This window comes from Alkalimonas collagenimarina, assembly GCF_030717845.1.
GTDB classification, from domain to species: Bacteria; Pseudomonadota; Gammaproteobacteria; order Enterobacterales; family Alteromonadaceae; genus Alkalimonas; species Alkalimonas collagenimarina.
This window is the reverse complement of record NZ_JAUZVZ010000015.1, coordinates 1-57,671: the sequence shown is the minus strand read 5'-3', so window position 1 is coordinate 57,671 and position 57,671 is coordinate 1. Positions and strand designations below refer to the sequence as shown.

General features: G+C 49.0%; 52 protein-coding genes and 1 other RNA gene (1 of these 53 running past the window's edge). 33 read left to right on the top strand and 20 right to left on the bottom strand.

The features are described from left to right. A protein-coding gene (locus Q3O60_RS11650) for a type IV pilin protein (RefSeq protein ID WP_305894112.1) crosses the window boundary here: on the top strand, positions 1–226 show its 3' portion. Its footprint begins 179 nt before the window's first position; only the last 226 of its 405 coding nucleotides appear in the window; the start codon falls outside the window, past its left edge; the stop codon is at positions 224–226. On the opposite strand, the gene Q3O60_RS11645 is transcribed toward Q3O60_RS11650, so the two are convergent. Next, a complete protein-coding gene (locus Q3O60_RS11645; RefSeq protein WP_305894111.1) occupies positions 223–708 on the bottom strand; it encodes a GspH/FimT family pseudopilin in 486 nt (161 codons plus the stop codon). The two genes, Q3O60_RS11650 and Q3O60_RS11645, sit on opposite strands and share 4 nt — an antisense overlap. A 105-nt stretch (positions 709–813) precedes the next feature. Next, positions 814–1,647, bottom strand: a complete 834-nt coding sequence (gene nadE / locus Q3O60_RS11640) for an NAD(+) synthase (RefSeq protein WP_305894110.1) — start codon at positions 1,645–1,647, stop codon at positions 814–816. A gap of 93 nt (positions 1,648–1,740) precedes the next feature. Here nadE and glnB point away from each other — a divergent pair, with 93 nt between their 5' ends. Continuing rightward, the gene (gene glnB, locus Q3O60_RS11635; protein WP_305894109.1) at positions 1,741–2,079 is read left to right on the top strand and encodes a nitrogen regulatory protein P-II; all 339 of its coding nucleotides are present in this window, start codon (positions 1,741–1,743) and stop codon (positions 2,077–2,079) included. 7 nt (positions 2,080–2,086) lie between these two features. Here the strand turns inward: glnB and Q3O60_RS11630 are convergent, their stop codons facing one another. Both Q3O60_RS11630 and Q3O60_RS11625 read right to left on the bottom strand, forming a co-directional pair. Then, complete coding sequence (locus Q3O60_RS11630; RefSeq protein WP_305894108.1) at positions 2,087–3,598, bottom strand: FAD-binding domain-containing protein; 1,512 nt, start codon at positions 3,596–3,598, stop codon at positions 2,087–2,089. Further along, positions 3,595–5,127, bottom strand: a complete 1,533-nt coding sequence (locus Q3O60_RS11625) for a cryptochrome/photolyase family protein (RefSeq protein ID WP_305894107.1) — start codon at positions 5,125–5,127, stop codon at positions 3,595–3,597. The genes Q3O60_RS11630 and Q3O60_RS11625 overlap by 4 nt, the downstream gene beginning before the upstream one ends. Positions 5,128–5,255: 128 nt before the next feature. On the opposite strand from Q3O60_RS11625, the gene Q3O60_RS11620 reads away from it, so the two are divergent. Then, on the top strand, positions 5,256–5,684 hold the full coding sequence (locus tag Q3O60_RS11620) for a TraR/DksA family transcriptional regulator (protein ID WP_305894106.1): 429 nt from the start codon (positions 5,256–5,258) through the stop codon (positions 5,682–5,684). Positions 5,685–5,785: 101 nt separating this feature from the next. Further along, on the top strand, positions 5,786–6,463 hold the full coding sequence (locus Q3O60_RS11615) for a ZrgA family zinc uptake protein (RefSeq protein WP_305894105.1): 678 nt from the start codon (positions 5,786–5,788) through the stop codon (positions 6,461–6,463). A gap of 96 nt (positions 6,464–6,559) precedes the next feature. Here Q3O60_RS11615 and Q3O60_RS11610 read toward each other — a convergent pair whose 3' ends face one another. Then, positions 6,560–7,099, bottom strand: a complete 540-nt coding sequence (locus Q3O60_RS11610) for a DUF3299 domain-containing protein (protein ID WP_305894104.1) — start codon at positions 7,097–7,099, stop codon at positions 6,560–6,562. Between the two features lie 65 nt (positions 7,100–7,164). On the opposite strand from Q3O60_RS11610, the gene Q3O60_RS11605 reads away from it, so the two are divergent. Both Q3O60_RS11605 and Q3O60_RS11600 read left to right on the top strand, forming a co-directional pair. Beyond that, entirely contained in the window at positions 7,165–7,860 is a 696-nt protein-coding gene (locus Q3O60_RS11605; RefSeq protein ID WP_305894103.1) for an ATP-binding cassette domain-containing protein, read from the top strand. Next, entirely contained in the window at positions 7,854–9,110 is a 1,257-nt protein-coding gene (locus Q3O60_RS11600; RefSeq protein ID WP_305894102.1) for an ABC transporter permease, read from the top strand. Before Q3O60_RS11605 ends, Q3O60_RS11600 begins: the two co-directional genes overlap by 7 nt. Here Q3O60_RS11600 and Q3O60_RS11595 read toward each other — a convergent pair. Further along, positions 9,094–9,852, bottom strand: coding sequence for a substrate-binding periplasmic protein (locus tag Q3O60_RS11595; RefSeq protein WP_305894101.1), 759 nt, complete (start codon positions 9,850–9,852; stop codon positions 9,094–9,096). The genes Q3O60_RS11600 and Q3O60_RS11595 overlap by 17 nt on opposite strands. Before the next feature lie 206 nt (positions 9,853–10,058). Here Q3O60_RS11595 and Q3O60_RS11590 point away from each other — a divergent pair, with 206 nt between their 5' ends. Further along, positions 10,059–11,711, top strand: a complete 1,653-nt coding sequence (locus tag Q3O60_RS11590) for a diguanylate cyclase domain-containing protein (RefSeq protein ID WP_305894100.1) — start codon at positions 10,059–10,061, stop codon at positions 11,709–11,711. Position 11,712: 1 nt separating this feature from the next. Here the strand turns inward: Q3O60_RS11590 and Q3O60_RS11585 are convergent, their stop codons facing one another. Together Q3O60_RS11585 and Q3O60_RS11580 are read right to left on the bottom strand one after the other, a co-directional pair. Further along, the gene (locus Q3O60_RS11585) at positions 11,713–12,759 is read right to left on the bottom strand and encodes a metal-dependent hydrolase (RefSeq protein ID WP_305894099.1); all 1,047 of its coding nucleotides are present in this window, start codon (positions 12,757–12,759) and stop codon (positions 11,713–11,715) included. Positions 12,760–12,791: 32 nt separating this feature from the next. Next, on the bottom strand, positions 12,792–13,067 hold the full coding sequence (locus tag Q3O60_RS11580) for a hypothetical protein (protein WP_305894098.1): 276 nt from the start codon (positions 13,065–13,067) through the stop codon (positions 12,792–12,794). 206 nt (positions 13,068–13,273) lie between these two features. Here Q3O60_RS11580 and Q3O60_RS11575 point away from each other — a divergent pair, with 206 nt between their 5' ends. Together Q3O60_RS11575 and rluF are read left to right on the top strand one after the other, a co-directional pair. Next, entirely contained in the window at positions 13,274–15,238 is a 1,965-nt protein-coding gene (locus Q3O60_RS11575) for a bifunctional 2',3'-cyclic-nucleotide 2'-phosphodiesterase/3'-nucleotidase (protein WP_305894097.1), read from the top strand. A 116-nt stretch (positions 15,239–15,354) separates the two neighbouring features. Beyond that, on the top strand, positions 15,355–16,176 hold the full coding sequence (gene rluF, locus Q3O60_RS11570) for a 23S rRNA pseudouridine(2604) synthase RluF (protein ID WP_305894096.1): 822 nt from the start codon (positions 15,355–15,357) through the stop codon (positions 16,174–16,176). Positions 16,177–16,191: 15 nt separating this feature from the next. Here the strand turns inward: rluF and Q3O60_RS11565 are convergent, their stop codons facing one another. Continuing rightward, on the bottom strand, positions 16,192–17,055 hold the full coding sequence (locus Q3O60_RS11565; protein ID WP_305894095.1) for an MBL fold metallo-hydrolase: 864 nt from the start codon (positions 17,053–17,055) through the stop codon (positions 16,192–16,194). A gap of 209 nt (positions 17,056–17,264) precedes the next feature. Here Q3O60_RS11565 and Q3O60_RS11560 point away from each other — a divergent pair, with 209 nt between their 5' ends. Together Q3O60_RS11560 and Q3O60_RS11555 are read left to right on the top strand one after the other, a co-directional pair. Beyond that, positions 17,265–17,840, top strand: coding sequence for a hypothetical protein (locus Q3O60_RS11560; protein WP_305894094.1), 576 nt, complete (start codon positions 17,265–17,267; stop codon positions 17,838–17,840). A gap of 96 nt (positions 17,841–17,936) precedes the next feature. Further along, complete coding sequence (locus Q3O60_RS11555) at positions 17,937–18,800, top strand: DUF1028 domain-containing protein (RefSeq protein WP_305894093.1); 864 nt, start codon at positions 17,937–17,939, stop codon at positions 18,798–18,800. Here Q3O60_RS11555 and Q3O60_RS11550 read toward each other — a convergent pair. The 3 genes from Q3O60_RS11550 to smpB form a co-directional block, all read right to left on the bottom strand. After that, entirely contained in the window at positions 18,797–19,693 is an 897-nt protein-coding gene (locus Q3O60_RS11550) for a hypothetical protein (protein WP_305894092.1), read from the bottom strand. The two genes, Q3O60_RS11555 and Q3O60_RS11550, sit on opposite strands and share 4 nt — an antisense overlap. 244 nt (positions 19,694–19,937) lie before the next feature. Next, positions 19,938–20,298: a transfer-messenger RNA gene (gene ssrA, locus Q3O60_RS11545) on the bottom strand. Between the two features lie 177 nt (positions 20,299–20,475). Next, a complete protein-coding gene (smpB, locus tag Q3O60_RS11540) occupies positions 20,476–20,955 on the bottom strand; it encodes an SsrA-binding protein SmpB (protein ID WP_305894091.1) in 480 nt (159 codons plus the stop codon). Positions 20,956–21,063: 108 nt separating this feature from the next. Between smpB and Q3O60_RS11535 the strand changes: the two genes are divergently transcribed. Further along, a complete protein-coding gene (locus Q3O60_RS11535; protein ID WP_305894090.1) occupies positions 21,064–21,507 on the top strand; it encodes a type II toxin-antitoxin system RatA family toxin in 444 nt (147 codons plus the stop codon). Continuing rightward, positions 21,500–21,841 (top strand): RnfH family protein, encoded by a 342-nt coding sequence (locus Q3O60_RS11530; protein ID WP_305894089.1) that lies wholly within the window; start codon positions 21,500–21,502, stop codon positions 21,839–21,841. The genes Q3O60_RS11535 and Q3O60_RS11530 overlap by 8 nt, the downstream gene beginning before the upstream one ends. 23 nt (positions 21,842–21,864) lie before the next feature. On the opposite strand, the gene Q3O60_RS11525 is transcribed toward Q3O60_RS11530, so the two are convergent. From Q3O60_RS11525 to nadK, 3 genes are all read right to left on the bottom strand, one after another. Further along, the gene (locus Q3O60_RS11525; protein ID WP_305894088.1) at positions 21,865–22,224 is read right to left on the bottom strand and encodes an outer membrane protein assembly factor BamE; all 360 of its coding nucleotides are present in this window, start codon (positions 22,222–22,224) and stop codon (positions 21,865–21,867) included. Positions 22,225–22,286: 62 nt separating this feature from the next. Further along, positions 22,287–23,954: a DNA repair protein RecN gene (gene recN, locus Q3O60_RS11520; RefSeq protein WP_305894087.1), complete on the bottom strand. Its 1,668-nt coding sequence runs from the start codon at positions 23,952–23,954 to the stop codon at positions 22,287–22,289. 115 nt (positions 23,955–24,069) lie between these two features. Beyond that, positions 24,070–24,951, bottom strand: coding sequence for an NAD(+) kinase (nadK, locus tag Q3O60_RS11515; protein WP_305894086.1), 882 nt, complete (start codon positions 24,949–24,951; stop codon positions 24,070–24,072). Positions 24,952–25,102: 151 nt separating this feature from the next. On the opposite strand from nadK, the gene hrcA reads away from it, so the two are divergent. Together hrcA and grpE are read left to right on the top strand one after the other, a co-directional pair. Next, the gene (gene hrcA, locus Q3O60_RS11510) at positions 25,103–26,134 is read left to right on the top strand and encodes a heat-inducible transcriptional repressor HrcA (protein WP_305894085.1); all 1,032 of its coding nucleotides are present in this window, start codon (positions 25,103–25,105) and stop codon (positions 26,132–26,134) included. A gap of 27 nt (positions 26,135–26,161) precedes the next feature. Next, on the top strand, positions 26,162–26,758 hold the full coding sequence (grpE, locus tag Q3O60_RS11505; RefSeq protein ID WP_305894084.1) for a nucleotide exchange factor GrpE: 597 nt from the start codon (positions 26,162–26,164) through the stop codon (positions 26,756–26,758). A gap of 69 nt (positions 26,759–26,827) precedes the next feature. On the opposite strand, the gene Q3O60_RS11500 is transcribed toward grpE, so the two are convergent. The 4 genes from Q3O60_RS11500 to Q3O60_RS11485 form a co-directional block, all read right to left on the bottom strand. Next, entirely contained in the window at positions 26,828–27,613 is a 786-nt protein-coding gene (locus Q3O60_RS11500; RefSeq protein WP_305894083.1) for a rhamnogalacturonan acetylesterase, read from the bottom strand. Beyond that, positions 27,610–28,656, bottom strand: coding sequence for a pectinesterase family protein (locus Q3O60_RS11495; protein ID WP_305894082.1), 1,047 nt, complete (start codon positions 28,654–28,656; stop codon positions 27,610–27,612). The genes Q3O60_RS11500 and Q3O60_RS11495 overlap by 4 nt, the downstream gene beginning before the upstream one ends. Before the next feature lie 62 nt (positions 28,657–28,718). Continuing rightward, a complete protein-coding gene (locus Q3O60_RS11490; RefSeq protein ID WP_305894081.1) occupies positions 28,719–31,205 on the bottom strand; it encodes a glycoside hydrolase family 88 protein in 2,487 nt (828 codons plus the stop codon). 78 nt (positions 31,206–31,283) lie between these two features. Further along, the gene (locus tag Q3O60_RS11485; RefSeq protein ID WP_305894080.1) at positions 31,284–34,049 is read right to left on the bottom strand and encodes a TonB-dependent receptor; all 2,766 of its coding nucleotides are present in this window, start codon (positions 34,047–34,049) and stop codon (positions 31,284–31,286) included. Between the two features lie 432 nt (positions 34,050–34,481). On the opposite strand from Q3O60_RS11485, the gene kduD reads away from it, so the two are divergent. The 17 genes from kduD (at position 34,482) to Q3O60_RS11400 (ending at position 54,901) form a co-directional block, all read left to right on the top strand. Then, positions 34,482–35,240, top strand: coding sequence for a 2-dehydro-3-deoxy-D-gluconate 5-dehydrogenase KduD (kduD, locus tag Q3O60_RS11480; RefSeq protein ID WP_305894079.1), 759 nt, complete (start codon positions 34,482–34,484; stop codon positions 35,238–35,240). Positions 35,241–35,265: 25 nt separating this feature from the next. Further along, positions 35,266–36,108, top strand: a complete 843-nt coding sequence (gene kduI, locus Q3O60_RS11475) for a 5-dehydro-4-deoxy-D-glucuronate isomerase (protein ID WP_305894078.1) — start codon at positions 35,266–35,268, stop codon at positions 36,106–36,108. Between the two features lie 71 nt (positions 36,109–36,179). Then, positions 36,180–37,205 carry a TRAP transporter substrate-binding protein gene (locus Q3O60_RS11470; protein ID WP_369812664.1) on the top strand — a complete coding sequence of 342 codons (1,026 nt, stop codon included), beginning with the start codon at positions 36,180–36,182 and terminating at the stop codon, positions 37,203–37,205. Beyond that, complete coding sequence (locus Q3O60_RS11465) at positions 37,198–37,698, top strand: TRAP transporter small permease (RefSeq protein ID WP_305894077.1); 501 nt, start codon at positions 37,198–37,200, stop codon at positions 37,696–37,698. Before Q3O60_RS11470 ends, Q3O60_RS11465 begins: the two co-directional genes overlap by 8 nt. Then, the gene (locus Q3O60_RS11460) at positions 37,698–38,996 is read left to right on the top strand and encodes a TRAP transporter large permease (RefSeq protein ID WP_305894076.1); all 1,299 of its coding nucleotides are present in this window, start codon (positions 37,698–37,700) and stop codon (positions 38,994–38,996) included. The genes Q3O60_RS11465 and Q3O60_RS11460 overlap by 1 nt, the downstream gene beginning before the upstream one ends. A 76-nt stretch (positions 38,997–39,072) precedes the next feature. Further along, positions 39,073–39,852, top strand: a complete 780-nt coding sequence (locus tag Q3O60_RS11455; RefSeq protein WP_305894075.1) for an IclR family transcriptional regulator — start codon at positions 39,073–39,075, stop codon at positions 39,850–39,852. 38 nt (positions 39,853–39,890) lie between these two features. Next, positions 39,891–40,910: a LacI family DNA-binding transcriptional regulator gene (locus Q3O60_RS11450; protein ID WP_369812663.1), complete on the top strand. Its 1,020-nt coding sequence runs from the start codon at positions 39,891–39,893 to the stop codon at positions 40,908–40,910. Positions 40,911–41,090: 180 nt separating this feature from the next. Next, on the top strand, positions 41,091–42,551 hold the full coding sequence (locus Q3O60_RS11445; protein WP_305894073.1) for a glycoside hydrolase family 28 protein: 1,461 nt from the start codon (positions 41,091–41,093) through the stop codon (positions 42,549–42,551). 120 nt (positions 42,552–42,671) lie between these two features. Next, the gene (locus Q3O60_RS11440) at positions 42,672–44,255 is read left to right on the top strand and encodes a UxaA family hydrolase (protein ID WP_305894072.1); all 1,584 of its coding nucleotides are present in this window, start codon (positions 42,672–42,674) and stop codon (positions 44,253–44,255) included. Positions 44,256–44,389: 134 nt separating this feature from the next. Next, a complete protein-coding gene (gene uxaC / locus Q3O60_RS11435; RefSeq protein ID WP_305894071.1) occupies positions 44,390–45,829 on the top strand; it encodes a glucuronate isomerase in 1,440 nt (479 codons plus the stop codon). Between the two features lie 16 nt (positions 45,830–45,845). Next, a complete protein-coding gene (locus Q3O60_RS11430) occupies positions 45,846–47,315 on the top strand; it encodes a mannitol dehydrogenase family protein (protein WP_305894070.1) in 1,470 nt (489 codons plus the stop codon). Further along, positions 47,315–47,956 (top strand): bifunctional 4-hydroxy-2-oxoglutarate aldolase/2-dehydro-3-deoxy-phosphogluconate aldolase, encoded by a 642-nt coding sequence (gene eda, locus Q3O60_RS11425; protein WP_305894069.1) that lies wholly within the window; start codon positions 47,315–47,317, stop codon positions 47,954–47,956. Before Q3O60_RS11430 ends, eda begins: the two co-directional genes overlap by 1 nt. Before the next feature lie 10 nt (positions 47,957–47,966). After that, entirely contained in the window at positions 47,967–48,923 is a 957-nt protein-coding gene (locus tag Q3O60_RS11420) for a sugar kinase (RefSeq protein ID WP_305894068.1), read from the top strand. An 82-nt stretch (positions 48,924–49,005) separates the two neighbouring features. After that, positions 49,006–50,619, top strand: coding sequence for an NADP-dependent glyceraldehyde-3-phosphate dehydrogenase (locus Q3O60_RS11415; protein ID WP_305894067.1), 1,614 nt, complete (start codon positions 49,006–49,008; stop codon positions 50,617–50,619). Positions 50,620–50,800: 181 nt separating this feature from the next. Continuing rightward, positions 50,801–52,717 carry a molecular chaperone DnaK gene (gene dnaK, locus Q3O60_RS11410; RefSeq protein ID WP_305894066.1) on the top strand — a complete coding sequence of 639 codons (1,917 nt, stop codon included), beginning with the start codon at positions 50,801–50,803 and terminating at the stop codon, positions 52,715–52,717. A gap of 67 nt (positions 52,718–52,784) precedes the next feature. Further along, positions 52,785–53,921, top strand: a complete 1,137-nt coding sequence (gene dnaJ, locus Q3O60_RS11405; protein WP_305894065.1) for a molecular chaperone DnaJ — start codon at positions 52,785–52,787, stop codon at positions 53,919–53,921. 164 nt (positions 53,922–54,085) lie between these two features. Next, the gene (locus Q3O60_RS11400; protein WP_305894064.1) at positions 54,086–54,901 is read left to right on the top strand and encodes a M48 family metallopeptidase; all 816 of its coding nucleotides are present in this window, start codon (positions 54,086–54,088) and stop codon (positions 54,899–54,901) included. A 5-nt stretch (positions 54,902–54,906) separates the two neighbouring features. Here the strand turns inward: Q3O60_RS11400 and Q3O60_RS11395 are convergent, their stop codons facing one another. Then, positions 54,907–56,262 (bottom strand): Na+/H+ antiporter NhaC family protein, encoded by a 1,356-nt coding sequence (locus Q3O60_RS11395; RefSeq protein ID WP_305894063.1) that lies wholly within the window; start codon positions 56,260–56,262, stop codon positions 54,907–54,909. 456 nt (positions 56,263–56,718) lie between these two features. On the opposite strand from Q3O60_RS11395, the gene Q3O60_RS11390 reads away from it, so the two are divergent. Beyond that, the gene (locus Q3O60_RS11390) at positions 56,719–57,633 is read left to right on the top strand and encodes an SGNH/GDSL hydrolase family protein (protein WP_305894062.1); all 915 of its coding nucleotides are present in this window, start codon (positions 56,719–56,721) and stop codon (positions 57,631–57,633) included. Positions 57,634–57,671: the final 38 nt, after the last annotated feature.

The following is a 57,671-nucleotide window of genomic DNA, read 5'->3' as shown; positions in this document are numbered from 1 at the left end:
TCGTCAGTACAGCAGTACCTTAGCTGAGTTAGGCGTGACAGAAATGGTGACTCCATCTGGCCGCTACTTAGTCAATATGGACGTTGGTTCAGATAACATGAGTTATCAATTAATGGCTACAGCCATAGGAGTACAGGCTGAAGACCATGAATGTTTGGTGTTTAGCTTTAATCACGTTGGACAACGTAATGAAGGATTAAGCTACCCGTCGAGTTGCTGGCTTTAAGCTGGACAAGCTTGCTGCTGGAACAATAAACGGCTGCGGCCGGCTTGATTCAGTGTTAGACGGTAATGCCAGTTCAAGCCGTTGTTAGGGCAATAAATAAAGCTGCCATTTTCAAGTGGGCCTAAACTGCCATCGCGGCGAAAGCTGAGTTGAGTACGGTTGTAATGCAGTTGATGGGATGGGTGTACTTCGGGCAGTTGACGAACCAGCTGCCACTGATTGTTTTGCCAGACACTGACTTGAACCGGGCTGTTGGACCAATTGGATTGACATTCGCCTTGCTGCCATGAACAAAGCCGGACGACACTGGCTTGTCCGCTTGCCATCACCCGGGCATAAGCCAACTGCTGGCTTAGTTCTTTCATGTAACTTTGTGCCCGGTATTTGTTGATGAAGTGGTGCCAGCTGGGTACACCAACGGTACTGAAGATGATGATGATCAGCAACACCACCATCATTTCAATCAATGTCCAGCCTCGCATGCTTATCCCATATGGTATGCACTATGAATACATAGTGATAATTTTGAGATAAAAAATTTAAAATGTCAATTTATGGTTAAGGCATAGTTTTATTTTTTCGCTTATTTAGTCATCGTACACGGTCGCAATCGGTTGACGTTTATGCTGGGTTTTCAGGTAAATGTTGATCAAACGATCGCGTACAGTCCCGCTGACCGACTTTCCTTCCAGAAAATCATCAATATCGTCATAGCTTAAACCAAGCGCTGCTTCATCGGCTTTTTGTGGTTGCAAACACTCTAAATCCGCAGTGGGTGTTTTCCCGACCAGTTGACTGGGAGCTGCCAGATAGTGAGCAAGCGCCCGAACCTGACGTTTGCTTAAACCAAAGAGTGGCGCTAAATCGCAAGCGCCATCGCCCCATTTGGTGTAAAAGCCGGTGATATTTTCTGCGGAATGATCGGTACCAAGCACCAAGCCATTGAGCAGACCTGCCAGATGATACTGGATCACCATCCGGGTGCGTGCTTTGACATTTCCTTTGCTAAAATCAATTTTCTTCTCATCATCGATGCTGGCGCCAATGGCAGCCAAAGCACTGGATGTTGCCTGATGAATGGCATCGGCACCCGGCTGCACATTGATACTCAGCGCTTGGGTTGGTTGAATAAAATCGAGCGCCAGCTGGGCTTCGTCTTCATCAGCTTGAGTGGCGTAGGGCAGCCGAACCGCAACAAACTGGTAACGGTTTGGCTCTGCCTCATTGAGTTCATTGACGGCCAATTGAGCCAATCGGCCGCATGTGGTGGAATCAACCCCACCACTGATGCCAAGTACTAAAGTGCTCATGCCGGAGTGTTGCAATTGACGCTTAATAAAATCAACACGTCGACGTACTTCTTGCTCAGGGGCAATGGAAGGTTGGACGCGCATTTCTGCAATAATTTGCTCTGGAGTCATGGCAGTTTTCCTGAGTTCGGATGAAAGGGTCATACCCATTAGGCTTTGGTTAATGCTATCATAGAGTACCATTCTGTTCAGGTGTTTGGATGCATGAAAAAAATTGAAGCGATCATTAAACCATTCAAATTAGACGATGTTCGGGAAGCATTGGCGGAGATCAATATTACCGGTATGACGGTGACTGAAGTGAAAGGCTTTGGTCGTCAAAAAGGGCATACCGAACTGTATCGCGGTGCTGAATACATGGTTGATTTCTTACCGAAAGTGAAGCTGGAAATTGTGGTCAGTGATGATCAGGTTGAGCGGTGTTTAGAGACCATTACCAAGACAGCACATACCGGTCGTATTGGGGACGGTAAAATCTTTGTGTTGGATGTGGGCCGGGTGATCCGCATCCGAACGGGCGAAGAAGACGAAGAAGCAATTTAGTCACAGATTAAGAAAAGCCGGGCAGGGTAAGTTGTGCTTGCTTAGGCTTTGATTTCTTTTTGGCGGTTGGTCGTTTACGGCTGGCGTGCCGAACGATCACTTGTTGTTTCTGGTGCTGCCAGAGGGTTGTATCCTGCTGCTGGCGCCACTGAGTGAGTGCCTGACGAGCTTGTGAAATGGCAGTCGAGGGTTCAACCAGTGGATCTGGATAATGGTGTTGCAGGATACAGCCATAGCGTTTTTGTTCGGGGGCTGGCATCAGCCAAGGCGTATGGATCCAACTTGCTGGTACTCGCCTCAATTCAGGAACCCACCGCTTAATAAAGTCCCCTTCAGGATCTCGCTCCTGACTTTGTTTAACCGGGTTGTACATCCGATTGATATTGATCCCTGTTACTCCGGCTTGCATCTGTATTTGTGTGTAATGAATACCTGGTTCGTAATCGACAAAACATTTTGCCAAATGCAAGGAGATAGGCCGCCATGGTAGCCCTAAATAATAACTGGCAAAGGATGTCAGCATGGCCCTGCCGCGAAAGTGAAGCCAGCCTGTGGCTAATAAAGCCCGCATGCAAGCGTCAATCAATGGATAACCAGTATTCCCTTCGCACCAACTGCGCCAGCGGTGATGATCGAATGACTGTTCGCGAAAACCCTGATAACCGGGATGCATCGGGTAGAACTCGATAGTCGGTTCTGACTCGAGTTTTTGGATAAAATGGCAGTGCCAGCGAAGTCGGGATAGAAACCCTGTTCTTGCTCTTACATCGCCGGGCTCTTGTTGAATCTGCTGATTGGTCAGCTGCACTAACTGACGAATGCTGAATTGACCATAACTCAGATAAGGGCTTAAGCGGGAACTAAACTTTTCTGCCGGGCCTGGGCGACCAATACTAAATAGGTAATGACGATAGCGGTTGGCGAAGAATGAGTTGAGTGTTTGAAGTGCATGCTTGGCATCCTGCGGCTGTTGACATGGGGGCAAATCTCGTACTCGCTTAAGCGCAGGCCAGATCGGCTCTGCAGGCTGGAAAACCAACGGTAAGCTTTTAGGCGGCGCAACGGTACTTTTCTGCAACCAATGGTCAGCCTGAGATTGCCATTGATCTCTGTTGATAGAACCACGGAATACGGCAAACTGTTGATACTGGTGCCATGCTACCTGATGCTGTTGCAGCATTCGCGCTACCGCTTTGTCTCGCTGGTAAGTCCACAGGTTGCCGGTTTCTTCATGGCTATGGACAGCAGACACTTTGAATTTTTGACATAAATGAGCCAATACCTGACTGGCAGCCCCGTATTCGATAAGCAAAGGTTGGCCAAGCTGACGCAGATGTTGATCTAATAGTCGTAAGCACTGTTGAACATATTGCCATTGTCGCAATGAAGTATCTGGTTGTTGCCAATAGTTGGGTTCAATAATATAGACGGGGAGCACAGGGCCGCACTGAGCGGCTTGTACCAGGGGCTGATGATCATCTATACGAAAATCTCGCTTAAACCAAACCAGCTGAATCATAGTTGCTCGAGTCGTAACAAGGTCTGCTGAGCATGCTGGCGAATAGCATCTTGTTCATCAGCTGCTTTGTTATGCCATTGGCGATACGCCAGTTGCAGCCGAGCATTACCACCGAGCTGAGTAGCGTGTCGGTCCAGAAAGTCCCAGTACAAAGCATTGAATGGACAGGCCTTTTCACCATGAGTTTTCTTCACATCATAGGGGCAGTTTTGGCAATAGTTGCTCATGCGTTGAATGTATTTTCCACTAGCGGCATAGGGCTTGGATGCCAGCACCCCATCATCTGCAAATAAAGCCATGCCGAGCGTATTGGGCAATTCAACCCATTCAAAAGCATCTGCATAGACCGCCAGATACCAGTCAGTGACTTCAGCAGGATCCAGACCAGTCAACAGGGCAAAATTACCCGTAATCATCAGTCGATGGATATGATGCGAGTAGGCATGATCAATGGTGCTTTGTAATGCCTGCTGCATGCAGCGCATCTGGGTATCGCCTGTCCAGTAAAACGCTGGCAGTGCTCGGTCCGCAGTCAGTGTATTACGGGTTTTGTAATCTGGCATCTGCAACCAGTACAAGCCACGTACAAATTCTCGCCAGCCAATAATCTGCCTGATAAAGCCTTCGGCAGCATTCAAAGGTACAGTTCCCTCATGGTATGCTTGCTCAACTTTCTGGCACATCCAGCGAGCATCTAATAAACCTATGTTTAAATACATAGAGCAGATGCTATGAAATAAGTAGGGTTGATCCATCAGCATCGCATCTTGGTAATCGCCAAATTTTGCCAGCTGATGCTCAATAAAGTGCAAGAAAGCCTGCCGGGCGTGTTTACCTGTCACCGCGAATGAAAACGAAGCAGGGGTACCCATGTTCGAGGCAAACTCTTGCTCAATAAGCTTGATGACATCAGAGGTAATGTCATCAGGTTCAAATTGCAGCGGCGGGGTTTGTTGCAAACCTGGCGGGCAGGATTTGCGATTTGCTTTGTCAAAATTCCACTTGCCTCCTTCCGGCTGATTGTTTTCTGTCATCAGCAACCGCGTAAAGCGACGCATTTCCCGATAAAAGTACTCCATCCGGAACTGTTGTCGATCTTTGGCCCACTGCGCGAACTGCGGTCGTGAGCAAATAAAGCGATCATCTTCCAGCTGTTCCAGCGGCAAAGAAAATTGCTCTGGCCAGCGAGCTATTTCTTGTTCCAGCCGATATTCGCCGCATTCCGTTATCATGATTGAACTAAGGTGCGGATTCTGCTGCAATGCGAAAGCCACGGCATCAGTCATACTTTCAACCTGTGGCTGCTGTTGATAGCTCAGGTAGATCACTTGATGTTGCAGCTGCTCTAGCGTAGCAGCAAAGTGGCGCATTGCACTGAAGATGAGGATTAACTTGTGGCTATGATGCTGCACATAATGAGCTTCGCTACCGACCTCAGCCATTAAAATCACATCGTCCGGTTGTAGGTTACGTAAGCTTGAAATCGCAGGACTTAACTGGTCACCGAGTATTACAACAAGTCTTGGCATGGTGGCATTCATGTCGGGTAAAAGTAGAAGTATTTACGTGCTATTTCTCAAGATCGATCAGCAGACTGGCTTTTCATTGGTTGTTGTGATGTTATATTATAACTCAAATTTAGATGGTGAATGATCACATGACCCAAACCGAACGGACAGCCGAGCAGGACATCCTTGCGATGCCTGATGACCATTACATGAATGCTCAGCAACTGGCTTTTTTTGAACAACTGCTGAGGCAGCAGAAAAAGCAGATACAGCATCATATTGAGCAAATCAAGCAGCACCTCAGCTCGGTAGCAGTGGAACCGGATGAATTGGATCGCGCCCTTATTGAAGAGGATAATCGGCAAAACCTTCGGCTGGTCGAGCGCGAATATTTTTTGCTACGAAAAATCGAGCAGGCACTGGATCGAGTGGCTCGACAGGAATATGGTTACTGTGTTGAAACCGGTCAGCCGATAGGTATACGGCGTCTGCTGGCCAGACCGACTGCTGAACTTTGCTTAGAGGCAAAAGAGCGACAGGAAATACGTGAAAAGCATTACAAGAAACAGCGCGGCTGAGATTCTTAGCAGAGTTTATCCATGCGTAATGCGCTAGTATTCGCTCTGAATATCATTTAATCTGATGGAAATTTCTAGGGTTTAACGTAACAAGGAAACCGATGATGAAACCACATTTGCCACTGGTAGTGAGCGCATTAGCCGCTGCCATGCTAATCAGCATGCCGCTGTCGGCCCATCAACCGCATGACGCGCAAGAACCACATCATGAGCACGAGAACGAGCATGAGCATCAGCATCAGCCTGAATCGCCTAAACACAATCACGATCATGTTTCTGAGCATGAACATAGCCATGATCATCATGACCATTCTCACGACCACGATGAAGAGTTTACCCAAATGGGCGCTCATGTTCATGGCGAGGCTTTACTGACTTTTGTGCTAGAGGGCAATGAAGCGATGCTGGCATTGCAATCTGCGGCATACAACATTGTTGGCTTTGAGCACGCCCCATCTACCGACGAGCAGCGTCAGGAGATCCAAGCTGCTCTGACTATTCTTGCTAAAGGGGACTGGTTTAGCATCAGTCGGGATGCCGGTTGTCAGATTGAGCAAGCCGACGCCAGTACTGACTTAACCCGAGGCAACCATCAGGGGCATGGTGATTTTTACGCGAACTTTTCATTGCTGTGTCATAACCCTGCACGGCTACAGGATATTGAATTAGGCTTGTTGCAGTTGATGCCTTCTATTGAGCGCGTCGAAGTGCAATGGATACTGAATGAGCGCCAAGGGATGAGCCGCGCGACTTTGCGTGATAGCCGGGTGCGCTTTTAGTTTGTAAGCAGTTATTGAATGAGCTTGATAGTATTGCTATTGATACAAAAAAACGCCTGAGTTCAGGCGTTTTTTTATGAGACACGAATTCATCAATTACCAGGTGTATTCTTCAATATGATCGGCTTTTAAACTGTAGGCAGCAAAAGCTAAATCATGAGTCATGGAATCGGTGGTCAGGGTGCCAGTGATCCAAAAAGGAGTGTACATCATATCTGCCGTCAGGTTTTTTGCATCCGTAACATAAATGATTTGGTTCGGTGGCGGCGGTGGTACATGAATACAAGCGCCGAAGTAAGGCACCAAAAAGAAGCTGGTTACGTTTTGGTTTTCATCAAACTCAAGCGGTACAATAAAGCCCGGCAAACGCACACGCTGATTGTTGTATTCTTCGCGGACTTTGGCAGAGCTCAGCACCTGCTGCCATAAGCTGGCACTTGGATCGTCCGAGGTATCATCAAATGGTGATGGTTGGCTATAGTCATGCTCGATGTCCGGTAATGACTCAAGTAAGGCTAAGTCATCTTCTGGCATCAGATCGGTCCATTCTAATGTCTTGGCTTCATTGGCCTGCACGCTTTGGATACCAAATGCGATAGACACCAGAAGAACTGCTATGGAAAGAGAACGCATCATTGGAGCTTACCTCTGAACTTTGATATAACACTGCCTTATATATTACCACGGACGAGAGCGTACTAGTGACCGACAAGCCGAAAAAATATGTGATTGATCTCAAAAATCTGCAGTTTCGCTGGCCGGGCAGCTCTGGCTGGCAGTTGCAGTTACCGGGTTTGCAATTGGAAGCGGGCCAGCATTTATTTGTTCGGGGCGCTTCTGGTTCTGGTAAAACCACCTTATTAAATTTACTAAGTGGCATTACCACGCCACATCAAGGCGAGCTGTGGTTGCAACAGCAACCGATGCATCGGCTTTCTGCATCGAAGCGGGATACCCTTCGGGCACAACAAATTGGTGTGGTGTTTCAGCAACTGAACCTCATTCCTTATTTGTCGGTGATTGATAACGTGCTGTTGGTAGCTCGCTTTGCCGGCCAGTCCATTTCAGCATCTGAGGAAAGAGCCAGTCAGCTGCTGTCTCGACTTGGTCTGGTTGAGAGTATACATCAAAGGGCTGCAGCAGAGCTTAGTGTGGGGCAGCAGCAGCGAGTAGCTATTGCCAGAGCACTGCTATTACGGCCAGCCTTACTGATTGCGGATGAGCCCACCTCGGCTTTAGATGCCGATAATCGAGATGCTTTTATGCAGTTGATGTTGGCTGAAGCCAATGACAGTGGTACCACAGTCATTTTTGTCAGTCATGATACGGCGCTTCGTCAGTATTTTCACTGGTACCTCGACATGGAGCAGTTAGCGCAAGGAGTACAAGCATGTTGATAAAATTAGCCCGACTTAGCCTTTTTAATCGCCGTGGTACTGTCTTGATGACTTTGTTGTCATTGGTGATCAGCATCACTCTACTACTTGGGATCGATCACCTACGGCATGAAGCAAAAAATAGCTTTACCAGCACGGTGTCGGGGACCGATTTAATCGTTGGTGCCCGCTCTGGCCAGTTGAATTTACTGCTGTACTCTATTTTTCGTATCGGCAATGCCACGGCCAATCTAAGCTGGGAGAGCTATCAGCGTATTCAGAATCATCCGCAAATTGCCTGGACCATTCCTATTTCGTTGGGAGACTCTCACCGTGGCTACCGTGTGGTGGGGACCAATCAAGACTACTTTACCTACTACCGTTATGCCGGTCAGAACTCCCTGCAGTTGCAGCAAGGTGAGGTATTTTCCGATGTGTATGACACCGTTTTAGGTGCGGAAGTGGCGACCCGGCTTGGCTATCAATTAGGTGATGAGATTGTGCTGGCGCATGGCATAGGACAAGTCAGCTTTAGCGAACACAAAGACAAGCCGTTCACCGTAGTGGGTATTTTGGCGCCAACCGGCACACCGGTTGACCAAAGTGTACATGTGACCTTGCAAGGTATTGAAGCCATCCATATTGACTGGCAACAAGGCGCTCCTATGCCAGGAAGACGAGTGAGTGCAGAGCAAGCGGTAGAGATGGATTTAACACCCAAGGCAATTACTGCGTTTTTGGTTGGATTAAATTCCAGAGCGGCTACCTTTATGGTGCAGCGGCAAATCAATGAGTTTCGTGGTGAGCCGTTAAGTGCAATTTTGCCAGGTGTAGCTTTGGCTGAGTTATGGCAAATGCTAAGCATGGTTGAGCGTTTATTGCTGGTGATTACGTTACTGGTGTTATTGGCTGGCTTGGTTGGTATGACAACCACCTTGCTGGCATCAATGAAAGAGCGACAGCGCGAAATTGCCATTTTACGGGCAGTAGGTGCTCATCCTCGTAGTTTGTTTTTGTTGGTACAGCTCGAAGTATTACTGATTACGCTGGCATCATTGCTGCTCGCATTTGCCTTGTTGTTTGTGGCTTTGTGGTTTGGGCAGGACCTGCTGGCCAGCCGTTACGGGCTATTTATTGGCTTAAATCCGATCCGCTCAAGCAGTTTGCAATTGGTGGGTGTAGTGATAGGGTTATCTCTTATCCTTGGTTGCATTCCATCCTGGTTGGCCTATCGCAGGGCATTGACCGATGGGCTTAGCGTTCGGCTGTAGGCTCCGGCAGTAAGCGGTTCAAAATGGCGCGATACTGATTACTGGCCTGCAGTTGTTGCAGGCCGCGATTAAAACGCTCCATTAATTCCTCAGAGCGTGGATCTTGCTTTGATAACACCAAATACATGGGCCTTTGCTCCAGAGCAGGCTCAATGTATTCAATGTATTCCGCGTACTCTGGCAGCAAACTTTGCAGCAGATACAGACCATTTAGCTTATCTGCGGGAACGAGATCGACCCGGTTGAGTGCCAGCATACGAAATACTTGCTCATCACTGGCTACAGAAATGGTATTTAAGCCCGCTTCAAGCAAGCCTTTAGGTTGCGCATAACCTTGTACCAAGCCGAGTCGATACCGTGCAGCCGCCAGTTGTGAAAAACTTCGGAACTCAAGTGGCATCGATCTTCGTTTAAACAAGACGATGTGATTGGCGTACATCGGCTGCGAATACAGAAAGTGCTCTACCCGTTCATCATCATACCAAGCGGCAATCAGACCCGCATAGTTGCCTCGTTTACTTTCGTGGATCGCGCGGCCAAATGGCATAAACACCACGTCAAGTTCAATGCCTTTCAAGGCAAAAGCCTGTCGGACTATTTCGGTTACCGCGCCTTGCTGCGGCATGTTTTCACCATAATGTGGTTGGTAATCGCTGCTGGCCAGCACAACGCGCTCGGCACAAAGCAAGAAGGAACATAGCAACAGTGAGCAACCTAATCCGATTATCTTCAGCACATGCATCTGGCGCATACTCCTCATATTGCAATGAAATGCCTCATACGATTGTAGCCCCTACGGTATTTCTTGTGTTTGATAATTCTGTGATATTTTTTGCTACCCATGAAGTTTGTCCCTGGCTAGTTATTCTTGGCTGATTGATAGCTTTATGACAAAAAGTTCGCTAAATTTAGTATAAGCCGTTCATTTTTAGTAATAACAGGTAGGGCATGGCCACATCGCAGCAGGATATTCAGGCTCAGTTAGAGCAGTTACGCCAGAATTATCAAGCCAAATTGCAGCAGCAGTGGCCCGATTTGATGGCCGAGCTGCGTCAGTTGATGCAGCCTAAGCAACCCGATTGGCAGGCCACTGCACTTTCACTCAAGCAGCATTTCCACACGCTAGCTGGTTCAGCGGGTACTTTTGGGATGCAACAGCTCGGCCAACAGGCGAAAGCCTTAGAGCTTGAGTTAACCTCATGGCTAGAGGCTGAACAAATACCTGCAGTCGAGCAATGCCAGCATTTAATGGATATGATGGAAGAAATATCACTGCAAACCACCACGAGCCCACCTGAAGTAATGACTAGCTTTCAATCCAGTGCCACGAGCGAGTTAGAGCAAAAAGCACTGATTTACATGCTGGAGGATGATGAGCAAACCGGTGAGCAATTACGCTTAACTTTGGCGACCTTTGGTCATGAAGTGCGTTGGTTTAAAGCGTGTGAGGAGCTTCGGCAGGCATTTAGTGAGCAGATGCCAGATATTTTTGTGCTGGATGTAGCCTGTCCAACCAAACATCAGCATGGTTGTGATCTGATACAAGAATTTCAGCTAGATACCGCATCATCCAGTACGGTGCTCTTTGTGATTGGTGAAGAAGGAGGCTTTGATGCCTACCTTGCAGCGGTGCGGATGGGAGCAAAAGGTTACTTTGTTAAACCCATTAATGCCGGCGCTTTAGAAGCTCGTGTGCAACGGTTGTTACTGCAGAGAAAGCAGGCTCCATTTCGGGTCTTGATCGTCGATGATGATGCTCTGCTGGCGGAGCATTATAAACTGGTGATCGAACAAGCCGGACTAGCGGCTGAGGTTCTGACCGAGCCCAATCAGGTGTTCAAGGGCCTTAAATCATTCCAACCGGATGTCATTTTGTTGGATGTGAATATGCCAGATTGCAGTGGCCCGGAGTTGGCCCAGTTGATCCGTTTTCAGGATGAGTGGCTGGGGGTTCCCATTATTTATTTATCCTCAGAAGCCGATAGTCAAAGACAGCTGGATGCGCTGGTCAAAGCAGGGGATGATTTTCTGTCTAAGCCGATTACCGATCAGGCTTTGGCTGTGACGGTTTTTGCCCGGGCACAACGTGCTCGTCAGCTCTCTGAAATGATGACCAAAGATAGCCTGACCGGTTTGCTGCAGCACGCCAATATTAAAGATCGCCTGAGTGACGAGATCGCTAAAGCCGGCCGAACCAGAGATCCATTGGTGGTGGTGATGCTTGATATTGATCACTTTAAACGAGTGAATGATGAGCATGGCCATTTAATGGGTGATCAAGTGATTACCAGTCTGGCCAACCTGTTAAAGCAGCAATTACGTAAATCGGATTTGGTTGGGCGCTATGGCGGAGAAGAGTTTTTGTTAGGCTTGCCCGATTGTCCATTGGATAAAGCGCGCCGTATTGTTGATACCATTCGGGACAAATTTCAACAACTGCCCTTTACAGCAAAAGACAGCAGTTTTTACTGTACTTTCAGTGCAGGTTTGGCTTTGGTCAATACCAGGCAATCAACCGATGAGAATATTGATCGGGCGGATCAGGCGATGTACAAGGCGAAAGAGCAAGGACGCAACCAAGTGATACTAGCTGATGACTGAATCATCTGCCAGAGTTGGTATTGCATGGGTTTTCTGAACGAAGCTCTGCCTCTGTTAAGCCGGTTTCCTGCTGCAAAAATCGCCGTGCTGCCCATAACCACATTTCGACCATTTGATACGATTTTCGGGTTTGCTGCAGTTGGGTCGACTTTACCCCATCGTGCTGCTGACAAGCCAGCGTAAACTCAAACGCATAGTTGCCCTGCATGCCCATGCGTAAGTCTGCCATGGTGAATAATGCATCATGTTGAAAGTAGCCAACAAAACCATGGCTAAAACGAGTTAAACGCTCTGCGTCGGTAAAGGCTCGAAGTTGCTCTGTTTGCTCAGGAAAATAATGCTGTCGAAAGGTGACCGCTCTGCGACCATCGCTGAGCGCATAAAAACCTTCTTGATAGCCATGCTCATCGACTTTAATAATTCGCCAGACCAAGGTATTTAATGCTGTTGGCTGCACCAAGAGCCAGTAGGGTGATTGGGACGCATCAGCCCCTTGCTGCGTCACCTGATGTATCACCCATTGCTGTGCCAGTACACTCCAGAGCAAATACCCTGATGAACAGATTAACCCGATTCGGTTGGCAGCCAACCCTTTCTCGGGTTGTCTCCACGCATAGACTAAGCCTGCTAACAGTGGCAGGGTGTACAAGGGATCAATGACAAAGATACTTTCCAGTGCGAAGGGGTAGTTACTAAACGGCAGTAGCAGCTGAGTGCCATAGGTGGTGAATGTATCCAGCAGGCTATGGGTAACCAACACCAGCCAAACGGCTAGCCACCATGCTTTAAAGTGTTGTTGCTGTTGATGCCAACGGCAGATAAGCCAAGCCAGTAAGGGAGCAATGAGCGTTTGATAGACCAAGGAGTGGCTTTCACCACGGTGACGCACCATCTCGCTGAGATCATCACCATAATCAATAAACACATCGAGATCGGGCAAGGTACCAATGACCGCCCCCCAAATAGCTGCTTTTTTTATGGAGCTATGTTTGCCAACGACGGCAACTGCCACAGCTGCGCCTAGGGCGGCTTGAGTCACTGAATCCATGAACAGGTTATACCACTATCGGGTCGTCTTGTTCAATGGACCCGGTACAAACGGCAAAAGTAATCAATAATGGAGTCGGTATCAAAGCGACTGAACTGCAGCTTGTGTTTTTGGACAATGGCCTCAGCTAATGAGCGTAAGGTCACATCCAGTGGCTGGCCACAAGGGCGAGTGAGCTCATGGCGACTAAATAAATAGTTCAAGGCAACTGAAGTATAGGATTTACCTGGCATAGGTTGCACCAGTTGTAGTTCATGCAAACGAACACCTAAGTTGCGTAGTTTCTCTAAGCGGTTTTGTTCGTTCATGATGCTTCTCCATCCAAAATCATACAGTGTTGCCTGGTTACTTAGGTTATCGTCTTGCTCAAGGAAAACTTGAGTGGTTGCTTGAAAAAACATCGATTTGACTCTGTTACAAATGAAGGTGTTGTCACAAAAAATGCAGTAAAGTGATATAATCTGCTCATTCAATACGATATTCACGAGCACTTTGCATGGGGACAAAACAACGTATGACGACAAAACAACTTTTTTCCTGCTGTGTCTTGCTGGCAGGCAGCATACTAGTGGGTTGTACACCTGCGGAGCGAGCCTCGGAGGACCTGACGGTAGAGATGCGTATTCTTCATACCAATGATTTGCATGGCTATATGCTGGGTTATGACTATTTTCAGCAACAAGAAAGCAGCCGCTTAGGTTTAGCTCATGTCGCATCGTTAGTGCATCAGGCGAGGTTAGAGCAACCCAATCACCTTTTGCTAGATAATGGCGATACCATTCAAGGCAGTGCAATGGCTGATTGGGCACAGTCGCAGGGGATTGATTATTTGTCGCAGCAACGTCACCCCGTAATCAGAGCCATGAATTATCTGGGTTATCATGGCGCTGCACTGGGTAACCATGAATTCAATTATGGCTTGGAATTTCTGGATGCCACCATTGAGGGGGCGACCTTTCCTTTTTTAGCAGCTAATGTGATGGAGGCTGATGTCGCCGATTCAGATTGGGAGTCGACCCGCTTTACTCCTTATGTGATCCAAAGCCACTCTTTTGTTGGTTCGGATATGCAGCGGCATGACATTCAGGTTGGTTTGCTCGGTTTGGTGCCGCCGGATATCATGCGCTGGGATCGCGATAACCTGGAAGGGCAAGTACAGGCACGTGATATGGTGGCAGCTGCGCAACACTTTGTTCCCAAAATGAAGGCGGAAGGTGCAGATGTGGTGATCCTGATCGCTCATACTGGTTTGCGCCATTACGAGGAATATCCCGACAATGCAGAGCAGGCGGCCTTGTATCTGGCACAGCTGGATGATGTCGATGCGTTGCTGCTAGGGCACCAGCATCGGCAACTTCCTGGTGAGGATTATCAGGGTATGCCCGGCGTGGATGCCGACAAAGGGTTGATTCATGGTGTGCCTGCCGTGATGGGGGGACAGTATGGCAGTCATTTAGGTTTAATTGATCTGACATTGCAACGCACGGATGATGGCTGGGTGATTGCGGATCAACGAGCTGAACTTCGCCCGATTGGCGACGCGCGTGATGAGTTGCTGGTGGCTATGTTGTCTGAAGAGCAAGAGCAAACGTTAGCTATGTTGAATCAGCCGCTCGGCGCCATTGATAGCGATATTGAAAATTTCTTTGCCAGAGTGCAACCCAATACAGCGGTGCAATGGGTGAATGCAGCACAACACTGGTATGCCACTCGGCTGCAAAAGTCCGGTGAGTTGCCGGCTGAACTGCCCATCATTAGTGCAGCGGCACCTTTTCGCAGTGGTTTTGGCGGGCCTGAAGATTACACACACCTTTCAGCCGGGCCTTTAACGCTTGGTCATATCGCTGACTTATATATTTTCCCCAATACCTTGCGGGTGATTGAGCTGGATGGTGAGCAGCTACGTGACTGGTTAGAAATGTCGGCTCGTACCTTTACCTCCATCGATGCAACTCATGATGACTGGCAGGATTTGCTGCAAGCAGGGATCCCCAGTTACAACTTTGATATGATGAACAAGGTGAGCTACCGTATTGATAGTACCCAACCGCCGCGCTTTGACGGCCAGGGCCAGCAAATCAATGATAGTCACCGCATTGTCGATTTACATTTTCAAGGCGAACCAGTAACGGCTGAACAACGTTTCTTGCTGACCACCAATAACTACCGGGTCAGTGGTGGTGGTTTCTTCCCTCATGCGACATCGGCACCGGTGCATTACAGCGGTCAGATGGAAGTACGGCAGATTATTGCGGAATACACCCGTTACCAAGCGGAGACCTATGCAGATGAAATCCCGGTTAAGCTAGAGAGCAACTGGCAGTTGGATATCCCTGCTGGTACCAAGCTGCGTTTTCGTAGTTCTGGCTTGGCAGCCGCTCAGGATGTTGCAGGTCTTTTACCGCAACTGACCTTGATAGAGCAGGATGAAGAAGGTTATGGCATTTATCAGCTACTGCCTGTACCAAGCAACGAGTAACTAGTTTGCAACCAGTACACCGCAGCTAGGCAAATCAATCGGGCGTTGTTACACTAACGCCCTTTTTACTGACCACGCCACAATCTACCTTCCATGTGGCTACAAGAGGCAGCGTCATGCAGTCAGAGCAAGTGACCACCCGGCTCAATAAATTTATTAGTGAGACAGGGATATGTTCCCGGCGCGAAGCGGATCGGCTGATCGAGCAAGGGCAGGTCACAGTGAATGGTCAAGTGGCTGAAACCGGCATGAAAGTCAGCAATGCGGATGATGTGGTGGTGGCAGGGAAACCATTACGAGCAAAACCAAAAGCCGTGTATCTGGTGTATCACAAACCCGTGGGGATTACCTGTACCACCGATACGGCGGTACCGGGAAATATTGTTGATGCTGTGAATTACCCCGCGCGTATTTTTCCAATTGGCCGCTTGGATAAACCATCTTCCGGACTGATTTTACTGACCAATGATGGCGATATCGTTAATAAAATTCTGCGGGCGGGTAATGCCCATGAAAAAGAATACATTGTCAGTGTGGATAAACCAGTGACACGTGGTTTTTTAGAACGGATGGCAGCGGGTGTGCCTATTCTGGGTACTGTAACCAAGCCCTGTGTCGTGAAGCAAACAGGCCCCAGCAGCTTTGCTATTATTTTGACACAAGGGCTGAATCGCCAAATTCGCCGTATGACCGAGTTTCTCGGTTATGAGGTTACCCGCTTAAAACGCATTCGTATCATGAGCATTCAACTAGCCGATTTAAAACCGGGTCAGTGGCGTGAAGTTAGTAATGATGAATTCAGTATGCTCAGTAACTTATTGAAAGACTCTGTCAAAACAGAGGAGGCGTCTCATGGCGCTGGGGCTGGTATTAAGAAGCGATCAGGGCACCGACCACGCACTGAGCGCCCTAAGCGACAACGGCCACCTGAACGCTAGGTGGCCGGTACGGTATCATTCATCAGCAAGAGCCTGATACAAGGTGCGGATCCAGCGCTCTTCGGTAATAAAGTTCCAGTGCCAGTCCAGCCATTCATCGCCTAAGCCGCGCTCAATGATGGCTTGTTCGGATAAGCCATTCGCCTTGTGTTGTTTTACCAGCGCCAATGTGGCTTCCATCATCGCCAGCTCTCTTTCCAGCCCTGCTCGGTTGGTCAGTTGGCCGTGGCCTGGGATCACTTGGGTGTCAGCATCAATGGTGGCGATGACATGGCGTGTCACCTCCATGTAAGCATGCAGGTTTCCGCCTGAGTTGGTATCGACAAATGGAAAGCGCCCTTCAAACATCAAATCACCCATATGCACCACATTGCTATCTTTAAACCAGACAATGCTGTCGCCATCAGTATGGCTTGGCTGCATGGCCGTCAGAAGGATGTGGTGGCCATTCATATGCAAGGTCAGTTCATCGGTAAAAGTAAGATTGGGCAAACCTTCTGCCGGAAAGTTGCTATCGGCCTGCAGGCGCTTACGAACATTATCATGAGCAATAATGCGGTTATCGGCTGCCAGCATGGCATTGCCTCCGACATGATCACCATGAAAATGGGTATTCACCAAAACCTGCAGCGCTTGGCCAGCAGCCAGCTCGGTGAGTTTGGCTTCAATCTTGCCCGCCATTTCGGCAAACTGGCCATCAATCAATACAATGCCATCGTCTCCAGTCAGCGCCGCCATATTGCCGCCAGCTCCAGTGAGCATATACAAGTTAGGGGATAGTTCAGTCGACTCTATCTGTACATCGGCAAAACGGTCAGCATAAGCTGAGTTGCTAAGTATCAGGGATAGAACGAACACAATAGAAAATAGAAAACGCATCGTAGCTCCTTGGTATTGTTGTTATCTTTGGCATGAAGTATGGCAGATTACGGAGCGACTACCAGCTTAGTTCAGTGATCAAGCGATGCATCTTCTCTGGAGCACACTATTTCAGCTTAGGTTCAGCCAGTTTGGGTTCTTATGGTAACCAGGGTCTAATAAAGCTGATACATGAACGTAGCCAGCGTATGACCAAAAAGGATAGTGATATGGGTAAATCGTTTTATCGTGCAGTGAGCCTGTGTTGTTTAGCGCCATTGATGGCAATGGCAGAAACCGTCCTGACCGAACAAAACCTCACCAAGCTGGAGGCCGCATTGCCAGCTCTGGCTAAGGTTGAGCAGGATAATGTGGAGTCTCTGTATCAAGTGCGCTTGCAATCGCATTGTGATTGGCCTCGTCATGCCGAGGAAGTGCGGGCGCAACAGCAAGGGCAGGACTACCTGAATGAGGTCGATCAGATCCTTGCTGAGCATGAGCTTACAGCACCGTTGTTTTTGGAGTTAACGGCGAAAGGTAGTTGGCCGGTGCTGGACTCGATGCAACCTATGTTGCGGTTATCCAGGCGTGCATTGCCTTTTTTACCTGAGATGCAGCGCCAGAAAACAGAACAGATGCTGGCGCAAACTGACCATATGACAAAGGCCATCGGGGGGTGCCTTACCGAAGCCGATAAAGTAGCTCTGAATCAGCATCGGGCTCGCTTACTGGCTTTAGCTGGTCGCTTACCCGGTGGCATGATGCCCTCGCAATTGGATATGCAAAAGTTATTGCAGGGCGAGTGATGCAAAGTTGGCCTACCTGAGTTGGTTGGCTAGGGTCTTTACCTCTGCCAGCCATCCTGTTAGGGTTTTCTTTTCACCAGTCAGGGAGTTGTATTGATGATTGCCACCTACACCATCGCAGTATCAGAACCAGATTCAGGCAGTTTGGCTATTGCTACAGCATCAAACTTCCTGGCTGTAGGATCACTAGTTCCATGGATCAACAGTGAGCATGGTTTGCTGGTGTCGCAATCGTTTGCTAACCCAGCAGCTGCGCAAGCTGCATTACAAACGTTGGCAGCTACAGCTGATTTAAAGCAGGCCGAGCAGCGTTATCTTCAAGCGGATGACATAGCCAGCCAGCGCCAGTTTGGCATCATGGATCCAAGTGGTGAGGTGCTGCTGCACTCAGGCTCTGATTGCACGGCAACGGTGGAAAGCTATCAGGAAAAGGGCATGTTTTGTTTGGGTAATATGCTGGTGCCAGGAACGGTTGAAACCATGGCCGCAGGGTATCAGCAGGCTAAGAGTGAAGGTAAAGAGCTAGCAGCGGCGATGCTACAGGGGCTCAAGGCGGCTCAGCAAGCGGGGGGCGACAAGCGAGGCAAATTAGCTGCCGCGATGCTTATCAAGCGTGCTGGCTCAGGCTATCTTGGCAATTCAGATACCTGGTTGGATTTACGGGTCGACGCGGCTGCAGACCCTGTGGTCGAACTGGAGCAATTATACCGCATCTTTCAACTCTACTACCCGCACGAATTTCCACAGCAATGGTTGCGCTGTAGCGAACTCAACACTCAGCAGCAGAGTATTTTAAACGATTTGATTACTCTGCTAGGCCAGCAAGGCGTCGCTGGCCGGGACTTTAGCAGCCTGCTCGCGCAGCACAACATCGGGCCCTTGTACGACCCCGAACAGCATGCTGTTAGTTCGTTATTGCTTGATCATGCACCCGCCTTACTGGCACGACTCCGTGCTTAGAAATCCAGCCAGTTTTTTACGGTAAAACGCTGCTTTCGAACATCGTAGGCTGTCTGCATTTCAGGCAGTGGTTCAAAGCGGATATCGGCTGGGATCTGATAACTGCCAATTTCACTAAATTTTGATTGCAAGTCAGGCACTTCACCACGGCCAACCACATAAATTTGGCAAAAATCGCCTCGTGTTGGATCCAACTTAATTTGACGCTCAAAAGTATGCACCGTTACCGTGCCATCGTCATGCAGCTCTAGCTGTGGTTGTGCGCAAGGGGTATCAAGGGTATCAGGGTTGAATAAAGGCAGCCGAAAACGGCTCGGCACATAATTAAAAGGCAACGGATAAAACGCATCCTGTCGTAATTCCAGCGGAAAGGTGTTCATCGGATAGTTATCGGCAGAGGCTTGCTCCAGCTCTTTTTCATAGGTCCGAATAAAAGCGGTGAATTGCAGATTGTGCAGTCGCAGCGACGATGAAATATAAAAGTGAATATTCAAGTATTGCTCAGAGCCGCCATTAGACAGGTCGCAATAGCGACGAAACACCAAATTATCTCGTCTTAATACAAAGAATTTATAGATGATCATCCCTAAAAACAAAGAGGGAGACAGCAAGGAAATAGTGGCCAGAAAAGCCCTGATATTTTTATACAGAAACTGATCATCCGGTAGGCTCCAGCGTGGTTCCTTGCCAAATAATTCGGTATACATATGGTAGATGTAATCAAGGCCGAGGTGATAATCACGGGTGATCAACACCAGTACGCCCGCCAGTAGAGTCGCCAGAATGGTATTAATGACTATAAAATCCAGCGTTAGGCGGGCGATGCTTTTCGAAGCAATGTATTGGCGGATCTTGAAATTACGTCTGGGATGGGTGGCTTTAGTGGTCATCATATTTTTTTTATAATACTGATTTCTTGGCCAGACAAGCGAATATCGACTTGAATTGCACGCTTAATGGCCAATCATGGTAAGACAAATAACAGCTGTTAACAATGAAAGCTTTTCGTCTTCCTTCACCGTAGACAAAAAGAAAAGCCCACATTTGCGTGTGAGCCTGGTGAACCCCCTACGGGGGTTGCAAATCCGACTACGCCAAAATAAAAAACCCCGAGCCGATGGCTCAGGGTTATTTATTTGGTGGAGCTGGGGGGATTTGAACCCCCGTCCGAAAAACCTAAATCTTCGGTACTACATGCTTAGCCAGTTCATTTAGTTAACCCTATGAGCGCCGAATGGCAGGCTTTCGTCGGGCGAGCCTGATTGGTTTTAACATTTTGACTCCAGGCGAAGTCTCCATGCGATCCTGTTAGGGGTGATCTTCCGTTATCTCTGCATACAGGCATACGTGAGCGGAAGAGCTATCTACTGCCTATTAAGCAGCGATTGCGTAGTTTTCGTCGTTTGCGACTATTGGTTTGCGGCTGTTTAACGAGGCCTACCGCACCTCGGCATGCACCTTAGAGTTCGAGAGTCCCGTCGAATCCAGTATCAGCCCCGAATTCAGCAGTGATGTCGCCCACTAATGCGTTGTAACACTTCTATTGTACGTGCTTGTGGTAATGGACACAAGCAGACTTGCAGTCGCTGTTAGCGGCAGTAAACAATGGTCTGTTTGCTGCCTATACAATTAGATGGGGGTGAGAGCCGATAGTTTCAAGCCCGCAAGCGTTTATTTAGCGCTTGCTATGCTTCATCATGCGTTCTTTTTCACGCGCCCAATCTTTATTTTTGATGTCGCTACGCTTGTCGTAGTGCTTTTTACCCAGTGCCAAATGGAACTCTAGTTTGACCCAGCAGGCTTTCCAATACATGGCGGTGGCAATGAGAGTATAGCCGTCACGTTCGGTCAGGCCAATCAGCTTGGCCAGCTCGCGCTTTTTGAGTAGCAATTTGCGGTTACGTTCCGGGTCGCAAATCACATGACTGGATGCACTCTTTAATGGCTGAATTTGTGTGCCATACAAGTAGGCTTCCCCTTGATGGAGGACAACGTAGGCATCGGACAAATTCACTTTGCCCTCACGGATACTTTTTACTTCCCATCCTTGCAAACTAATGCCTGCCTCAAATTTATCTTCCAGGAAGTATTCGTGGCGGGCTTTTCTGTTCAGTGCGATGGTACTGCTTTGCGATTTTGGTTTTTTCTTTGTCATAGTCGCCTAGTATACGAGATCATGGGGGCTGCTTGCTATGGTCTTTTCAAACCTTGTTGATAGTGACTTTTCTGCTACAATCTGCCTCTTGTTGTGAGGGGAGTGAGTATGCCACAAATTGAGCGCAGTGCTCTGGTTTTTTACAGTGCTCAGCAAATGTTTGATCTAGTGAATGATATTAATCGATATCCGGAGTTTTTGCCCGGTTGTAAAGCTGCCAGCATTTTAACGCAATCGGCCGAACAGATGGAAGCCCGGCTCGAAATTGGTAAAGCGGGGTTGGGGAAATCATTTACCACCTTAAACCGTTTAACCGCACCCAGCCGTATTGATATGAATTTAGTGGATGGTCCCTTTAAGCAACTGCAGGGCGGCTGGCAGTTTATCGAGCTGCAGCACAATGCCTGCAAAGTGCAGTTGCAGCTGGATTTTGAATTTAGCAATAAGTTGGTTGAAATGGCGTTTGGTAAATTGTTTAAAGAGCTAACGGCGGCCATGGTTAATGCCTTTACCGAACGCGCTAAACAGGTCTATGGAGCCTCTGATGTCTGAATCGGTGACCATTGAAGTGGTCTATGCGTTGCCAGAGCGCCAATCGTTATTAACCGTGAGTGTGCCCGCACATTGCACGGTGCAGCAGGCTATTCTACGTTCAGGGATCCTGGATATGTACCCTGATATAGACATGGAAAACCAGAAAGTAGGTATTTGGAGCCGGGCGGTTAAAATGTCGGATCGGATCAAATCAGGCGATCGGATTGAGTTGTATCGACCATTGATTGCTGATCCAAAAGAATTACGACGTCGTCGGGCAGAAAAGGCGAAGCAGGAAGGCAGGGCAAATCAGGTTACTGGCGGTAAGGCGCTGAATAAAACAACGCCTTAGCCTAGCCCGGAATGGGTAATGAGTTATAGATCCAGTGGGCTCTCAAAGTCTTCCGGGATATCAAAATCACCTTGCAACTGGCTTAAGCGGCCATCATCAAAGTGCACAATCAATGACTTTTCCATTTGTTCACCATTACCACGTTGGATCGCGTAGTAATAATGCCAAATGTTATCATCAAAACTGTTTTGTGCGACCGGGTGGCCCAAGACAAAGCGAACCTGCTCTTTGGTCATTTGCACTCGCAATTTATCGACATCTTTTTGTTCCATGTAGTTCCCTTGTGGAATGTCGATGCGGTAAATCCAGCTACTGCATGCACTTAGGCTCAAACCAAAGCACAGGATGATCAGCCATTTAGCTACTACTTTCATTGGTTTCATCTTCTCATCAATCTAGTTGCCTTTATCATACCTGAAGAGGATGATAGCGTACAGCCTCTGACTCAGGGTGCACACAAAAGTTCACGGGCATTGGCGAGCGCACTGGCGCTGATATTTTCGCCAGCTAGCAGCCGCGCAATTTCGGTGACTCTTTCTTCATCGCTTAACGCACGAATTCGGGTCTCAGTGGCGACACCATCGGTGTACTTTTCGACAAACAATTGTTGATGGCCAAGGCTGGCGACCTGCGGTAAGTGGGTAATACAGATCACCTGACAGCGCTCACCCAGTTGCCGTAATAAACGGCCCACGCCTGCAGCAACAGGACCGCTGATGCCAACGTCTACTTCATCAAAGATCAAGGTTGGGGTGGTGATTTGATCGGCCAGTATCACCTGGACGGCTAAACTAATGCGGGATAACTCACCACCAGAAGCTACTTTATGTAAGGCTTGCAATGGCTGACCGGGGTTGGTACATACCTGGAACTCAATTTTATCAATGCCAAGTGGCCCAGCTTTATCCAGCGGCAGTGGCGTAACATCAATGGCAAATTGACCATTTTGCATATTAAGTTCATGCATACTCTGGCTGATGAGTTTACTTAATTGGCTAGCGGACTGCTGGCGCTGCTGGCTTAGTTGTTCTGCACTGTGCTGGTACTGCTGCTCAGCCTCGTGTAACTGTTGTGCTAATTCATCCAGCCGAGCATCATCTCGCGTTAATGCTTGCAGCTGTGCACTCAGTTGCTGATGATGCTGGGTGAGCTCGCTTTCATTGATTTGGTGCTTACGGCTCAATTGCAGCCATTGGCTAAGCCGCTCATCCACTTCATGCAAGCGAGCGGGGTCTAATTCGAGGTGATCGCTGTAGTGACGCAGCTCGCGGCTAGCTTCTTCGACTTGCACCAGGGCTTCGCTTAGCATCTGATGCACGGAGCTTAGCTCAGGGTCGAGCTGAGCCAATTGTTCCAGCTGCTGTACATTGCTGTTTAATGCCTGATAAATGCTGGTTTGATCACTGTCATACAATTGCTCCAGACAACGCTGGCTGTCGGTAACCAGTTGCTGTCCATGGTTAAGTCGGCGGTGTTCAGCTTCCAGCTCAGGGTATTCCTGCTCACCTGGTGCAAATTGATCCAATTCTGCCACCTGATACTCCAGCAGCTGTTGTTGGGCTTCGCGCTGTTGACAGGCTTGTTGTAGTTGCTGTTGTTCTTGCTTGAGTTGCTGCCACTGCTGCCAATGAGAACGGCATTGCTGCAAACTGGGCTCATGATTGGCAAAGGCGTCGAGCAGCTGGCGTTGATAATCTGCTTTTAACAGCAGTTGGTGGGCATGTTGACCATGAATGCTGAGTAAATGTTGTCCTAATGCTTTTAACTGCTGTGCAGGTACTTGCACGCCATTGATGTAGCCACGTGAGCGTCCCTCACTGCTGATTACCCGGCGGATGATGCATTCATGGCCCATGGCCAAATCTTGTTGCTCCAGCCATTGCTGTGCATCTGTCAGGGTGCTGATATCAAAAGTCGCGACAATATCGGCTTTATCGGCTCCGGGGCGAACCATGCTGGCTTCTGCCCGCTCACCAAGACACAACGCCAGTGCATCCAGTGCGATGGATTTACCGGCACCGGTTTCACCAGTAATACTGGTCATGCCGTTAGACCAATCCAGCTCAAGGGCACGGACGATAGCAAAGTTACTGATGTGAAGATGACACAACATGGCGGACTCCTGCATGGATACCTGTCGTCTTAATGGCTGGTGATACCATGCCAAAAGACTGTTTAAATAGACAGTGTAAATCTATACAGTAATTGCTGGTTTTGCAAGCATCTGATTAATAAAGTTTGCTTCCCCAGCCCAGTTTATTTCGTAGCACATGATAATAGCTGTACCCCGGTGGGTGAATAAGACGCAATGGCCGTGGATGTTTGCGAATAAAAATATCATCGCCTGGCATCACTGCCAAGATGACATGACTATCGCAGCTAATTTGCAGGTGAGCATCGTTGCTGTCTGCCACTTTTAAATGAATTTCACTGTTGCCAGAGACCACCAGAGGGCGGCTACTCAGGGTATGAGGAAACATAGGTACCAGCGTCATCGCATCCAGATCCGGCGTGAGGATAGGCCCGCCCCCTGATAATGAGTAGGCGGTTGAGCCGGTAGGGGTGCTGATGATCAAGCCATCAGAGCGCTGGCTAAAGACGAATTCGTCATTGATGTAGGCTTCAAACTCAATCATATGCGCCACTTTATCAGCATGCAGCACGGCTTCATTGACCGCACTATTGCTGCTTTTAATGGTGCCATGGCGGTGAATGGAGATTTCCAGCAAGTTACGGAGTTCGGTTTTGAATTGCCCGGCGAGCACATCGGTTAAAGGCTGTTCAAAGTTTTCTGGTGATAAGTCGGTTAAAAAGCCGAGGTTGCCACGGTTGACGCCCAGTACAGCGATATCAAAACGGGATAGAACTCGTGCTGCCCCCAGCATATTGCCATCACCACCGACCACAATAGCCAAATCACAGGCTTTACCCAGATCGACTAAATCCAATGTTTTGACATCAGTGAGATCAACTGTTTGAGCGACTCGCTCTTCCAGATAAACGGTCAGCCCTTGCGCCAGTAAAAAATGGTACAAGGCAACCAAAGTTAGATTGGCTCCCTGGTGATTCGGCTTGCCGATCAGGCCAACAGTTTTAAAGGCTAGGCTCATAGTGGCTCGTGTGTCAGTGAATACTGTGGTCAGTATAACGTGATTTTATAGCGCAACAACCATCCAGATAGCATCATTTAAACGGACTCTCGCAGTTGTATTTTACCAATTAGCCCCCAGATCGATGAGATAACAAAGCCAGGTATGCATTATGGGTTCCCGTTTAGAGCGCGCAGATCTAATTTTAAAAATGATAGTTGAGCAGTATCTAGCCGATGGGCAGCCAGTTTCCTCTAAATTTTTGGCTGCACAGGATGATTTAGATGTGAGTCCTGCTACGGTGCGCAATACCATGGTGCAATTGGAGCAGCAAGGTTTTATTCGTTCGCCACATACCTCAGCTGGCCGTATACCTACCACTCAAGGGATCCGGCAATTTTTCAATAAAATGCTGCGGCTGGAACCACTACCAACGCGTTGGCAGCAGCAAGTGCTGAAACAGTTGCCGGCGGAGTTACCCATTTCACTGATGTGTCAGCGTGTCGGTCAATTGCTGACCAACCTGACCGGTTGTGTTGCTGTAATCAGTGCTCCTAAAGAAGGGGGCCGGGTGATCCGGCAGGTCGATTTGGTTCGACTGGCCGCCGATAGCCTGTTGTTGGTGGTAATTGATGAAGATGGAGATATCTTGCACCGGGTGTTGCATCATGAGCAGTCGGTGGATAATGCCACCTTAAGTCAGGGTTTATGTTTACTGAATGCGGCTTTAGCTGGAGTGCAATGGCAAGAAGGTATGTCGCGGCTACAAATGATGGCGCAAGGTGAGCATGGCGACTGCCAGCAGTTGGTGCAGCGCGTATTAGGGCAACTTGGTCTGGATGAAATGCAGCAACACCAGCCATTGATTTATGGTCAGCATCAATTGCTGTTGTCACCAGAGTACCAACAAAATCCATCGTTGCAGCATGTTTTTGCCATGCTGGAACATCCCGCTGGATTGGTGAAATTTTTACAGACGCTAAGCCATGATGAGCATGTTAAACTGGTGCTTGGAAAAGAAACTGGTTTTGTCGAACTGGCCAATGTCAGTTTGATTGTACAGCGTTATCAGGCCGAGCCGCATCGCTTTATCGCCTTACTTGGGCCTCGTCGTATGCCATACAGCCGATTAGTACCTCTGATTGAAGCCTGTAGCCGACAGTTAAATTTTAACTTGAATCAGCAGAATAGATCCCCATATTAGCCGTACAGAACTTTGGAGACGTAATTAATGACTGAGCAACAACAACCCCAAGCACCTGAGGATGAAACCATTCAGGCTGACGCCACTACTGAACAGCAAGAACAAGATACGGTCGACGTATCGAGTGAGCAAAGCGTGTTCGATAAGCTGGAAGCAGAGCTAGAGCAGCTGCGTAAGCAGGTGGCTGATCAACAAGATGCCATGTTGCGCATTAAAGCTGAGGCTGAGAACAGCCGCCGCCGTGCCAGTCAGGACGTAGAGAAAGCGCATAAATTTGCGCTGGAAAAGTTTGCTGGTGATTTGTTGCCTGTGGTTGATAACCTGGAGCGAGCGCTTGGTTTTATCAATAAAGATGATGAAAGCATGAACTCGGTGACTGAAGGGGTGGAGCTGACGCTAAAAAGCTTCCTTGATACGGTAGCAAAGTATGGTGTGCAACAACTGGACCCGCAAGGTGAGCCATTCAACCCGGACCAGCATCAGGCGATGTCGATGATGGAAACAGCCGATGTCGCACCGAATACGGTGACTTTTGTGATGCAAAAAGGCTATGAGTTAAATGGTCGTTTGCTACGCCCTGCGATGGTGGGGGTGTCTAAAGCGCCACAGCAAGATACTGAGTAACGCAAGTTCAGTTACAACAAGACCGGCTGATGAAGCCGGTTTTTTTATGTGAGTTTTACCCAGCAAGCTCTAGAGCAGCTCCCGGTATACGTACTGGCTTAAAGGATGTTGCTGGTGCTGTAATTTGCGGATGAAAAACTGGGCTACCTTGCTGGCTCCCTGCACACTCAGGTGAGTATTATCTGTGGTGCCTTGTGGAAACTTGGCGTACAAGTCAGCTGGTACCTGGATAAAATAGGCTTGGCTGGCCGCAGGGCCTTGTTCTTGCCAGTAATTGCAGCTGTACTGCTGTAAGTCAAAAAAGCTCACCTGCTGTTGTTCAGCGACTTGTCTGGCCGCATTGGCATAAGCGGTCAGGTCTTGTTGCAACACGGCTTCATCGTTGAAATTGCGCCGACAAATGGAACTAGCCAACATGGGCGTGGCACCTCGCTCCCGAACATCGGCGATGAATTGCGTCAGAAACTCCCGGTAATCGGTGGCGGCATCGGCAAAGCGAGCCGGATCGGATTGCTTGGAATCATTATGGCCAAACTGGATCAGGACATAGTCGCCCTGATTTACATCGCTGAGTAAGCGCTGCCAGCGTCCTTCGTTGACAAAACGTCGGGTGCTTCGACCATTGGCGGCATGATTGATTACCGTGAGCTGTGGTAACATAAATTCCGGCAACAGCTGGCCCCAACCACGCTCTGGATAAGCCAGATTGGGTTTATCAGACATGGTCGAGTCACCGACCAGATGAAGTCTGATCGGAGCAAGATGGGTATTCTCTGCTGCACCAAGACGAACAGAATAAAACAGGATCAAAAAACACAAAGTGGCTAAGGCGGTCATTTTGATGGCCATGCTCATGGTTTTACCTCGTTGTACAGACGATAAATTCGAACCAGTTCGGCTTCAGGATCCCAACGGCCATCAAAGGCCCATTGGGCGGTAATGTCTTGTGCAGTTAGGCCCGCAGGGTGGTGATGCAAGTTGGTTTCCAGCCAGGGATAGATCGCATCAGCTGACTGCTTGTGACTGAAATAGTAGCGGTCTCCCCATCGATTGTCCTGATCCCGCTCAGGCTCGGTCGGGTAGGTATGACGAAATATCGGGGTATCTGCCATGCTGCTGTTGTACTGATTGTTGATCAGGTAAAACTGTGCATCATAATGGCGCCGCGCCAGCATAAAGCCTTCAACGCCATCAAAGCGGGAATCGCGTATCACCATTTTTTGCTGGGGATCAAGTTCACCATCATGCCAGAGCGTGGCATAGGCTTTTTTATTGACGAAACGGCTGTGGCTGAAAAAAGCCCAGCCGCGTGGGCACACCATATCGGTATGACCTTCAAAATAACAATTATGGTGATAATACATACCATCGGTTTTATTCCACAGGCTGAGCGTATCAGCCCCACCAGCAATAACGGAGCAATCGGCAGTGATGATCCGACTGGCTTGCTCAAAACCACGTATCGCAAATTGATGCTCATGATCACCCGTCAAGTCGCCATAACTGTTGTGAACGCTTAGCTGCAGCAGGGCAATATCGCTGGCGGCAATGTTGACCACCGCGGCCCCCCAGTCGGTTGGGTGTTGCTTCAACCAGTTGCTTCGTAGTTCGGCTATGCGAATGATGGTGTGCTCGGCGCCCGCGCCTATCAGTAAAACCTTATCGCGGGTGAGGTAGAGCTTTTCGGGGTAGACCCCTGCAGCTAGCTGGATTATGGCCAGCTGATCGTTGTCAGGCAAACTGTTGAGTGCTTGCTGGATCAACACGAAATCACCGCTGCCATCAGGTGCTACACGAATGAATAATGGCTGGTCTGCTGCGTAAGCACATAGCGAGAGCAAAGTCATAGCATACGTAAAACAAAGGAATACAATGGTAATAGAGTGGTGTTTGAGCATAGTATGCTCCTGAAAAAAGAGCCGGCATATGCCGGCCCAAGCCTTAGAAGAACTCAGTAGTTTTAGTGACTCAATAGTTGCGCCATTTGCACACCGGCCATAATGAAGGGGCCATTGGCTTTGGCATCGTTCCGAAATACCGGCTCACTCATGTAATAGCGGTAGCTGCCATCACGACCAAAGCCAAGCCCAGCCACTTGCACGGTATTGACCAGACTGATGCTGTCGTCCGGGTGAACCAAGACAAACTCTTGCAACAGGCCCTGATAGGCTTTTTCTGCGGTAGCTCGGTACTGCTCAGGCAAGTAACCTTGATTCAATGCTTTAGCATAGAAGTAGGTAAACATGGCGCTACCAGAGGATTCCAGATAGTTGCCTGGAGCTTCTGGGCGATCCAGTATTTGATACCAAACCCCTGTCTCTGGATCTTGATACTGCGCGAGCGTGGCTGCAATATCGGTGATCATATCCAACAGCGGTTGGCGTAGCTCGGTTTGTTCGTGTGGAATGTGATCCAGTACATCCACCAACGCCATGGTGAGCCAGCCAAAACCACGGCCCCAGAAGTGCGGAGATAAGCCCGTTTCTGGATCGGCCCAGTTTTGCTGTCTGGCTTCATCCCAGGCGTGAAAATACAAGCCGGTATCTGGGTCACGAAGCAAGTCTCGGGTTAACGTAAACTCTTTAACGACTTCATCCAGCCCTGCACCTTGTTCAAACTCGTTGCTGTAAAAAGCGTAAAAAGGCATCCCCATGTAGACACCATCCAACCACAATTGATGCGGGTACACTTGCTTGTGCCAAAAAGCGCCATCCTCAGTACGTGGGTGTTCAGCGACTTGTCGGCGCATTAAGTCCAGTGCTGCCCGATAGTTCGGTTGTGGGTTGTTCAGATACTCTCGCAGTAAGATCACGCCGGTATTCAAACTATCGATATTGTACTTGTTGATGTCATAGGTATGAATATCGCCATCTTCGGTAATAAATGAATCCACTACATCACTGACCACTTGGCGCCACTCAGGGTTGGGCTTCACTTGATGCAAGTCATCATAAGCCTGCAATAACAAACCAGTGGTGTATTCCCATGTTGCTGGGCGTCTGCGCTCATAATCCCATCCGCCGTAACGATAATATGGGGTTTGACGCTGCATATCGCTGGCCGCCAGTTGATCCGACCAATGAAGTGCCCGTTCAGCGGTTAGGGGCTGCTGCACCTGCTGATTGGTAAGGGCGGTATCCAGCCGAACTCGAGGTGTTAACGTCAGCTGTTCAATTTGCTGCTCAAGATAGGCAATAAATTCAGCTTTGGTTCGGATACCATCCGGTTCACCTTGCCAAGCCGATAAAAAGTAGTACTCCATGGTTTGGTCTGGCACTCGGATCAAAGACACGAGGTTGTGTTCATCTTCGGTTTGCTGCAGCCGGGTGCTTTTTTTAAACAACAGCGCCATGCCCAGTTGATCGCCAGCCAGGCTTTGATCGCCCCAAGTTGCGACATAGGTCCAGGCGTGGCCGGTAATGTCTTCTGGGCCATGGATCACTTCCGTATCCGGGTGTTTAATCAAGCCGATGGCCACATGAGGTAAAGCATCGGATAACTCCAACCGGGTATGCACCAGACGGCTGCCCGGCGTCATCGAGAAGTTGGCGGTTAAATCCAGCGTTTTACCAGCGATTTGCCAATCTTGATAATGTATTTGCATGCCGGAATACAGAGGACCAGACTCATGAATACGGGCGTGATGCTGACCTACTTTTGACACCAGTTGTACTTGCTCGCCATCCCAAAAGCCGTAGCCACCAGCGCCTAATGTGAGGCCGACTTTCAGGATGTCCATGCCCCAGTCGGCCATTTCATGGTAAGACTGATAGCCATCTTGCCCGACATCTTGCAGGACTAAATCATTGGTTTTCTTGCCAAAGGTATCGAAGCCGTTGCGCCAATCCAGATAAATGCGATAGCCAACTTTATCCGACTCAATACCGGGGCCTTCGTAACGGATCCATTCGGAGTGATCGGTGTACTGCGGAGGTGGGGTTAACTCAGTGACATTGATAAAGTCACCACCGCTGTATTTAGCCTCCTGCCACTCACCACCCACTTTATGTGATATTTCAGCCTGAGTGCGTGCTGGCCAGTTTTGGCTGGCAAAGAGCGCTTTATCTTGCACAATCAGTAGTTGCTGGCGTTCGGCTGCTGCCATGCTTAGATGAAGATATAGGGTGTCTTTTTCGCCATCACCACTGTGGTCGATCAACTGGCTGGGGATCAGTTGTCCTTGCCGCTTGGCAACCAATGCAGTTGCTTCTGCAGTGGTTAGGCCCAGATCGGCAAAGGGCACTAGCAAGGGCTGGTCGGGTCGAGCAAACTCGGATGGGTTGTGCACTTCAAGGCTGGCAATCCACAGCACTGAGCTATTTGGGTCTGGCTGCTCAGAGTGTGTCGGAAGCGTGCTCTGGTTATCGCAGCCAATTAAGGCTGTAAGTATGAGCATAGAGCCAGCCAGTGTTGGAATAAGAGAGCTGCATTGCATGATTTTTTTCACAATAAAACACCTGTTAATGCATGACTAGACAAAAAATATGGGCCATCCATGGCCCAAGGGAGTCCTTAGGGCAATCGATTAGAACCGGTATTGTGCGCCCAGGTAGTACTGACGACCGGTGGCATGGTAATAGGTCAAACGGTTGCCGCTTGAATCGACCCATTGGTCATCCACTTCATCGGTTAGGTTGAGCGCTTCAAACGTCAGCTTCCATTGGTCATTCAACTGGTACGACAGCGAGGCATCAATATTGCGAGTGGCATTGGTCCCTTCCATATCGTTGCCGTTACGACCAAGCGCATTGGTCAGGTAACTGGAACGATAGGCCATAGACACCCGGGCAGCAAATTTATCATCTTCGTAATATAGCGTTGCACTACGAGTGTTTTCAGATAAACCGGTTAAATCACGGGTCGCTAATACGATGCCGGTATTGTTGATGTAGTCCATTTGTGCTTTCACGTACGTATAGTTACCAATAAAGCCAAACCGGTCCCAGAACTCAGGCAAAAAGCTAAATGGCATTTGGTATTGCACTTCATAGCCGTACAAGTTGCCACCGGGTGCATTCAGCGGTGTAGTGGTATCCCATGGCTCGTTTTCAGTACAGCCGGTTGCCTCGCCATAGCCAGGCCCTGCATTACAGGCATCAATCGCTGCTTGAATAGGCAAGCCAGTTTCAGTAAAGGGTTTGGTTTCACGCAGGCCCTGTACAAAGCTGTCGATATCCTTGCGGAAAACAGCAACACCCAGCAATGATTCGTTGTCGAAATATAACTCCAAGCCCAAATCATAGGTTTTGGCTTTGGTTGGCTCCAGTGTTGGGTTGCCACCACTAATTGAACGAGCGCCACCGGATACGGAAACCGATACGTTTGGTCTGATGCTACCCAAGCCAGCACGAGACATCACTTCGGCATAGCCAAAACGGATGATGACATCATCCAGAGGCTCAAATACCAAATTCAAGGATGGTAAAAACTCATTGTAGTCATGTTCGGCAGTGACCAGCTCTTGGGTACCACCAATGTTGGCCCAGGCTGTTGATGATTGGTCGGTCCTAACATAACGTCCACCGACATCACCGCGGATCAAGGTATCACCTAACTCTGTTTCAAACGCCAGTTGCAGATAGGCACCTAGAGTTCTTTCTTCCGCTGTATAGTTGTCGACCCGGCGATTGTCGGTACTGACGGCAAATTCACCAGTATTGCTGTAAATATTATAGCGTGCGTCAATAGCAGCTAAATCTGGCACCAGCCAATTAGCGGCTCCAACACCTGAGCTGTAGTTCATGATCAGATCTGGAGTCATTTCAACCCCAGCTGTGTTTTCAGAACTGCGACGGGCTTCCGTGGTTTCAAATTCAAAGTTTTTATAGTGCAAGCCACTTCGAATGGTCATAAATTCATTCAGTACATACTCGAAGTTTAAGGCCGCATTATCAAAGGTGTTTTTTGCTCCGAGAGGACGCAAGCGCACGCTGTTGGTGGCCCAGCCATTGGCATCATAGGCACCGGCACCGAAGACTAATTCAGGATTGTCTCGTTTATTACCACGGTAATCGTAACTAAAATCAAGGCCAGCTTTTTCCATCACGACAGTGGTTTGAATCGGGTTATCAAATTCAGAGGTGGCCCGACCTATCATGCCATCCACTTTTAGGTTGTCGGACAGCTGATGTTGAGCACTTAAGGTAAATTGCAGGAACTCGGTCGAGAGTTCATCGTAACGAAGTTCATTCCGAACCAGCGCATTCTGGAAAGAGCCAAAGGTGGCGGTATTGCTATTGTCCACTTCATAGTCGAGCACATTCATTGCATTGGCCAGACTGGTATTATTTAGAATGCCTTGCATAAAGGCTTCTTGACGGGTGGAGTCGTCTTTAGAGTACAGAATGTCCAGGTTAAAGCGGGTTTCATAGGTAGGGCGGTATTCAAAAGCGGTCGCCAAACCAGTCCGTTTTACGTTGTGCAGATATGAATCGTAGCGGGGCAAACGTGGGCGGAATGCTTCGTTCAGCTCAGTGAGTTCCGGCGCTTCAGCATCACCACGGTAACTGCCAAAATCATTGACATTGTCCCAACGCACGGTACTGGAACCTTCGTCCAAAATATTACGTTCAGAGAAGGCTGCAGAGACCAAAATACCCATGGTACCGTCGGCAAAAATATTGCTGAATAAGAAAGAACCTTTTGGATCGATTTCTTCTGAACGATCGTTATAACCTGCCTGCACATTTGCTGCGAAAGTCATACCATCGTAATCAAAGGGGCGAGCGGTGCGTAAGTCGACCGTGGCACCTAAGGAGCCTTCCTCAACATTGGCTGATGCAGTTTTACGTACCGTCAATTCGCTGAATAAGTCGGATGAAAAGGTATTAAAATCAAAACCACGGCCGCGGTTGGCACCGCCGACCGCATCGGTACCGCCGCTGGTGGATTGTGCTTCCATGCCGTTGATACGAACCCGGGTAAAGTCTGGGCCCAAACCACGAACGGAGATTTGGCGGCCTTCACCAGCAACACGGCTGATGGCGACGCCAGGAATGCGCTGTAGCGACTCTGCAAGGTTTAAATCAGGAAAGTCTGCAATATCTTCTGCTTTGATGGTATCGGTCGCACCCGTTTCAAAGCGCTTTTGGTTCAGTGCGCTAGCCAAGCTACCGCGAAAACTTCCCGTTACGGAAATGACTTCAATGGGTTCTTGGGTTTGAGCTTCAGCCTCAGGGTCATTTTCTTCGGCCAGCAGCATCGGTGAGACACCTAGCAGAGAGACCAGACCTGCTAAGGTCAGTGCCCGACAGAGCCTGTTGGGTCGGAATTGTGTTTTCGGAGTAGCCATGTTGTTCACCTCTTCCTTAATCTTTTTTTATCGCCGATATATGCCGGCATTATCATTATTTGGAACAGCCAGGCTGCCCCTGATGATTTGTTTTATTCGTTGTGCTTGCAAAGTACCTTATCGAATACTAGGCTGATATTATTGTTTTGTCTACCGGTGGCAAAAAAAGCTTGCAATTGTGTGCCACCGATGGCAAAAAGCTAGCACCAAGTCGTTATTTCTGTCAATTGAGGGACGGCAATAAAATCTACATTGAAGCACTTTAAAATGAGTTTTTTATATTAAGTGTATGATTTTATTTCTCTTTGAGGTTGATTGAATTTTGAGCTTGTTCCATATTTGAACAAAATTGAATGATGGAAATGTGGCTCAGAGTGGCGATCTGGTGACAGAAAATTATTTTGGTTGCAGGAAAGACTTAAGGAGTTCGGCATGTCAGCACTATTTTCATTGCAGGGGAAAACAGCCCTTGTCACCGGAGCCAGTCGTGGTTTAGGCCAGGCCATTGCTATGGCTGTGGCGGAGGCCGGAGCCAAGGTGCTTTGTGCCAGTTCGGCTGCAGGAGGGTGCGATGCCACAGTGCAGAAAATTCAGCAAGCTGGTCATCAGGCTCAAGCGCTGTCAGCTGATTTATCGGATGAATCCGCGGTGCGGGAGCTTGCTGCTGCTGCACAGGATCAAGGGGCAGTAGACATTTTGGTCAACTGTGGTGGCACCATCTTTCGTGCGCCTGCCGATCAGTTCCCGATGGATGAATGGCGTAAAGTCATCGCCGTCAATCTTGACTCGGCCTTTTTGCTGTGTCAGTTGCTTGGGCGTGACATGATTGCCCGGAAAAGCGGAAAAATTATTAATATCGCCTCCATGCTTTCTTACAGTGGTGGTATCACGGTACCAGCCTATACGGCAAGTAAGCATGCGATTGCAGGCGTCACCAAAGCATTAGCCAACGAATGGGCCTGCCACAATATTCAGGTCAATGCCATTGCTCCAGGTTACTTTCGCACCGATAACACCGCAGCATTGCAGGCGGATGAAGCGCGTAATGCGGCTATTTTGGATCGGATCCCCGCGGCTCGCTGGGGAGAGCCTGAGGACTTAACCGGAGCTGCGGTATTTTTAGCCTCTGCTGCCAGCCAGTATGTTAATGGTCATGTATTGGCAGTCGATGGTGGCTGGCTAGCCCGTTAATTTAATGAATAAAGAAGAGGATTGTATGCAAATTATTTTTGATAGCCGTTACCCGACCCATCCTGATGACGTGAAGCACTACGATACCGAGCAGTTGCGTCAGCATTTTCTGGTGGATAACCTGATGCAGCCTGATGCGCTGGTGTTGTGCTACACCCATTATGAGCGTGTACTGATCGGCAGTGCCGTTCCGGTTGCCGCCGCTGTACAACTGGAAACGGTCGATGCATTAAAAGCGGATTTCTTTTTACAGCGACGCGAGTTGGGTGTGATCAACGTGGGCGCAGCCGGCAGCGTTGTGGTCGATGGCACCAAGTATCCATTGAAAAATAAAGAAGGCCTGTATGTCGGGATGGGAGCAAAAGACGTGAGCTTCCACAGTGATGATGGCAGTAAGCCCGCCAAGTTTTATTTCAACTCGGCACCGGCTCATCAATCGTTTCCGACCAAGCATCTGACTATGGATACCTGTACGGTGCTGCAAATGGGCTCTCAGGAAACCTCGAATGAGCGAGCGATTCATCAGCTGATGATCCGGGATGTGGTGCAAACCTGTCAGTTGCAAATGGGGCTGACGGTATTAAAGCCTGGCAGTGTTTGGAACACCATGCCAGCGCACCAACATGATCGTCGGATGGAAGCGTATTTCTACTTTGACTTAGCCGATGAGCAAGGGGTCTGTCACTTTATGGGGCAACCGCAGCAGACGCGGCATATCTGGATGGCGAACGAGCAGGCTGTTGTATCTCCGGCCTGGTCGATTCACAGTGGTTGTGGTACCAGCAATTATGCCTTTATCTGGGGCATGGCGGGGGAAAACCTCGACTATCACGATATGGATAAGTTTCCGCCGAGCGATCTGCGCTAAGTGACGCAAATCAATTTTATTGAGTAAGGCGTACGTTAGATACGCCCACTCACAACAGGGTAGGACTGAACATGAACAATAGATCCGTACCGAGTTGGTTGCACACTGTAGCTATGTTACTGCTATCGCTGGCGCTTATAGGCTGTAAGCCAGAGAGCGAACAAACAACGCTGCGGTTAGCGCACACGCTGGATCAAGAGCATGTGGTGCACAAAGCCATGGTGCTGATGGCGGAACGGTTGGCTGAGTATTCCGATGGTAGCATGACCATTGAGATCTACAGCGGTGGTCAGCTTGGCAATGAACGCGAATTGGTTGAGTTGCTACAGATTGGCAGCCTGGCGATGACCAAGGTGTCTGCGAGCCCACTCGAGGGGTTTGTGCCTGCCATGCAAGTGTTTAGTGTGCCTTACATCTTTCGGGATAACGATCACTACTGGCGGGTGTTAGAAAGCGATATAGGTGAGCAATTATTGCGCGAAATTGAAGTCGCTCGCCTACATGGCCTTGGCTACTACGACGCTGGTAGTCGCAGTTTTTATTCAACCAATACCCGCATTGATAGCCCTGCCGATTTACGAGGTAAAAAATTCAGGGTGTTGAACAGTCAAACGGCCGTTCGCATGGTCGAGGCATTAGGCGGTGCTGCCACGCCCATTGATTGGGGCGAGTTGTATACTGCCTTGCAGCAGGGTGTGGTCGATGGTGCCGAAAATAACCCTCCCAGTTTTTATTTGTCTCGTCACTATGAGCTCAGCAGCTACTATTCTCTCGATGAACACACCGCGGTGCCTGATGTCCTGATCATGAGTTTGCTGGTTTGGCAGGGGCTAACGGAGGAGCAACAAAGCTGGTTAACTCAAGCTGCACAAGACTCTATTGTTTACCAGCGTGAAGCGTGGAATCAGGCTTCGGATGACGCATTAGCTGCAGTAAAAGCGGCTGGTGTTACGGTGATCTATCCAGATAAACAACCCTTTCGTGATGCTGTTGCTCCGTTTCACCAACGTTTAATGCAAACCGATATTGGCCCGTTATTGCAACGGATTGCTGAGCTGGATACCGATGAAGATAGTGCGGAGGCTTCACATGAATAAGATGATCCACACCGTGGATACGGTATTGAAATGGTTTCTGGCCAGCTTAATGGCGGGCATTGTTTTGGTGGTGTGTTGGCAGGTGGTGTCCCGCTATGTGTTGGGAGCACCAAGCTCGATCACGGAAGAGTTATCTCGCTGCTTGTTGATCTGGATTGGCATGGTTGGGGCAGCCTTTGCATATCGCACCGGAGTGCATCTGGGCTTGGATATTGTGACCCGGCGCTTGAAAGTAGAGCGTCAGCGTAACGTCAATCTGGTGCTCACTGCTGCCGTTGTGTTGTTTGCTATTCAAGTGATGGTGATTGGGGGAGGCAATTTGGTACGGCTGACCTATGAGCTGGATCAGATGTCAGCAGCGCTTGGGATCCGCATGGCATACATTTACATTGCTATCCCACTATCTGGGGTGCTCATCAGCTTTTATGGACTCTGTCAGATCTATTGCATGAGTCGTCATCAAACCATGCAGCCAGTTGAGGGAATGCACTAATGGAACTTGCAATTATTGTCTTATTGGTGGTGTTTTTTGGCTTATTGCTGCTGAATGTCCCCATCTCTTTTTGCATCGGTTTGGCCACGCTGGCCACCATGTTGCTCAGCATTGATTTTATCCCGGCGGTCACCACCATGGCGCAGCGAATGGCTGGAGGCATTAATAGTTTTGCCTTACTGGCTATCCCATTTTTTATTTTATCCGGCTTAATTATGGGGCGGGGTGGTATTGCCAAACGCTTAATTGAATGTGCCATGGCACTGATTGGCATGTTGCCGGGTGGTTTGGCTCTGGTTAATGTGGTGTCGTGCATGTTCTTCGGTGCGATTTCAGGTTCTGCTGTAGCGGCAACATCCGCTATAGGTAGCTTTATGCTGCCAGAAATGAAAAAGCAGGGTTACGACATTAACTATAGCGCTGCGGTCACGGCATCTGCTGCCACCACCGGCATGTTAATTCCACCGAGTAATATTCTGATTGTGTATGCCATCGCCAGTGGTGGCGTCTCAATTGCGGCCTTATTCGTTGCTGGCTATCTGCCCGGTATCTTGCTCGGAACCGCCTTGATGATTGTTTGTGCTGGTTACGCTAAAATTAAAGGCTACCCAGTGGGTGCTCGATTACCTTTGAAGCTGGTGCTGCAAAAAGTTGGCGCTGCTTTGCCGAGCCTGTTTATGATTTTTCTGGTTATTGGCGGCATTATTAGCGGTATTTTCACCGCGACTGAAGCTGGGGCTATAGCGGTAGTGTATTCGCTGATTTTGGCCGTAGGTATCTATCGTGAAGTCTTACCAAAAGAGCTGCCTGCGGTCCTGATGAAAGCCGCCGAGACCACCGCAATTGTGATGGCGCTGATCGCGACCTCGTCTGCCATGTCTTGGATCTTATCTTACGAGCAGATCCCACAGGCAATCAGTGCCGCGATGCTGACACTGAGTGAGAATCCACTGCTGATCTTATTGATGATCAACCTTATTTTATTGCTGGTCGGTGCCTTTATGGATATGACACCAGCGGTGTTGATTTTTACACCTATCTTTTTACCAGTGGCTGTTGAACTAGGCATGAGTCCGTTGCACTTTGGCATCATGATGGTGCTGAATTTATCGATAGGGTTGGTATCACCACCCGTTGGCAGCGTTCTTTTTGTCAGTTGCGCTATAGCGAAGACCAGAATAGAAGCCATAATACGGCCTTTACTGCCACTGTATCTGGCGATGTTTGCCGTGTTGATGCTGGTGACTTACGTACCGGCTATCAGTGAGTTTTTACCACAATTATTTGGTTTGCTTTAATTGTTTCTATCTTGAAACGATACTCCTGCCCGGTCAGAAGGCGCTATTGCTGGCTGGGCATTAACTAAGGAGCTTGATGATGGTGAGTTATGTGATCCCAAATCTGGCCAATGCTTGCCGGATGATAGATGTGCTCAGTAGCTCTGAGCACGGTCTAAGCTTATCCGAATTAGAGCAGCGCTTGATTATCCCCCGAACTACGGCATTTCGGATCTTGCAGACTTTATGTCAACAGCAACTGGTCGAAAAGCACGGCAAAAAATATCTGGCAGGGACACAACTGTATAAGCTTGGTCTGAGTTTACTTGCCTCCCAGCCGATTAAGCAATGCGCTTTACCTATGCTGCAGCAACTCAGTTTAAGTACTGGTTTTAGTTGTCACTTGGCTTTACCTCATGCTCGAGGCAGTTTATTGGTGGAGGTCTACGATAGCCCAAACCCACTTCGGATGGCAGCGCGGCCGGGAACCGTGGTGCCATTTAATTGCTCGGCATCAGGAAAGCTATTTCTGGCATTTCGTCACTTTGATGAGGTATCGACATTGATCGATGGCGGCTGCTTTGAAAGCAGAACTCCTCAGAGCATTATGGGAGCGGCAGAGATGAAATCAGAGTTGCAGCGGGTGTTGGCTCGGGGGTATGCTACCGACGAACAGGAGTATCATAACGATGTACGCTGTTTGGCGGCACCGGTGCGTGATGAGCATGGGTTGGTAACGGCTGCTATTGGTGTGAGTGCTCCTGCTGTGTTGTTTAAAAAACACCAGATCCAAGATATAGCTGCACTGGTAAAACAATCGGCCATTGATGTATCTCTGGCGACCTATCGTCCACAACTGATGGCTATGGCAAAGTAATCGTTGCTCAACAAACCGGTGCTTAAAAGATGATAAAAATGAAGCAAGCGACCATAAATGATGTTGCCCGTATCGCTGGAGTGTCAAAACGCACGGTATCCCGTGTACTGAATGGCTCACTCAGTGTTGGGGAGAACACCCGCACCAAAATACAAAATGTAATCAATGACCTAAAGTATTCACCCAATACGCAGGCTCGTGGTTTAGCCTCCAGCCGCTCTTATCTGCTGGGATTAATTTACGACAACCCGGATGCGCTCTATTTGGATGATGTGCAACGAGGCGTACTCGAAGTATGCTCCAATCTGGGGTATGAATTGGTGGTGCACCCATGCCGTTATAAGAGTGAAACTCTGGTGCAGGATTGCCTGCGCTTTATCAGTCGCTCAAAGCTGGATGGCATCATAGTGCTGCCCCCGGTATCGGAATTGGAAGATTTAGCCCAAGCGCTCAGAGACTCAGGCCGGGCCTATGTGCGGCTAAGCTCAGTGGCACTGGATGATGCCAAGCACATTGTGGTATCGGATGATCGGGCCGCATCGGCTGAAATGGCGCGTTATTTTGCGCAACTGGGCCATGAGCATATTGCCTTCATCACTGGGCCGCAGGCTTATAAGTCTTCAATCGAGCGGATGGAAGGGTTTAAGCTCGGCTTGTCTGCCTATGGCATTAAGTTACGAAGTGATTGGATTGTCGAAGGCAATAACAGTTATGAAAAAGGCATCGAGTGTGCGCGTCAGCTGCTGTTAGCCAGTGAACGGCCAACTGCTATTTATGCCAATAATGATCAAATGGCAGCAGGGGTGTTAAAAGTGGCTCATGAATTGGGCATACAAGTGCCGCAGCAGCTATCCGTCGCTGGTTTCGATGACAACATGCTGGCCTCTCGGGTGATCCCGTCACTCACCACCATTCGTCGCCCGGTCCGACAAATGGCTCTGCTGGCAACGACAAAAATGATCATGTCGATTGAGAACAACGACAAAGGTGCTGAAAATGTGGCGGCGAAAGTAGCTCCAACGCTGGTTGTGCGCGAATCTACAGCCAAGCTGACCTGAGTTATCTGGCATTCTGCTCAGCTCAATGAGCAAATTGCTTACTAAGTTCAAATTTGCCACCGATAGACAAAAAGTTGCATTTTTACTTGCCACCGGTGGCAAATGGATTATTATAGAGTAATCGTTGTGGTCGTTTTACACGATGCAGCACCATTCATGATTGATATAAAGGATGACACTATGACCGATCTGACGAAACGACAAAGTTTGAAAACGCTAGGCACCCTAACCGGAGGCCTGTCGCTTTTGTCGCTAGCCGGCTGTCAAACATTGCCCTTAACATCTACACCGACTGTGTCTGCCACCGATGCTGAAGATTTAGCTGTTTGGCAGCAAGCGGATGAGATTATTGCAAACCTTGCTGTGACCCAGTTTCCTGAGCGTGATTTTTTGATCACGGACTTTGGTGCAAAAGGCGATGGCCGCGCCAACAATACACAAGCCATAGCCGATGCTATAGCTGCCTGTGCTGCCGCAGGTGGTGGCCGGGTGTTGGTGCCTGCAGGCCGTTTTATGACCGGGGCTATTCATTTAAAATCCAACGTTAACCTGCATCTACAAACCGATGCGGTGTTGTCTTTCTATACCAATGCGAAGCATTACTTACCGAAAGTATTTACGCGCTGGGAAGGCGTTGAGCTGATTGGGTACTCGCCGCTGATCTACGCCTTTCAGCAAGAGAATATTGCTGTCACTGGCGATGGTATTTTAGAAGGCAATGGCAGTTCAACCGCATGGTGGCCATGGAAAGGACACTGGGAGCGCCGGAATTGGGAGTATGATGCAGCGGTTGATCAAGCACAGACCCGGACACCAATTTTTCAGATGGCAGAGCAGGGAGTTCCGGTTGCAGAGCGTCAGATGGACAACGACTTTTTACGGCCTCCATTTATTCAGCCCTACCAGTGCAAACGAGTGCTGATTGAAGGCGTGACGATTCGTAACTCACCTTTTTGGTTGATTAATCCAGTGTTATCGGAAGATGTCATTGTTCGTCAAGTCAATTGTGTGAGTCATGGTCCGAACTCCGATGGCTGTAACCCGGAATCATGCAACCGCGTCTTGATAGAACAATGCTTGTTCGATACCGGCGATGACTGCATTGCACTGAAATCTGGCCGTAATAACGATGGTCGTCGTTTAGCCACACCGGTGCAGAATGTGGTGATTCAGGATTGCATGATGCGTTCTGGTCATGGTGGTGTAGTGATGGGGAGTGAAATCTCTGGCGGTGCCCGTAATATATTTGCCCGTCGCTGTCGCATGAGTAGCCCAAATTTAGCTCGTGGTATTCGCATTAAAACCAACTCTGTGCGTGGCGGTTTGATTGAAAATATCTACATCCGTGATATCGAGATTGGTGAGGTTCGTGATGCCATTGTCATCAACTTCTATTACGAAGAAGGCGATGCTGGGCAGCATATGCCTGAAGTTCGTAATTTGCACATCAGCAACATGACGGTACAAAAATCAGAGCGTGCTTTTGAGTTGCGCGGATTTGAAAGAGCGCCCATTAGTGGCGTGACTTTGCATCATGTACATTTTAAGCAAACGGCATCGCTTGGCATTCTGGAGAATGTCGCTGGAATTGATCAGCATAATGTGACTGTTAATGGTGAGCCATTCCAGTTTGGTTCATGATTATTCGACTTAATATGCTACCGATAGACAAATCGATGATAGATGTTGATTGATGATGGCTAAGCGCGAACAAGCATGTAAGTAATAACACGGTTTAGTAAAGACGGCAGGTGACTGAAAATGATCAAGCAAGACTCTGGTGAACGTATTCAGATACACACACCCAATGGTGCAAGCCTCAATGAAGTTGGCGTTGCGTTGCAGGGGTTGCAAGTGCATCCACGTGATAATGTGCTGGTTGCCTTGCAGCCATTGGCTGCTGGCGTCGCTTTACCAGAGCCGTTTGCTGACATTCAAACAGCAAGTGACATTCCTGCTGGTCACAAGGTTGCGTTAACCTCCATCGCGAAGGGGGAGCCAGTCATCAAGTATGGTTTTGCTATTGGTGCTGCCACCACGGCCATTCAGGCGGGGGAGCAGGTGCACTCGCACAATCTGTCGACTTTGCTCAGTGGCCAGGTCGATTATCAGTATCAGGGCTGTCAGGCTGAGCCGTTGTCGTTTCCGGCCGGATTACCAACTGAGTTTATGGGCTACCGCCGTGCGAATGGCAAGGTAGGTACTCGCAATGAACTGTGGATCATCAATACGGTCGGTTGCGTTAATCGAGCCGCTACCCGTATTGCCGATCAGGCGAGCCGGCACTTTGCTGAGCAGTTAGCCAATGGTGCTATTGATGGTATTCATGCCTTTACCCATCCTTTTGGTTGCTCTCAGCTTGGCGATGATTTAAGCAATACCCGTGAGCTGTTAGCGGGTTTGATCCAGCATCCAAATGCCGGTGCTGTGTTGGTATTAGGCCTTGGTTGTGAAAACAATCAATTGGCTGCTTTGCTGAAATCAAGCCCGGATATTGACCATAGCCGCATTCGTTCCTTTAACGCGCAACAGGTTGAAGACGAGATTGAGCAAGGGTTGGAAGCAGTCGGTGAATTGCTGGAGGTGATGGCGCAAGATTATCGTACGCCTTGTCCGGTATCTGAGCTGGTGATGGGGATGAAATGTGGTGGTTCTGACGGCTTGAGTGGTTTAACCGCCAATGCCTTGGTTGGGCGCATTGCTGATTTGGTTGCGGCGGCGAACGGCAAGGTGATCCTGACTGAAACACCAGAAATGTTTGGTGCCGAGCAGGTGTTTATGGCTCGGGCAAAAGATCAGCAGGTGTTTCAGCAGTTGGTGAGTCTGGTCAATGACTTTAAACAGTACTTTATTGATAACAAACAGCCGGTGTATGAAAACCCAAGCCCGGGCAATAAAGACGGTGGTTTAACCACGTTGGAAGAAAAGTCACTCGGTGCTATTCAAAAAGGCGGTTCTGCGCCAGTTAATCAGATCATCCGGTATGGTCATCAGGCGACAGCAGAGGGGTTAACCCTGCTGGAAGGGCCGGGTAATGATGCAGTGTCATCCACCGCCTTGACCGCCGCTGGGGCCACCTTGTTACTTTTTACCACCGGCCGCGGCACCCCCTTAGGTTTTCCTGCTCCGACAGTAAAAATTTCCTCCAATTCAAACCTTGCTGGTCGTAAGCCGCAGTGGATTGACTACGATGCAGGGGCGTTATTGCGACAGGGGCAAGATGCTACTGAGTTTAGTCATCAGTTTTTTCGCTACCTGGTTGAGGTGGCATCAGGCAAAACGACCCGAAATGAAGATTCAGATAACCGTGAAATTGCCATTTGGAAAAATGGCGTCACGCTGTAAGTCGTCGATACAGCGAATCGAACCGATGATATTGGCAGAATTAAACACGATGCAGGTGGAGTCACCAGCGTCGGCAGCATGTAAATCAGCAGGGGCGCCAAAAGGCCGTACTGCTTAGGATATAGGATACCAAGATGGCACATGATACCAAGCAAAGCAGCAGTCGATTAGAGCTTCATCCAGATCGGCTTTTCCCATCGGACCCAGCGGTTCGGAGTATTGCGCAGCGGTTGTATCAGCATATTAAAGATTTACCCATTGTCAGCCCGCATGGTCATACTGATCCGCGTTGGTTTGCCGATAATGCGAATTTTGACAATGCCACCAGCTTGCTGCTGCTGCCCGATCATTATGTGTTTCGCATGCTGTACAGTCAGGGCATCAAATTGGAAGACTTAGGTATTCGCCGTAAAGACGGTGTGGTGGTAGAACAAGATTACCGCAGGATTTTCCAAATCTTTGCCAGCCACTATTATTTATTTCGTGGTACGCCATCACGGATCTGGCTGGATACGGTATTTCACGATGTATTTGGTCTCACCGAAACCTTGACGGCAGAGACGGCGGATCATTATTACGACAGAATCAACGAACAACTGCTAAAGCCTGAGTTTAAGCCACGTGCTTTACTGGATCGTTTTAATATTGAGCTGATTGCCACCACAGAGGGTGCGCTCAACGATCTGGCGCATCATGCCAAATTAAAAGGCACCGGATACGAGCACAAGGTGATCACCACCTTTCGTCCCGATGATGTGGTCGATGCCGATCGGGCTGATTTCGCAGCCAATGTTGCCGCATTGGGCGAGCTGACAGGGGAAGATACTCACAGTTGGCAAGGCTATTTAGCAGCGCTACGCCAACGCCGGGCTTTTTTCCGCGAGCATGGTGCTACCGCGACGGATCACGGTCATCCGACTGCCATCACGGCTGATTTGTCAGAAGTTGATGCAGCTGCTTTGTTTCAGCGCTGCTTAGCAGGCCAAGCCAGTGCAGCCGAAACTGAGCTGTTTCGTGGGCAAATGCTGACGGAGATGGCGGGGATGAGCCTGGAAGATGGTATGACCATGCAGATCCACCCCGGCGCACATCGTAACCACAATTCGATTATTTTTGAGCGCTTTGGCCCTGATAAAGGTGCGGATATCCCAAGCCCAACTGAGTTTGTCAGCAACTTAAAACCTTTATTGCAGAAGTATGGCAATGAAGCCAGCTTGAACATCATTTTATTCACGCTGGATGAAACCACCTATGCGCGCGAGCTTGCGCCATTGGCAGGGCATTACCCTGCATTGAAACTTGGCCCTGCGTGGTGGTTCCATGATAGCCCTGAAGGCATGTTACGTTTTCGCCATCAGGTCACTGAAACAGCAGGTTTTTATAACACGGTGGGCTTTAACGATGATACCAGGGCATTTTTATCTATCCCCGCCCGCCACGATGTGGCCCGCCGTATTGATTGCCGCTTTCTAGCTGGTTTAGTGGCTGAGCACCGTTTAACCGAAGCAGAAGCGATGGATGTGGCCTATGAGCTGACCTACCGTTTGGTTAAAAAAGCCTATCAATTAAGCTGAGTAAGAAGGCATAACGATGAATCGACTTTGCAATGACACTTTAGCCGGGCTAGAGGGAAGCATAGCGCTGCCAGCCTATCGCTTGGCCGAACAAAAGCCGCAGATTGGCATTGTGCATTTAGGCCCGGGCGCTTTTTTTCGTGGCCATCAGGCCTGGTATACCGAGCAGGCGTTGCAACAGGGCGGCGACTGGGCCATCAGTGCCGTCTCTATGCGTTCACCTGATGTAAGCGATGCTTTAACGCCCCAGGATGGACTTTATACGCTGGTTGAACTGGATGCGACTATCGGTTATCAGGTGGTCGGCAGTGTACAAGAAGTATTGGTTGCAGCGACAGACTACCCTAAGGTATTGACCCGCTTAACTGCGGCCAGCACAAAATATGTCACCATGACCATTACTGAAAAAGGCTATTGCTTAGCCAGCAATGGCGAGCTGGACCTACAGAATAAAGAAGTTTGTCGTGATTTAACCCGAAGTGCTCAGCCGGTCACTGCGATAGGCATGCTGGTGACAGCGCTATCGGAACGTTTCCGGGCCAATATCCCTCCTTTTTGTGTCATTAGTTGCGATAATTTGACTGACAATGGCCACAAATTACGGGCAGCGATCCTACGGTTTGCTGAGCAGTGGGATCCTGCGCTGGCCAATTGGTTAGAGCAACAGCTGATCAGCCCTTGCACCATGGTGGATAGCATTACGCCTGCCACTGATGATGCATTGCGCACTCAAGTGGCTGATAAAATCGGTTTGCTTGATCAGTGGCCGATTAAACGTGAATCCTTTGTGCAATGGGTGATTGAGGATTGTTTACCAGTAGAGCGCCCAGCTTGGCATCAGGCCGGCGTCATCTATGCAGCGGATGTCAGTGCCTTTGAAAAAGCCAAGTTACGCTTACTGAATGCACCGCACTCGACTCTGGCGTATTTGGGCTGTTTGCTGGGGCATGAGACGGTGTTTGATGCGATGCAGGATAGCGCTTTGGTGGGCTTTATCAAGCAGATGGTGACTGAAGAGATTATTCCGTCCTTTAAGGCGCCTGCTGAGCTGGATGTGCAGCAGTACAGTGCGGATATTCTGCAGCGCTTTCGCAACCCAGCCATCCGTCATTTATTGTCTCAAATTGCCTGGGATGGCTCACAAAAACTACCGATGCGGCTGCTTCCTGTGATTCGGGATAATCTGGCGTCAGGGCGCTCTGTCCGTTATCTGGCCTATGGCATTGCCGCATGGTGTTTGTTTATCAGGCAGCGTCAGCAAAGTCAGACGAAACTGACCGATCCATTGGCTGAGCAGTTGCTGGCTGTGGCTGCTCAGTGTAGTGGTAATGCCGAAGCGGATGTAGCGTTATTCTTAGCAATAGATGCGGTGTTTCCACGCGAATTAACCGAGCAAAACGCCTTTAAGCAAGCCGTAGTAGCGGCCTATCAACAATTAACCAGCAAAGGCATGGTGACTTTGCCTTCGTATACAGGAGAGGCCTGATGATGACCTTATCATCTGTGGTTCGTGGCCCAGCTTTATTACCTATTATTCAAGCGGATACCCCCACTCAGGCAGTGCAGATAGCGACAGCGCTGCAGCAAGGTGGTATTGGCTCGGTAGAAGTAGTACTTCGAACGCAGCAGGCGCTTGGAGCCATCACCGCTATTCGTTCGGCTTTGCCTGAACTATTGGTCGGTGCGGGCACTATTTTATCGGCTGCAGATGCCAAAGCAGCAACTGCGGCTGGCGCACAATTTTTAGTGAGTCCAGCCAGTACCCCTCATTTATTGGAGGCGATGCTGGCAACGGGGGTACCGATAGCACCGGGCGTTGCTACCCCTTCAGAAATTGCCATGGCGTGTGAGTTTGGCTTGACGGAAGTGAAGTTTTTTCCGGCGCATTTGTCGGGCGGCATCGCTATGCTCAAAGCCTTATCAGGCGTGTTTCAGCAGGTTCGGTTCTGCCCAACGGGTGGGATTAACCAGCAGAATCTGGCTGATTTTATTGCCTTGCCCAACGTATTTGTAGCTGGTGGTTCCTGGCTAACCCCTGATAAGCTGGTGCACACTCAAGACTGGGCGCAGATTTCTGCTTTAGCAGAACAGGCGACTGTGTTGGCAAATCAATATAAAGCAGCATAAGGAGCAAGCCATGAAAAAACGTATTGTCATGATGGGAGAGTGCATGGTGGAGATGTTTCAGTTGGTTGAAAATGTCTACCATCAGGCATTTGCTGGCGATGTGTTTAATACGGCGGTGTACTTGAAGCGGAGCTGCGAAACGCCAGTTGATGTGCAGTTTTTTACTGCGGTTGGGACTGATTTGATCAGCGATAAGCTGGTACGAGCGGTTGAGCGGGAAAAAGTCGATACCAGCCTGATGTTCCGTGCCAAAGGCGTACGACCGGGGCTGTATATGATCAATACCGATGCCTATGGTGAGCGCAGCTTTGTCTATTGGCGTGATACCTCAGCCGCTAAGCAGGTGATGCAGTGTTTTTCACAACAAGGCAACCTAACCGATGTGTTGGGCTGCGATATGTTTTATTTTTCTGGCATTACACTGGCTATCTTGTCCGATAGCGACCGAAGAGCCTTGTTTAATCTGATCCATCAATTGAAAGAGCAAGGCAGCCAGATCGTGTTTGATCCGAATTATCGTCCGGCACTGTGGTCCGGTATCGAGAGCTGTCGGGCAGTGTTTACCGAGGCGTATCAATTGGCTGATATTGCCATGCCGGGACTGGATGATCACAAAGTATTGTTTGAGCACAGCACAGTCCAGCAAATAAAAGCATTCCTGACCGAGCTGGATGTGGCCGAAATGATCATCAAAGATGGCAAAAATGGCGTGGTAGGCTGTTTTGCCGGGCACGACTTTGCTGCAGCAGCCCATCAGGTCAAAAAGGTGGTAGATACTACTGCAGCCGGTGACTCCTTTAATGGTGGCTATCTGGCGGCACGGTTGGCCGATATTCCACCACAGGATGCGGTGAAGTATGCTGCACGTTTGGCCGGTTTTGTGGTTGAGCACACCGGTGCCATCGTTAATAAAGAGCACTTTCAGCGCTTTTGGTCGCGTCATCGGCCATCAACTTTTGTGCTCTGATCCTGACTGAACAACATTACTGCATAAGATCCGGTTGCAACCGGGCATAGGCAGGTCCACGTTGGATAAAGAAGGAGCAAGCATGAGTATAGCGACACTATTTCCAACGGTCGGCGAGTTGCCCGCCGACTTTTCCGAACTGCAACCAGTTGAGCAGCGAGAGTATCTATTAAATGGAGAGTTGCTGAGCTGGCAGGGTGATTTAAGCTCTGTTTTCAGCCCGGTCTGCGTTCGAAACGGAGAGCAACCAGAACCTGTGTTACTCGGACAAACACCGCTGTTGGATGCTCAGGCTGCATTGCAGGCACTGGATGCCGCCGTCTCTGCCTATGATTTAGGTCGTGGTCCGTGGCCGACCATGCCGGTATTGGAGCGGATCCAGCATGTGGAAACCTTCCTTGAATTGATGCAGCAAAAACGCGATGACGTGATCCGCTTACTGATGTGGGAGATTGGCAAACCCTACAAGGATGCGGCCAAAGAGTTTGATCGCACCAGCGATTATATTCGTGACACCATCGATGCATTAAAGCAGCAAGACCGCGATGCCAGCCATTTTGTCATTGAGCAAGGAACCTTAGGCAAAATACGAAGGGTGCCGGTAGGAGTGGCTTTGTGCATGGGCCCTTTTAATTACCCGCTGAATGAAACCTTTACCACCTTGATCCCCGCGTTAATTATGGGCAATACAGTGATCTTTAAACCAGCCAAATACGGTGTATTACTGATCCGTCCATTGTTGCAAGCCTTCCGTGATAGCTTTCCGCCTGGTGTAATTAACGTGATTTATGGCCGGGGCCGTGAAACCGTGGGTGTGCTGATGGAAAGCGGTAAGGTGGATTTATTCGCTTTTATTGGAACCAACAAAGGCGCCAGTGATCTGAAGAAAATGCACCCGAAACCACATCGGCTACGAGCGGTACTGGGGCTGGATGCGAAAAACCCGGCTATTGTCATGGCAGATGCTGATATGAAGCGAACTGTTTCTGAATGTGTGGCCGGAGCCTTATCGTTTAACGGTCAGCGCTGCACCGCTTTAAAAATTCTGTTTGTGCATCGTAGCCGGGTCGATGAGTTTGTGCAGCAGTTTGTCTCGGCGGTAGAAGCATTGCCTATCGGCATGCCATGGCAGGAAGGGGTGGCAATTACGCCGTTGCCTGAACCTGGCAAAACAGATTTTCTGCAGCAGTTGGTGGATGATGCCTGTCAACAGGGTGCGCGTATCTGCAATCAATCCGGTGGGGAACATTGCGCAACGCTGTTCCGGCCAGCCGTGCTCTATCCAGTAACAGCGGCGATGCGTGTGTACGATGAAGAGCAATTTGGGCCGGTGATCCCTATTGTGCCTTTCGATGATATTCAGCAAGCGATTGATTATGTGATCCATTCAAACTTTGGTCAGCAACTCAGTTTGTTTGGGCAGAACCCGCAGCAGCTAGGCGAGTTGGTGGATAGGTTTAGCAATCAAGTCGGGCGGATCAACATCAACAGCCAATGCCAACGCGGGCCTGATAGCTTTCCATTTAATGGCCGCAAGGACTCTGCCGAGGGCACTTTGTCGGTGATTGATGCACTACGTCAGTTTTCTACCCCAACCGTGGTGGCGGCTAAGTATCAACCGCAAGATATAGAGCTGGTGAAAGACATGATCAAGCAGCGCAGCTCGCATTTTCTATCGACTGACTTTTTGTTTTAATAGAATAGCGCCATGGATGGTGCATCCTTTTAACCATCCATGGATCACGCTCTGCGATGCGTCGTGCAATCACACATTCAACAGAAAAAATTTACAACAGTATCCTTGAATCCTGTAAGGGCAATCCCCATAAAGCTGCTAACACGAAATTTTATGTTCAGATTACGATTGGAGAGCCGTTATGGGTAGAATTATTGGTATCGACTTAGGTACAACCAATTCATGCGTTGCAGTATTGGATGGCGACAAGCCACGAGTCATTGAAAATGCTGAGGGGACACGTACTACCCCATCGATCATCGCGTATACCGACGATGGTGAAACCTTGGTTGGCCAGCCGGCAAAACGCCAGGCAGTCACCAACCCACAGAATACCTTATATGCTATTAAGCGCTTGATTGGTCGTCGCTTTGAAGATGAAGAAGTGCAGCGCGATGTCAACATCATGCCATTTAAAATTGTCAAAGCCGACAATGGCGATGCTTGGGTTGAAGTGAAAGGCAAGAAAATGGCAGCGCCGCAGATCTCTGCTGAAGTCTTGAAAAAGATGAAAAAGACAGCTGAAGATTTTCTGGGTGAAGAGGTGACAGAAGCCGTTATTACTGTGCCTGCCTACTTCAATGACGCCCAACGTCAAGCCACCAAAGATGCTGGTCGTATCGCTGGTTTGGAAGTGAAGCGTATCATCAACGAGCCAACTGCAGCGGCACTGGCTTATGGCATGGATAAAAAGAAAGGCGATACCAAGATCGCGGTGTATGACTTAGGTGGTGGTACCTTCGATATTTCTATCATTGAAATCGATGATGTCGATGGTGAGCAAACCTTTGAAGTGTTGTCGACCAATGGTGACACCCACTTAGGTGGTGAAGACTTCGACAACCGTTTGATCAATTATCTGGTTGATGAATTCAAAAAAGAGCAGGGCATTGACCTGCGCAATGACCCATTGGCCATGCAGCGCTTAAAAGAAGCTGCCGAGAAAGGCAAAATTGAGCTGTCTTCCGCTTCACAAACTGAAGTCAATCTGCCGTACATCACTGCTGATGGCTCAGGCCCGAAACACTTAAACATCAAAGTAACCCGTGCCAAGTTAGAATCCTTAGTTGAAGACTTGGTCAAGCGTACACTGGATCCATTAAAAATGGCGCTGAACGACGCCGACTTGAGCGTAACGGACATCGACGAAATCATCCTGGTGGGTGGTCAGACCCGGATGCCTAAAGTACAACAAGCAGTGACAGAGTTCTTCGGAAAAGAGCCACGTAAAGACGTGAACCCGGATGAAGCCGTTGCGGTTGGTGCTGCGGTGCAAGGTGCGGTCCTGTCTGGTGATGTCAAAGACGTCTTGTTACTGGACGTGACTCCTCTGTCTTTGGGTATTGAAACCATGGGTGGTGTCATGACCAGCCTGATTGAGAAAAACACCACCATCCCGACTAAAAAGTCGCAGGTGTTCTCAACAGCTGAAGACAACCAGTCTGCTGTGACTATTCATGTATTGCAGGGCGAGCGTAAGCGTTCTTCCGACAACAAGTCACTGGGACAATTCAACTTAGAAGGCATTCGTGCTGGCCGTCGTGGCGAGCCACAAGTTGAAGTGACTTTCGATCTGGATGCAGATGGTATCTTGCATGTCTCTGCTAAAGACAAAGATAGTGGTAAAGAGCAGAAGATCACCATTAAATCATCGTCAGGTTTGAATGATGATGAGATTGCAGCCATGGTCCGTGACGCCGAAGCGCATGCGGAAGAAGATAAGAAGTTCGAAGAACTGGTGCAAACTCGCAATCAGGCTGATGCGCTGGTGCACGGTACCCGCAAGCAGCTAGAGGAGTCTGGTAGCGATTTAGCCACCAATGACAAAGAAGCCATTGAAGCAGCGATTGTTGATTTGGAAGCAGCGATTAAGAGCAATGAGAAAGCCGAAATTGATGCCAAATCAGAAGCGCTAATGCAAGCTGCCCAAAAATTGATGGAAGCGGCTCAGCAGAAAGCCCAACAGGGTGGTGCTGATGGCGAGGCCAATGCCAGCGATGCTGGTGCGGGCGACGATGTTGTCGATGCTGAGTTTGAAGAAGTCAAAGACGACAAATAATGTACCACCAGGACTGCAGCTTGCTACGCATAGCTGCAGTCCCTCTTTTATAAGTTAGCCCTAATTTATGTCAAAGCGTGATTATTATGAAGCACTCGGTGTTGAAAAAGGCGCCGAAGCAAAAGACATCAAAAAGGCTTATAAACGCCTTGCTATGAAGTATCACCCGGACAGAACCAAGGGCGATAAAGAGCTGGAAATCAAATTTAAAGAAATCCAGGAAGCCTACGAAATTCTGTCGGATGATCAAAAGCGGGCGGCCTACGATCGGTATGGCCACGATGGCGTTGACCCCAGTCGCGCTGGTGGCTTTGGTGGCGGTGGTAATGCTGATTTTGGTGATATCTTTGGCGATGTGTTTGGGGATATTTTCGGTGGCGGTGGCCGTCGGGGACAATCAAGAGCACAGCGCGGTTCTGATCTTCGTTACAACTTAGAGTTAAGTCTAGAAGATGCCGTGCGTGGCAAATCAGTGGATATCAAGGTTCCGACCTGGGTGAGCTGTGACAGCTGCGACGGTAGCGGAGCGAAAAAAGGTACTTCGGCTAAAACTTGCCCAACCTGTCATGGTGCTGGGCAAGTGACGATGCGCCAGGGCTTTTTTGCAGTACAGCAAACCTGTCCAACCTGTAATGGCCGTGGCAAGATCATTCCAGAGCCGTGCAGTAAGTGTCATGGCGAAGGCCGGGTAGAAAAAACCAAGACATTGTCGGTGAAGATCCCTGCAGGTGTTGATACCGGCGACCGGATCCGTTTAACCGGCGAAGGTGAAGCGGGCATGCATGGCGCTCCAGCCGGTGATCTGTATGTGCAGGTGCATGTGAAAGATCATCCGATTTTCGTGCGTGATGGTAATAACCTCTATTGCGATGTGCCGATTAGTTTTGCGGTCGCGGCTTTAGGTGGTGATATTGCAGTGCCAACCTTAGATGGCAGGGTCAAGTTGAAAATACCAGCTGAGACTCAAACCGATAAAATGTTCCGTTTGCGCGGCAAAGGTGTGCAATCGGTCCGGGGCGGGGGCGTCGGTGACTTGGTTTGTAAAGTGGTCATTGAAACGCCGGTCAAGTTAAGCGAGCAGCAAAAAGAGTTGTTGCGTCAGCTGGATGCGACCATGGAAGGTGAGAGCGAAGCAAAGCATCGACCAAAATCAAAAGGCTTTTTTGACGGTGTCAAAAAGTTCTTTGATGACTTAACCAGTTAGGTTCTGGTGCAGTCCGATAAAACCCGTAGCCAGGCTACGGGTTTTTTTATGGATAATGTTGCTGTCATTTTGCTGATGAGCGAATACAATAAGATGAACTGATGTGAAAGCGGTACTGATAGCGATGTTGTTATGACGTCGATAAACAGGGAAAAGGAATAATTATGCGTAATTATGTATTGATGCTATTGATTGCTGTGTTCTTTGTAGTGGCTTGTGCTGAATCACCTACCGGTCGGCGTCAAATCATGTTGTTTAATGAAAACCAGCTCAATACCATGGGCAGTCAAACATTTGATAGCATGAAAGAAGAGCTGGCTATTTCCACCGATCAGCAAACCATCCGATATGTGCAATGCGTTGCTGATGCACTGTTGCGTGTCACCCCCGAGGAATATATGGGCAATGAATGGGAAGTGATCGTGTTTGCCGATGATCAAGTCAATGCCTTTGCTCTGCCCGGTGGTAAAATAGGCGTTTACACTGGCTTATTAAAGGTAGCAGAAAACCAACACCAATTGGCGGCTGTGGTTGGCCATGAGATTGGCCATGTTATGGCGGGGCATGCCAACGAGCGTTTGTCGCGTAGTCAAATGGTGCAAACTGGTTTAGTGCTAACAGATGCAGCCTCAAGAGCTGCTAATGTAAGATTTCAGCAAGAATTGATGGCTGGTCTTGGCTTAGGATCGCAGGTTGGGTTAATGCTGCCTTTTAGTCGAGAGCATGAAACTGAAGCCGATATTATCGGACTGGATCTGATGGCGCAGGCTGGTTTTCAACCTGAGCAATCGGTCAATCTATGGCGTAATATGGCGGCAGCAAGTGGTGGCCAAAGCACACCACAATTGTTGTCTAGCCATCCCGTTCCAGATACCCGGATCCGCACTTTACAGCAGCGGATGCCTGCAGCTACGGCGACCTTTCAACAGCGCCAAAGCCAAGGGCGGCTGCCCAACTGTGGCCAGCCTGGCAAGCTGTAACGCTTCTAAGCATTCGTTGAATTTAGCTCTGGTTTAGGTTGAGCCGTTAAGGGTTGTAAACTTAGCCAGAGTAAAGCGACTACAGCGAGCGCCATGCAATAAAAACTACTTGCTACTACTTGCAGCGGGCTGAGCGAAAAGCTAGCGGCCAACAGCAGAGCCTGGGCACCATAGGGCAGTAACCCCTGACTAATACAGGCAAAAATATCCAACATGCTGGCACTGCGGCGCGGGCTAACCCCATGGTTTTGTGCCAGGTTGCGGCTGATATCGCCGCTAATGACAATAGCAACGGTATTGTTAGCAACGCACAGGTTGGTGCCAAATACCAAGGCAGCAATACCTAGCTGACCACTGCGTTCGGCATGCATTTTGATGCGATTAAAGAAGTGACTTAACTTACTGGAAAGCCAAGCGAGGCCTCCTTGCTGCTTAATAAACTCACCCAGAGCGCCAATAAACATCGATAGTAAAAATATTTCCTGCATTGAGGCAAAGCCACTGGCCACATCCTGACCAAGTTGACCCAGCTGGTAATCACCAAATACCGCCCCTTGTAATGCTGCCAGCACAATCCCAAGGCTAAGCACAGCAAATACATTTAAACCTGCCACCGCCAGTACTAAAATCGCCAGATAAGGCAGCACTGCACTCCAACTAAATGCTTCTGATTGAATGTCGGCTGGTACGCTACCAAACCAGATATAGCCAAGCAGCACTACGGCAGCGGCAGGCAGCGCCAATTTCAGGTTTTCACGAAACTTGTCTTTCATGCGGGCACCCTGAGTACGGGTGGAAGCAATGGTGGTATCGGAAATAATTGATAAGTTATCGCCAAACATGGCTCCTCCCAGCAAAGCTCCGGCCACCAAAACGGGGGAGAGCCCAGTTTGCTGCGCCAGCGCAACTGCAATAGGGGCCAGCGCACCTATGGTGCCCATCGAGGTACCCATGGCTAATGCAATTAATGCTGCGATTAGAAATAACCCCGGTAATAGCAACGAGGCCGGGACCAAACTAAGGCCAGCATTGACGACAGCATCAACCCCCCCAGTGGCTACTGCCACACTAGAGAAGGCTCCTGCCAGTAAGTAAATGAAGCACATGGTTAAAATGGTGGAGTGGCCTGCACCTTGAATCAGCACCGAAACTGATTGTTGCAATGGCGCCCGATGCAGCAGCATGGCCAGCACTATGGCGGGCAAAACCGCCACATGTGCAGGCAACTGGTAAAAGGCATAGTCCACCTGCAAGCTTTGGTAATAAATCCCTGCACCTAAAAAAAGCAAGACAAAGCTAAGCAGAGGCAAAAAAGCCAAAGCACCGTATTGAGCTGGAATGGGTTCAGGGGTAGCAGCCATTGGGCATCTCCGACCAGTGAAAGTTGCGTGACTATATAGATGGCTAGATGTCTTGTCAAATAGTCGTTTTTAACGAGTGTCAGTATTCTTTACGGGAATTTTGATGAATAATCAATAGTCTTACTGCACTTTATCAGGTCGAACCAGCTTGAGCACAAGGCTTATTATTTACCAAAGATAGGAAATTAAGCGTCGGTTTTTTTTACAATCTTGCCATTTCATCGTGCTGATAATCCTTAGCAATAGCTAAATTTCTTTGTTTAAAAAATAGGCACGATTATTGCGTTAAACTGGTCAGACGATCCGATCGTCTCCTACCTAATAATAATGACAGGGATAAAAATAATGATAAAACAACTACTTAAAAAAACGTTCCTCCAGCTCAGACTTGTAAGCGTTGCCGCTGTTTTAGCTGTATTCGCCCTACCTGCCTTATCGGCACCAATATATTCGGATATGTATATTTTTGGTGATAGCTTATCAGATACGGGTAATACCCGTGCAAATGTTCCGTTTGGCACGGTCGCTGGTATCGCTGCTGGTGCAGGTTATGGCTCTAATGGCCGTTTTTCCAATGGTGATGTTTGGCATGAGTTTATGGCGGATGAGTTAGGCTTGAGCACAACCCGGTCAACAGCTGGCGGTAATAATTACGCCTATGGTGGTGCCCGGGTGAATAACTCATCAGGACCATCTGCCGGTTTGCTATGGCAATGGAATGACTATCAGAATGACTTCGGCGGCCCGATCATGGATCCAGCAGCACTTTACGTGGTGTGGGCAGGTGGCAATGATATGCGAGACCTGGTTGGCAGCAGTGCGCCCTTGATGATGATTACCTCTATTTTGGGTAACTTTCAAAACATGCTGACAGAGATGATTTTGGGGGGAGCGACCAGCTTGTTGATCCCTAACTTGCCTGATTTAGGAAGTATTCCTGAGTTCGCCTCGACAAGTAATAGCGTATCGGGCAATGAGGTCAGTACCTTATGGAACCAAGCACTGGAAGCAATTTTGCTTGGGTTAGCCAATACCTACCAAGTGGATATTTTTATGCTGGATGTGTTTGGTATTTTCAATTCTATTCTTGCTGACCCCGCATCAGAAGGTTTTACCAACACGTCAGACGAATGCCGCTCAGTCAGCACATTTTTCGGCATTCCAACCGGTGAAAACAGCTGTGCTAATGCCAACACCTATGTGTTTTGGGATGAAATTCACCCTACAACTGCAGCACACGCAATCTTAGGTCGGGAAGCCTATGCACTACTGGCTTCTGGGCAGACGGTGAACTTCCAGGTACCAGCGCCGGCGACTATGTTGCTGCTCTTATCGGGTTTAGTGCTAATCCGGCTGCGTCGGGTGGCGTAACCACTCACCGTGCCGTCACAAAAAAAAGGGCCATAGAG

Excerpts from the sequence above, each read along its gene's own strand:
- Q3O60_RS11645 (WP_305894111.1), bottom strand. The coding sequence starts at position 708 with ATGCGAGGCTGGACATTGATTGAAATGATGGTGGTGTTGCTGATCATC.
- nadE (WP_305894110.1), bottom strand. The coding sequence starts at position 1,647 with ATGACTCCAGAGCAAATTATTGCAGAAATGCGCGTCCAACCTTCCATT.
- glnB (WP_305894109.1), top strand. The coding sequence starts at position 1,741 with ATGAAAAAAATTGAAGCGATCATTAAACCATTCAAATTAGACGATGTT.
- Q3O60_RS11630 (WP_305894108.1), bottom strand. The coding sequence starts at position 3,598 with ATGATTCAGCTGGTTTGGTTTAAGCGAGATTTTCGTATAGATGATCAT.
- Q3O60_RS11625 (WP_305894107.1), bottom strand. The coding sequence starts at position 5,127 with ATGCCAAGACTTGTTGTAATACTCGGTGACCAGTTAAGTCCTGCGATT.
- Q3O60_RS11620 (WP_305894106.1), top strand. The coding sequence starts at position 5,256 with ATGACCCAAACCGAACGGACAGCCGAGCAGGACATCCTTGCGATGCCT.
- Q3O60_RS11615 (WP_305894105.1), top strand. The coding sequence starts at position 5,786 with ATGATGAAACCACATTTGCCACTGGTAGTGAGCGCATTAGCCGCTGCC.
- Q3O60_RS11610 (WP_305894104.1), bottom strand. The coding sequence starts at position 7,099 with ATGATGCGTTCTCTTTCCATAGCAGTTCTTCTGGTGTCTATCGCATTT.
- Q3O60_RS11600 (WP_305894102.1), top strand. The coding sequence starts at position 7,854 with ATGTTGATAAAATTAGCCCGACTTAGCCTTTTTAATCGCCGTGGTACT.
- Q3O60_RS11595 (WP_305894101.1), bottom strand. The coding sequence starts at position 9,852 with ATGCATGTGCTGAAGATAATCGGATTAGGTTGCTCACTGTTGCTATGT.
- Q3O60_RS11590 (WP_305894100.1), top strand. The coding sequence starts at position 10,059 with ATGGCCACATCGCAGCAGGATATTCAGGCTCAGTTAGAGCAGTTACGC.
- Q3O60_RS11585 (WP_305894099.1), bottom strand. The coding sequence starts at position 12,759 with ATGGATTCAGTGACTCAAGCCGCCCTAGGCGCAGCTGTGGCAGTTGCC.
- Q3O60_RS11580 (WP_305894098.1), bottom strand. The coding sequence starts at position 13,067 with ATGAACGAACAAAACCGCTTAGAGAAACTACGCAACTTAGGTGTTCGT.
- Q3O60_RS11575 (WP_305894097.1), top strand. The coding sequence starts at position 13,274 with ATGACGACAAAACAACTTTTTTCCTGCTGTGTCTTGCTGGCAGGCAGC.
- rluF (WP_305894096.1), top strand. The coding sequence starts at position 15,355 with ATGCAGTCAGAGCAAGTGACCACCCGGCTCAATAAATTTATTAGTGAG.
- Q3O60_RS11565 (WP_305894095.1), bottom strand. The coding sequence starts at position 17,055 with ATGCGTTTTCTATTTTCTATTGTGTTCGTTCTATCCCTGATACTTAGC.
- Q3O60_RS11560 (WP_305894094.1), top strand. The coding sequence starts at position 17,265 with ATGGGTAAATCGTTTTATCGTGCAGTGAGCCTGTGTTGTTTAGCGCCA.
- Q3O60_RS11555 (WP_305894093.1), top strand. The coding sequence starts at position 17,937 with ATGATTGCCACCTACACCATCGCAGTATCAGAACCAGATTCAGGCAGT.
- Q3O60_RS11550 (WP_305894092.1), bottom strand. The coding sequence starts at position 19,693 with ATGATGACCACTAAAGCCACCCATCCCAGACGTAATTTCAAGATCCGC.
- smpB (WP_305894091.1), bottom strand. The coding sequence starts at position 20,955 with ATGACAAAGAAAAAACCAAAATCGCAAAGCAGTACCATCGCACTGAAC.
- Q3O60_RS11535 (WP_305894090.1), top strand. The coding sequence starts at position 21,064 with ATGCCACAAATTGAGCGCAGTGCTCTGGTTTTTTACAGTGCTCAGCAA.
- Q3O60_RS11530 (WP_305894089.1), top strand. The coding sequence starts at position 21,500 with ATGTCTGAATCGGTGACCATTGAAGTGGTCTATGCGTTGCCAGAGCGC.
- Q3O60_RS11525 (WP_305894088.1), bottom strand. The coding sequence starts at position 22,224 with ATGAAACCAATGAAAGTAGTAGCTAAATGGCTGATCATCCTGTGCTTT.
- recN (WP_305894087.1), bottom strand. The coding sequence starts at position 23,954 with ATGTTGTGTCATCTTCACATCAGTAACTTTGCTATCGTCCGTGCCCTT.
- nadK (WP_305894086.1), bottom strand. The coding sequence starts at position 24,951 with ATGAGCCTAGCCTTTAAAACTGTTGGCCTGATCGGCAAGCCGAATCAC.
- hrcA (WP_305894085.1), top strand. The coding sequence starts at position 25,103 with ATGGGTTCCCGTTTAGAGCGCGCAGATCTAATTTTAAAAATGATAGTT.
- grpE (WP_305894084.1), top strand. The coding sequence starts at position 26,162 with ATGACTGAGCAACAACAACCCCAAGCACCTGAGGATGAAACCATTCAG.
- Q3O60_RS11500 (WP_305894083.1), bottom strand. The coding sequence starts at position 27,613 with ATGAGCATGGCCATCAAAATGACCGCCTTAGCCACTTTGTGTTTTTTG.
- Q3O60_RS11495 (WP_305894082.1), bottom strand. The coding sequence starts at position 28,656 with ATGCTCAAACACCACTCTATTACCATTGTATTCCTTTGTTTTACGTAT.
- Q3O60_RS11485 (WP_305894080.1), bottom strand. The coding sequence starts at position 34,049 with ATGGCTACTCCGAAAACACAATTCCGACCCAACAGGCTCTGTCGGGCA.
- kduD (WP_305894079.1), top strand. The coding sequence starts at position 34,482 with ATGTCAGCACTATTTTCATTGCAGGGGAAAACAGCCCTTGTCACCGGA.
- kduI (WP_305894078.1), top strand. The coding sequence starts at position 35,266 with ATGCAAATTATTTTTGATAGCCGTTACCCGACCCATCCTGATGACGTG.
- Q3O60_RS11470 (WP_369812664.1), top strand. The coding sequence starts at position 36,180 with ATGAACAATAGATCCGTACCGAGTTGGTTGCACACTGTAGCTATGTTA.
- Q3O60_RS11465 (WP_305894077.1), top strand. The coding sequence starts at position 37,198 with ATGAATAAGATGATCCACACCGTGGATACGGTATTGAAATGGTTTCTG.
- Q3O60_RS11460 (WP_305894076.1), top strand. The coding sequence starts at position 37,698 with ATGGAACTTGCAATTATTGTCTTATTGGTGGTGTTTTTTGGCTTATTG.
- Q3O60_RS11455 (WP_305894075.1), top strand. The coding sequence starts at position 39,073 with ATGATGGTGAGTTATGTGATCCCAAATCTGGCCAATGCTTGCCGGATG.
- Q3O60_RS11450 (WP_369812663.1), top strand. The coding sequence starts at position 39,891 with ATGAAGCAAGCGACCATAAATGATGTTGCCCGTATCGCTGGAGTGTCA.
- Q3O60_RS11445 (WP_305894073.1), top strand. The coding sequence starts at position 41,091 with ATGACCGATCTGACGAAACGACAAAGTTTGAAAACGCTAGGCACCCTA.
- Q3O60_RS11440 (WP_305894072.1), top strand. The coding sequence starts at position 42,672 with ATGATCAAGCAAGACTCTGGTGAACGTATTCAGATACACACACCCAAT.
- uxaC (WP_305894071.1), top strand. The coding sequence starts at position 44,390 with ATGGCACATGATACCAAGCAAAGCAGCAGTCGATTAGAGCTTCATCCA.
- Q3O60_RS11430 (WP_305894070.1), top strand. The coding sequence starts at position 45,846 with ATGAATCGACTTTGCAATGACACTTTAGCCGGGCTAGAGGGAAGCATA.
- eda (WP_305894069.1), top strand. The coding sequence starts at position 47,315 with ATGATGACCTTATCATCTGTGGTTCGTGGCCCAGCTTTATTACCTATT.
- Q3O60_RS11420 (WP_305894068.1), top strand. The coding sequence starts at position 47,967 with ATGAAAAAACGTATTGTCATGATGGGAGAGTGCATGGTGGAGATGTTT.
- Q3O60_RS11415 (WP_305894067.1), top strand. The coding sequence starts at position 49,006 with ATGAGTATAGCGACACTATTTCCAACGGTCGGCGAGTTGCCCGCCGAC.
- dnaK (WP_305894066.1), top strand. The coding sequence starts at position 50,801 with ATGGGTAGAATTATTGGTATCGACTTAGGTACAACCAATTCATGCGTT.
- dnaJ (WP_305894065.1), top strand. The coding sequence starts at position 52,785 with ATGTCAAAGCGTGATTATTATGAAGCACTCGGTGTTGAAAAAGGCGCC.
- Q3O60_RS11400 (WP_305894064.1), top strand. The coding sequence starts at position 54,086 with ATGCGTAATTATGTATTGATGCTATTGATTGCTGTGTTCTTTGTAGTG.
- Q3O60_RS11395 (WP_305894063.1), bottom strand. The coding sequence starts at position 56,262 with ATGGCTGCTACCCCTGAACCCATTCCAGCTCAATACGGTGCTTTGGCT.
- Q3O60_RS11390 (WP_305894062.1), top strand. The coding sequence starts at position 56,719 with ATGTATATTTTTGGTGATAGCTTATCAGATACGGGTAATACCCGTGCA.